General features: G+C 65.1%; 44 protein-coding genes and 1 pseudogene. 24 read left to right on the top strand and 21 right to left on the bottom strand.

Features of this window, described 5'->3' with window-relative positions; translation table 11 throughout:
• Both QRO95_RS05145 and QRO95_RS05140 read left to right on the top strand, forming a co-directional pair.
• Positions 1–907, top strand: a pseudogene (locus QRO95_RS05145) (MFS transporter); the annotation flags it as partial.
• 7 nt (positions 908–914) lie between these two features.
• A complete protein-coding gene (locus QRO95_RS05140) occupies positions 915–1,541 on the top strand; it encodes a rhomboid family intramembrane serine protease (protein ID WP_010486760.1) in 627 nt (208 codons plus the stop codon).
• 43 nt (positions 1,542–1,584) lie between these two features.
• Here the strand turns inward: QRO95_RS05140 and QRO95_RS05135 are convergent, their stop codons facing one another.
• Positions 1,585–1,746 carry a hypothetical protein gene (locus tag QRO95_RS05135; protein ID WP_165929939.1) on the bottom strand — a complete coding sequence of 54 codons (162 nt, stop codon included), beginning with the start codon at positions 1,744–1,746 and terminating at the stop codon, positions 1,585–1,587.
• A gap of 209 nt (positions 1,747–1,955) precedes the next feature.
• Between QRO95_RS05135 and QRO95_RS05130 the strand changes: the two genes are divergently transcribed.
• The 4 genes from QRO95_RS05130 (at position 1,956) to QRO95_RS05115 (ending at position 5,235) form a co-directional block, all read left to right on the top strand.
• Positions 1,956–2,258, top strand: coding sequence for a GNAT family N-acetyltransferase (locus tag QRO95_RS05130; RefSeq protein WP_006455911.1), 303 nt, complete (start codon positions 1,956–1,958; stop codon positions 2,256–2,258).
• Positions 2,259–2,295: 37 nt separating this feature from the next.
• Complete coding sequence (locus tag QRO95_RS05125; RefSeq protein WP_049398776.1) at positions 2,296–3,177, top strand: DUF3298 and DUF4163 domain-containing protein; 882 nt, start codon at positions 2,296–2,298, stop codon at positions 3,175–3,177.
• Positions 3,178–3,196: 19 nt separating this feature from the next.
• Positions 3,197–4,312 (top strand): cyclopropane fatty acyl phospholipid synthase, encoded by a 1,116-nt coding sequence (cfa, locus tag QRO95_RS05120; RefSeq protein WP_049398775.1) that lies wholly within the window; start codon positions 3,197–3,199, stop codon positions 4,310–4,312.
• A 161-nt stretch (positions 4,313–4,473) separates the two neighbouring features.
• The gene (locus tag QRO95_RS05115; protein WP_182266411.1) at positions 4,474–5,235 is read left to right on the top strand and encodes a hypothetical protein; all 762 of its coding nucleotides are present in this window, start codon (positions 4,474–4,476) and stop codon (positions 5,233–5,235) included.
• A 199-nt stretch (positions 5,236–5,434) separates the two neighbouring features.
• Here QRO95_RS05115 and QRO95_RS05110 read toward each other — a convergent pair whose 3' ends face one another.
• Positions 5,435–7,603 (bottom strand): M3 family metallopeptidase, encoded by a 2,169-nt coding sequence (locus QRO95_RS05110; RefSeq protein ID WP_285301833.1) that lies wholly within the window; start codon positions 7,601–7,603, stop codon positions 5,435–5,437.
• Between the two features lie 130 nt (positions 7,604–7,733).
• Between QRO95_RS05110 and QRO95_RS05105 the strand changes: the two genes are divergently transcribed.
• Positions 7,734–8,213, top strand: coding sequence for a glutathione peroxidase (locus QRO95_RS05105; protein ID WP_180845214.1), 480 nt, complete (start codon positions 7,734–7,736; stop codon positions 8,211–8,213).
• 77 nt (positions 8,214–8,290) lie between these two features.
• Here the strand turns inward: QRO95_RS05105 and QRO95_RS05100 are convergent, their stop codons facing one another.
• The 5 genes from QRO95_RS05100 to QRO95_RS05080 all read right to left on the bottom strand — a co-directional run bounded on the left by QRO95_RS05100 (position 8,291) and on the right by QRO95_RS05080 (position 13,434).
• Positions 8,291–9,070 (bottom strand): ferredoxin--NADP reductase, encoded by a 780-nt coding sequence (locus tag QRO95_RS05100; protein ID WP_046984352.1) that lies wholly within the window; start codon positions 9,068–9,070, stop codon positions 8,291–8,293.
• 79 nt (positions 9,071–9,149) lie between these two features.
• On the bottom strand, positions 9,150–11,021 hold the full coding sequence (locus tag QRO95_RS05095) for an ABC transporter ATP-binding protein (RefSeq protein WP_285301831.1): 1,872 nt from the start codon (positions 11,019–11,021) through the stop codon (positions 9,150–9,152).
• Between the two features lie 125 nt (positions 11,022–11,146).
• Positions 11,147–11,962 carry a hypothetical protein gene (locus QRO95_RS05090; RefSeq protein ID WP_285301830.1) on the bottom strand — a complete coding sequence of 272 codons (816 nt, stop codon included), beginning with the start codon at positions 11,960–11,962 and terminating at the stop codon, positions 11,147–11,149.
• An 89-nt stretch (positions 11,963–12,051) separates the two neighbouring features.
• Positions 12,052–12,501 carry a carboxymuconolactone decarboxylase family protein gene (locus tag QRO95_RS05085; RefSeq protein WP_012511595.1) on the bottom strand — a complete coding sequence of 150 codons (450 nt, stop codon included), beginning with the start codon at positions 12,499–12,501 and terminating at the stop codon, positions 12,052–12,054.
• Positions 12,502–12,537: 36 nt separating this feature from the next.
• Positions 12,538–13,434 (bottom strand): RNA polymerase sigma-70 factor, encoded by an 897-nt coding sequence (locus QRO95_RS05080; protein ID WP_285301828.1) that lies wholly within the window; start codon positions 13,432–13,434, stop codon positions 12,538–12,540.
• Positions 13,435–13,581: 147 nt separating this feature from the next.
• Between QRO95_RS05080 and QRO95_RS05075 the strand changes: the two genes are divergently transcribed.
• The 4 genes from QRO95_RS05075 (at position 13,582) to QRO95_RS05060 (ending at position 16,718) form a co-directional block, all read left to right on the top strand.
• On the top strand, positions 13,582–15,099 hold the full coding sequence (locus QRO95_RS05075; protein ID WP_100434984.1) for a fumarate hydratase: 1,518 nt from the start codon (positions 13,582–13,584) through the stop codon (positions 15,097–15,099).
• Positions 15,100–15,218: 119 nt separating this feature from the next.
• Positions 15,219–15,614, top strand: coding sequence for a hypothetical protein (locus tag QRO95_RS05070; protein WP_134952159.1), 396 nt, complete (start codon positions 15,219–15,221; stop codon positions 15,612–15,614).
• A 71-nt stretch (positions 15,615–15,685) separates the two neighbouring features.
• The gene (locus QRO95_RS05065; protein WP_121505096.1) at positions 15,686–16,024 is read left to right on the top strand and encodes a hypothetical protein; all 339 of its coding nucleotides are present in this window, start codon (positions 15,686–15,688) and stop codon (positions 16,022–16,024) included.
• Between the two features lie 58 nt (positions 16,025–16,082).
• Positions 16,083–16,718 carry a glutathione S-transferase family protein gene (locus QRO95_RS05060; RefSeq protein ID WP_134952157.1) on the top strand — a complete coding sequence of 212 codons (636 nt, stop codon included), beginning with the start codon at positions 16,083–16,085 and terminating at the stop codon, positions 16,716–16,718.
• A gap of 71 nt (positions 16,719–16,789) precedes the next feature.
• On the opposite strand, the gene arsC is transcribed toward QRO95_RS05060, so the two are convergent.
• From arsC to QRO95_RS05045, 3 genes are all read right to left on the bottom strand, one after another.
• Complete coding sequence (gene arsC / locus QRO95_RS05055) at positions 16,790–17,131, bottom strand: arsenate reductase (glutaredoxin) (RefSeq protein WP_285301827.1); 342 nt, start codon at positions 17,129–17,131, stop codon at positions 16,790–16,792.
• On the bottom strand, positions 17,131–18,285 hold the full coding sequence (locus tag QRO95_RS05050; protein ID WP_049434855.1) for a phospholipase A: 1,155 nt from the start codon (positions 18,283–18,285) through the stop codon (positions 17,131–17,133). The genes arsC and QRO95_RS05050 overlap by 1 nt, the downstream gene beginning before the upstream one ends.
• A 119-nt stretch (positions 18,286–18,404) precedes the next feature.
• The gene (locus QRO95_RS05045) at positions 18,405–18,890 is read right to left on the bottom strand and encodes a DUF456 domain-containing protein (protein ID WP_285301826.1); all 486 of its coding nucleotides are present in this window, start codon (positions 18,888–18,890) and stop codon (positions 18,405–18,407) included.
• A gap of 236 nt (positions 18,891–19,126) precedes the next feature.
• Between QRO95_RS05045 and QRO95_RS05040 the strand changes: the two genes are divergently transcribed.
• Complete coding sequence (locus tag QRO95_RS05040) at positions 19,127–19,336, top strand: cold-shock protein (RefSeq protein WP_005410290.1); 210 nt, start codon at positions 19,127–19,129, stop codon at positions 19,334–19,336.
• Positions 19,337–19,407: 71 nt separating this feature from the next.
• Here the strand turns inward: QRO95_RS05040 and QRO95_RS05035 are convergent, their stop codons facing one another.
• Both QRO95_RS05035 and QRO95_RS05030 read right to left on the bottom strand, forming a co-directional pair.
• Entirely contained in the window at positions 19,408–19,902 is a 495-nt protein-coding gene (locus QRO95_RS05035; protein WP_010486804.1) for a glycine zipper 2TM domain-containing protein, read from the bottom strand.
• 136 nt (positions 19,903–20,038) lie between these two features.
• On the bottom strand, positions 20,039–20,473 hold the full coding sequence (locus tag QRO95_RS05030; protein ID WP_049420899.1) for a cytochrome c: 435 nt from the start codon (positions 20,471–20,473) through the stop codon (positions 20,039–20,041).
• A gap of 80 nt (positions 20,474–20,553) precedes the next feature.
• Here QRO95_RS05030 and QRO95_RS05025 point away from each other — a divergent pair, with 80 nt between their 5' ends.
• Complete coding sequence (locus tag QRO95_RS05025; RefSeq protein WP_134952129.1) at positions 20,554–21,381, top strand: ThiF family adenylyltransferase; 828 nt, start codon at positions 20,554–20,556, stop codon at positions 21,379–21,381.
• 72 nt (positions 21,382–21,453) lie between these two features.
• Here QRO95_RS05025 and QRO95_RS05020 read toward each other — a convergent pair whose 3' ends face one another.
• The gene (locus tag QRO95_RS05020; protein WP_049420901.1) at positions 21,454–22,233 is read right to left on the bottom strand and encodes a TatD family hydrolase; all 780 of its coding nucleotides are present in this window, start codon (positions 22,231–22,233) and stop codon (positions 21,454–21,456) included.
• On the bottom strand, positions 22,230–22,445 hold the full coding sequence (locus QRO95_RS05015; protein WP_049398753.1) for a DUF6116 family protein: 216 nt from the start codon (positions 22,443–22,445) through the stop codon (positions 22,230–22,232). The genes QRO95_RS05020 and QRO95_RS05015 overlap by 4 nt, the downstream gene beginning before the upstream one ends.
• A 163-nt stretch (positions 22,446–22,608) precedes the next feature.
• Between QRO95_RS05015 and QRO95_RS05010 the strand changes: the two genes are divergently transcribed.
• From QRO95_RS05010 to QRO95_RS04960, 11 genes are all read left to right on the top strand, one after another.
• Positions 22,609–23,454: a glycine zipper 2TM domain-containing protein gene (locus QRO95_RS05010; protein WP_049398785.1), complete on the top strand. Its 846-nt coding sequence runs from the start codon at positions 22,609–22,611 to the stop codon at positions 23,452–23,454.
• A 126-nt stretch (positions 23,455–23,580) separates the two neighbouring features.
• Positions 23,581–24,123: a GNAT family N-acetyltransferase gene (locus tag QRO95_RS05005; RefSeq protein WP_049398752.1), complete on the top strand. Its 543-nt coding sequence runs from the start codon at positions 23,581–23,583 to the stop codon at positions 24,121–24,123.
• A gap of 175 nt (positions 24,124–24,298) precedes the next feature.
• A complete protein-coding gene (locus QRO95_RS05000) occupies positions 24,299–24,955 on the top strand; it encodes a glutathione S-transferase family protein (protein WP_197617124.1) in 657 nt (218 codons plus the stop codon).
• Between the two features lie 78 nt (positions 24,956–25,033).
• The gene (locus QRO95_RS04995; RefSeq protein ID WP_285301825.1) at positions 25,034–27,313 is read left to right on the top strand and encodes a thiamine pyrophosphate-dependent enzyme; all 2,280 of its coding nucleotides are present in this window, start codon (positions 25,034–25,036) and stop codon (positions 27,311–27,313) included.
• A gap of 3 nt (positions 27,314–27,316) precedes the next feature.
• Positions 27,317–29,260 carry an asparagine synthase (glutamine-hydrolyzing) gene (gene asnB / locus QRO95_RS04990; RefSeq protein WP_285301824.1) on the top strand — a complete coding sequence of 648 codons (1,944 nt, stop codon included), beginning with the start codon at positions 27,317–27,319 and terminating at the stop codon, positions 29,258–29,260.
• 66 nt (positions 29,261–29,326) lie between these two features.
• Positions 29,327–29,887: an NADPH-dependent FMN reductase gene (locus QRO95_RS04985; protein WP_032129634.1), complete on the top strand. Its 561-nt coding sequence runs from the start codon at positions 29,327–29,329 to the stop codon at positions 29,885–29,887.
• Positions 29,888–30,099: 212 nt separating this feature from the next.
• Positions 30,100–31,536: a replicative DNA helicase gene (locus QRO95_RS04980; protein ID WP_154264004.1), complete on the top strand. Its 1,437-nt coding sequence runs from the start codon at positions 30,100–30,102 to the stop codon at positions 31,534–31,536.
• Between the two features lie 173 nt (positions 31,537–31,709).
• A complete protein-coding gene (locus QRO95_RS04975; protein WP_285301823.1) occupies positions 31,710–33,953 on the top strand; it encodes a TonB-dependent receptor in 2,244 nt (747 codons plus the stop codon).
• Positions 33,953–35,542: an alkaline phosphatase gene (locus QRO95_RS04970; protein ID WP_285301822.1), complete on the top strand. Its 1,590-nt coding sequence runs from the start codon at positions 33,953–33,955 to the stop codon at positions 35,540–35,542. Before QRO95_RS04975 ends, QRO95_RS04970 begins: the two co-directional genes overlap by 1 nt.
• A gap of 169 nt (positions 35,543–35,711) precedes the next feature.
• A complete protein-coding gene (locus QRO95_RS04965; protein WP_010486834.1) occupies positions 35,712–35,924 on the top strand; it encodes a hypothetical protein in 213 nt (70 codons plus the stop codon).
• Positions 35,921–36,169 (top strand): hypothetical protein, encoded by a 249-nt coding sequence (locus tag QRO95_RS04960; protein ID WP_164080952.1) that lies wholly within the window; start codon positions 35,921–35,923, stop codon positions 36,167–36,169. Before QRO95_RS04965 ends, QRO95_RS04960 begins: the two co-directional genes overlap by 4 nt.
• A gap of 229 nt (positions 36,170–36,398) precedes the next feature.
• Here the strand turns inward: QRO95_RS04960 and QRO95_RS04955 are convergent, their stop codons facing one another.
• The 7 genes from QRO95_RS04955 to QRO95_RS04925 all read right to left on the bottom strand — a co-directional run bounded on the left by QRO95_RS04955 (position 36,399) and on the right by QRO95_RS04925 (position 46,623).
• On the bottom strand, positions 36,399–37,739 hold the full coding sequence (locus tag QRO95_RS04955; RefSeq protein ID WP_285301821.1) for an ATP-binding protein: 1,341 nt from the start codon (positions 37,737–37,739) through the stop codon (positions 36,399–36,401).
• Complete coding sequence (locus QRO95_RS04950) at positions 37,736–38,344, bottom strand: DUF4062 domain-containing protein (RefSeq protein ID WP_285301820.1); 609 nt, start codon at positions 38,342–38,344, stop codon at positions 37,736–37,738. Before QRO95_RS04950 ends, QRO95_RS04955 begins: the two co-directional genes overlap by 4 nt.
• A gap of 202 nt (positions 38,345–38,546) precedes the next feature.
• Positions 38,547–39,983: a dihydrolipoyl dehydrogenase gene (gene lpdA / locus QRO95_RS04945; protein ID WP_285301819.1), complete on the bottom strand. Its 1,437-nt coding sequence runs from the start codon at positions 39,981–39,983 to the stop codon at positions 38,547–38,549.
• Positions 39,984–40,046: 63 nt separating this feature from the next.
• Positions 40,047–41,246: a dihydrolipoyllysine-residue succinyltransferase gene (sucB, locus tag QRO95_RS04940; protein WP_032129627.1), complete on the bottom strand. Its 1,200-nt coding sequence runs from the start codon at positions 41,244–41,246 to the stop codon at positions 40,047–40,049.
• A gap of 40 nt (positions 41,247–41,286) precedes the next feature.
• Positions 41,287–44,118 carry a 2-oxoglutarate dehydrogenase E1 component gene (locus QRO95_RS04935; protein ID WP_032129626.1) on the bottom strand — a complete coding sequence of 944 codons (2,832 nt, stop codon included), beginning with the start codon at positions 44,116–44,118 and terminating at the stop codon, positions 41,287–41,289.
• 186 nt (positions 44,119–44,304) lie between these two features.
• Complete coding sequence (locus tag QRO95_RS04930) at positions 44,305–45,201, bottom strand: GNAT family N-acetyltransferase (RefSeq protein WP_285301818.1); 897 nt, start codon at positions 45,199–45,201, stop codon at positions 44,305–44,307.
• A gap of 9 nt (positions 45,202–45,210) precedes the next feature.
• Positions 45,211–46,623 (bottom strand): cupin domain-containing protein, encoded by a 1,413-nt coding sequence (locus tag QRO95_RS04925; protein ID WP_032129624.1) that lies wholly within the window; start codon positions 46,621–46,623, stop codon positions 45,211–45,213.
• Between the last annotated feature and the right edge of the window lie 9 nt (positions 46,624–46,632).

Here is a 46,632-nt window from a genome sequence, read left to right as displayed (position 1 = left end):
CTGCCAGCACCAGGCCGAGCACGGCGATCACCAGGCCCGGACGGGCCAGGGCCGTCCGGGCCTGGTGATCGCCGTGCTCGGCCTGGTGCTGGCAGTGGCCTCGTTCGGCCTGGTTGGCTCGTTGGGCATTGTCATCTGCCTGTGCCTGGCGCTGGTATCGATCCTGGCCGGTATCGGCGGTGGCACCTGGCTGCAGCTCGATCGCGCCCGTGGCCAGCATCCGGCCGAAGCCGTCGAAGGCGTGCGCTCGGTGCTGCGGGTGCTGGTGATCTTCGCGTTGACCACGCCGTTCTTCTCGCTGTTCGACCAGAAGGCCTCGACCTGGGTCCTGCAGGGCCAGCAGATGCAGATGCCGAGCTGGTTCACCGCCTCGCAGATGCAGGCACTGAACCCGCTGCTGGTGATGATCCTGATTCCGTTCAACAACCTGGTGCTGTACCCGGCCCTGCGCCGCTTCGGCTTCGAGCCGACCGCGCTGCGCCGCATGACCGCCGGCATCGCTTTCAGCGGTCTGGCCTGGATCGTGGTCGGCGGCATCCAGGTGGTGATGGACGGGGGCAACGCCATGTCGATCTTCTGGCAGATGCTGCCGTATGCGCTGCTGACCTTCGGTGAGGTGCTGGTCTCGGCCACCGGCCTGGAGTTCGCCTACAGCCAGGCGCCGCAGGCGATGAAGGGCGTGGTGATGAGCTTCTGGAACCTGACCACCACCATCGGCAACCTGTGGGTGCTGCTGTCCAACGCGGCGGTGCGCAACGATGCGGTGACCCACAAGATCGCCAGTACGGGCCTGAGTGAAGCGGCGTTCCTGATGTTCTTCTTCGCCGGTTTCGCCTTCGTTGCGGCGTTGGCCTTCGGTTGGTATGCGAAACGCTATCGTATGGTCGACAACTACCGTAGCGCCTGAGCCTGACATGACCCCCGTCAATCTGCTGTTGATCGCCATCACCGCCATCCTGTCGTGGATGGCGTTCAACAACCGCAAGCTGGCCGACCGCCTGATCCTGTGGCCGCCGGCCATCGACCGTCACCGCCAGTACGACCGGCTGGTGACCTATGGCTTCATCCACGCCGACTGGTCGCACCTGATCTTCAACATGATCACCCTGTTCTTCTTCGGGGGATTCATCGAGAGCGTGATGGTGCAGCTGACCGGCAGCTACCTGACCTACCCGGCGTTCTACATCGGTGCGCTGCTGGTCTCGATCCTGCCCAGCTACCTGAAGAACCAGAAGAACCCGAACTACCTCAGCCTGGGTGCGTCCGGTGCGGTGTCGGCGGTGCTGTTCGCCTTCATCCTGATCAAGCCGTGGTCGATCATCCTGGTGTTCTTCATCCCGGCGCCGGCCATCGTCTACGCCGCGTTCTACGTCGGCTACAGCATCTGGATGGACAAGCGCGGCGGTGACCGCATCAACCACAGCGCGCACCTGGCAGGCGCGGCGTTCGGCGTGATCTTCATGCTGGCCATGCAGCCGAGCATCTTCACTCACTTCCTGCGCGAACTCTCCAACCCGACCTTCCGCCTCGGCGGCGGTTGAAGACGGGAGCGGGGCGGATCGGCAGCGATCCGCCCCCGCTGTTTCAGAGCGTGGGCTGCTGACCGTAGGTATCCAGCAGGCGGGCGAACACTTCTTCGCCGATGCGCTGGAAATCCTGGTCCTGGGTCTGCCCCTCCACGGCCAGTTGCAGCAGGCCCTCCAGCAGGGCGCGGTCGGTATCTGAATGGGAATCGCTGGGGTGCATCGGAGCCTCCGCGGTGGTGCGCATGATCAACGGTCGCAAGGGCCGTGCCAGCCTGGCCGTACCCCTCCACAGGCGATAGCGGCCGCCAGCGCTCCAGCTTGAGGGTCGCAAACTGACGTGAATGGAACGGACTTGCCCCTGTTCAGGCTTCACGCGATCATGGCGCCCGGCTGCGCACCATCCACGCAGTCGCCGCAGGAGACAGTTCCATGGCTTCGGTCACGCCCCCCGGTCTGGCCTACGAGGTCGAACACGACCTGGCCAACCATCGCTTCACCGCCCGTGTGCGCGGACAGCTGGCGGTGCTGGACTACCAGATCAAACGCAGGCGCATGGTCATCACGCATACCGAGGTGCCCGAGCCGATTGCCGGCCGAGGCATCGCCGGTGAGCTGACCCGTGTGGCGCTGCGTTTTGCCCGTGAGCAGAAGTACAAGGTGGTGCCGGCGTGTTCCTACGCCGAGGCCTTCCTGCAGCGGCATGAGGAGTACCACGACCTGCTCGTTGGCTGAACGCCAGCGGGTCACGCTTCAGCCATGGCAGGCGATGATGTACAAACATGAACAGGGGATCCCGATGAAGATTGGAAACAACCGGCCACTGCACGGCAGCGTGCTGGCCGGCGTGGTAAGCGTGCTGTTGCTGGCCGGTTGCCAGCGTGAGAGCGAGCCGGCACCGGCGACCGACGCGGCGCCTGCCGCCGAGGCCACCGCCGCAGGCGAAACGCCGGTCACGGAAGCGCCGCTGGACCTGCGCGACGTGATCGAGAACAACGAACGCGAAGTGGTGGGTATCAGCTACCCGGCCGGCATCGACCGCTACCCGGGCCTGGCCCGCGCGCTGCAGAGCTATGCGACGAGTGCGCGCAGCGACCTGCAACAGGCGCTGGACGGGCTGGGCAATGACAAGCCGACCATGCCGTACGAGCTGTCGCTGAGCTTCGAGAAGCTGCTGGAAACCCCGCAGCTGGTGGTGGTCAGTGCCGATGGCAGCCGCTACACCGGTGGCGCCCATGGCGAACCGCTGGTGGCCCGATTCGTGTGGCTGCCGCAGCATCAGCAGATGCTCAGCGCCGAAAAGCTGGTGGCCGATGCCAAGGGCTGGAAGGCGATCAGCGATTTCGTCGCTGACCAGCTGCGTGAACGCGTGGCCACCCGCCTCAGCGGTGAGGACATGGATCCGGCCCAGCTGCAGGAATCGCTGCGCAACGCATCGCGCATGATTGCCGACGGCACCGGCCCGCAGGCCGACAATTTCAGCCAGTTCCAGCCGCTGACCGACGACAAGGGGCAGATCACCGCGCTGCGCTTTGTTTTCCCGCCGTACCAGGTGGGTCCATACTCGGACGGCACCCAGACCGCCGATGTACCGGCGGCGGTGCTGTTGCCGCACGTGGCCAAGGACTACGTGGAGCTGTTCGCACGCGGTTGACCGCAGTCGAGGAGGTGGCGTGGATACAGGGTTGCAGGAGCGGGTCGCCGGCCTGCTGCAGGAAGCCGGGGTCCGCATCGGCGGTTCCCAGCCACAGGATATCCAGGTTCATGACCCGCGCTTCTTCGCGCGGGTCATGGCGCACGGCTCGCTTGGCCTCGGCGAGAGCTACATGGACGGTTGGTGGGATGCCAACGTCCTGGATGAATTCCTTGTCCACCTGATGCAGGCGCACCTGGACGAACGGGTGCACGGTTGGCGCGAAGTGGCCGATGCACTGAAGGCGCGCCTGTTCAACCTGCAGGTGGGACAGGGCAGCTACGAGGTGGGCCGCCGCCACTACGACCTCGGCAATGATCTCTACCAGGCCATGCTGGGCCAGCGCCTGGTCTATAGCTGTGGCTACTGGCGCAATGCCGGCGATCTCGACGCCGCGCAGGAAGCCAAGCTTGACCTGGTCTGCCGCAAGCTGGGCCTGCGCCCGGGGCAGCGTGTGCTGGACATCGGCTGTGGCTGGGGCGAAGCCCTGAAGTTCGCCGCCGAGCGCTACGGTGTCAGTGGCGTCGGCGTGACCATTTCGCAGGAGCAGGCCGAGTTCGCGCGCGAACTGTGCGCCGGCCTGCCGATCGAGATCCGCCTGCAGGACTACCGCGAACTGCACGAGCCGTTCGATGCGATCTTCTCGATCGGCATGTTCGAGCACGTCGGCGACAAGAACTACGCCAGCTTCTTCGAGGTGGCCAGGCGTTGCCTGTCACCGCGCGGTCTGCTGCTGTTGCACAGCATCGGCACCAACATCTCGCGGCATCGTACCGACCCGTGGATCGCGCGCTACATCTTTCCCAACTCGATGCTGCCATCGGCGGTGCAGATCACCAAGGCGTTCGAGGGCCGCTTCGTGCTGGAGGACTGGCACAACTTCGGCACCGATTACGATCTGACCCTGCAGGCCTGGCGACGCAACGTGGAAGCAGCGTGGCCGCGGCTGGATGCACGTTATGACGAGCACTTCCGGCGCATGTGGCGCTTCTACCTGGCCGGGTCGATGGCCACCTTCCGTTGCCGGCACGCGCAGCTGTGGCAGCTGGTGCTGTCGCCGGAAGGCGTGCCGGGTGGGTACGTGGCGCCACGTTGAGGCTGCACTTCTGCCCTGCGCGACCGATGGTGCGGATCGTGGAAGAAGCGACATCGCTTGACGTCATGCGCGAGCGTTGTCGGCGCTGTGCCTGGTTGGGGTGACGTGGGCGCTAGACTTGTCGACCAGCGGCATCACCGCTTCACTGAAGGCATCGCAGCATGGGTTGGGACATCACCTATCATCCGATTGCGGAATCCGAGATCCGTGACATTTATTTCCGTGCGCTTGAGGATGGCGCGCTGGTCGCCGAGCTGCAGCAGCGGTTCCAGATCGAGCCGTTCTACATGGAGCAGCTGCAGGAGCGCATCGAGGAGGCTCGCTCGATCAGCGCAGAAGTGCCTTTCGAGAAGGGGCACGCTTTGTACCTGGCGATCGTGGCCGGCCACCTTCGGCGGTATCACTATCTCCGCGGGAGCGCCCTTTCGTTTTTCATCGACGATCCGGTGGTCGCCCGCTATTTCGCGGACTGGCGGCAACTGGTGCCGTTGCAGTGGGCGGATGCTGCCGCCGGCAACCATCTACGTGAAAACTATGGTGGTGGCGTGTTCATCACGCATGCCCGGCTGAAGCAGTTACGCGCTGATCATGCAGTGGACAGCGCACTGGCTGCGCGCCTGGAGGAGCTGTTCTCCGATGGACGCCTGGTCGTTTTCTGGCGTGTTGTCGATGACGCGATCGCCAGCGGATGCGGATTGCTGGAGGCCAGCGAGGTGGTCGAGCCGAACCCGATGGATCTCAATGCATCGACCAGCTTGAGCAATCTGCTGAACTGCGCGCCGGATGGCGCGATGCTGTATGCGGAGGCCGCGGCGGCACAGCTGGCGGAGTTCGTGGCAGCGCACCCGGATATCGCATCGACTGCCGCTGCCACGCCCGGTACGCCGAAAGGGCGGTGGTGGGAGCGACTGTTTCGGCGGTGACCGGAGAGCATCCACGCATGGCGTGGATCTACTGGTGGGTGCCGATCGTTGGTCGGTACGATCCATTCGCGCCACAAACCCCGGCATCATCGATCCACACATGACGCACTCCAGTAGATCCACGCCATGCGTGGATGGCGCCAACAAAAAACCGCCCGGTCTCCCGGGCGGTTTTCGTTTCAGGCTACCGCGCGGGCGATCAGTTGCCGGCGCCGGTCAGGCCACGCTTTTCCAGCAGCGGTTCGATCTGCGGCTCGTGTCCGGCGAAATCGCGGAACAGCTGCATGGCATCCACGCTGCCGCCCTTGGACAGCAGGGTGGCGCGGAAGTGGTCGCCGTTCTTGCGGCTCAGGCCGCCGTTGTCCTTGAACCACTTCTGGGTGTTGGCGTCGAGCACTTCCGACCAGATGTAGGCGTAGTAGCCGGCGGAGTAGCCGCCCATGATGTGGCTGAAGTACGGGGTCTTGTAGCGCGGCGGGACCGGCGCGTAGTAGATGCCGTCCTTCTCCAGCGCGGCGCGCTCGAAGGCCATCACGTCCTTGGCGGCCGGCACCTGGTCGGCGCCGATCTGGTGCCAGCGCTGATCAAGCATGGCCGCACCCAGGTACTCGGTGGTGGCGAAGCCCTGGTTGAACTTGGCAGCGGCCAGCACCTTGTCCAGCAGTGCCTGCGGCATCGCCGAACCATTCTGGTAGTGCTTGGCGTAGTTCTTCAGGATGACCGGATTATCCGACCACATTTCGTTGACCTGCGAGGGGAACTCGACGAAGTCACGCGGCACCGAGGTGCCCGAGAAGTACGGGTACTTCACGTTGGAGAACATGCCGTGCAGGGCGTGGCCGAACTCGTGGAAGGTGGTGTTCACCTCATCCCAGGTCAGCAGGGTCGGCTGGCCGGCCGGCGGCTTCGGGATGTTCAGGTGGTTGGCGACCACCGGCTTGAAGCCGGTCAGCTTGGACTGCGAGACGTAGGAGTTCATCCACGCACCGCCGCGCTTGGAGGCGCGTGCATACGGGTCGAAGATGAAGATCGCCAGCTGGCTGCCGTCAGCGTCGAACACGTCGTAGACGGTGACGTCATCGTGGTAGACCGGCAGGTCGGTGCGCTGCTTGAAGGTCAGGCCGAATTCCTGGCCGGCGGCGTAGAACACGCCGTTCTCCAGTACGTTCTTCATCTCGAAGTACGGCTTCAGCTGCGACTCGTCGAAGTTGTACTTGGCCTGGCGCACCTTCTCGCTGTAGAAGGCCCAGTCCCACGGTTCCAGCTGGAAGGTCGGCTTGCGCGCGGCCTTCTGTTCCTTGTCGATCATCGCCTGCAGATCGGCGGCTTCGCGCTTGGCGTTGGCCACGGCGGCCGGAGCCAGCTTGCCCAGCATTGCGTTGACCGCTTCCGGGGTCTTGGCGGTCTGGTTGGTCAGGTTGTAGGCGGCGAAGTTCGGGAAGCCCATCAGCTTGGCCTTGTCGGCACGCAGCTGCATGATGCGCGAGACCAGCGCGGTGTTGTCGAACTCACCGCCGCGGCTGCCGCGGGTGGTCGAGGCTTCGTAGATCTTCTGGCGCAGGGCGCGGTTGGCCAGGTTGGTCAGCGGCGGCTGGCCGGTGGTGTTGAGCAGGGTGATCACGTACTTGCCTTCCAGGCCACGGGCCTTGGCGGCTTCGGCGGCGGCAGCGATCTGCTCCTTGGACAGGCCGTCCAGCTCCTTGACGTCGTCGACGGTGATCGCCGAAGCGTTCACTTCCGACTGCACGTTCTGGCTGAACTTGGTGCCCAGGTTGGCCAGCTCGGCGTTCATCGCCTTCAGCGTGGCCTTGTCAGCCTCGGACAGCTTGGCGCCGGCGCGCACGTAGTTGTCGTAGTACTTCTCGACCAGGCGCACGCCTTCGGCGTCCAGGCCCAGCTGGCTGCGGGTGTCGTACAGCGCCTGGATGCGGGCGAACAGCTTGCCGTTCAGCGCGATCGCATCGCTGTGCGCGGCGAACTTCGCCGAGTAGTCGGCCTGCAGCTTCTTGCGGGTGTCGTTGGTATCGGCGCCTACCAGGCTGAAGAACACGGTGGTCGCACGGTCGAGGATGTCACCGCTCTTTTCCAGGGCGATGATGGTGTTGTCGAAGGTCGGCTTGGCCTTGTTGTTGGCGATCGCCTCCACTTCCTTCAGCTGCTGCGCCATGCCGGCGTCGAAGGCCGGGGCGAAGTCGCTGTCCTTGATCTTGTCGAACTGCGGGAAATGCAGCGGCAGCGGGCTTTCGGCGAAGAACGGATTGGCCTGCTGGGCATGGGTGCTGGCAGCCGGGGTGGCGGCGCCGGCCGAGAAGGCGGGCAGGGCAAGGCCGAGGGACATGGCCACGGCAAGGGCAAGGCGAGTGGTCAAGGTAGGAACTCCGGTAAGGCAAACAAGGGCCCGAGGGTAACCCGGCCGGCGGCGCCCGCACTTGTGTCAAAAGGCATGTTGCCGGGGCCGGGCGCGGGTACCATGCATTCACCGCCCACGGCCCGCTGCCATGACCACTGCCTACGACTTCAGCTTCCGCGACCTCGACGGCCAGCCGCAGGCCCTGGCCCGGTACCAGGGGCACCCGATGCTGCTGGTCAATGTCGCCAGCCGCTGTGGCTTCACCCCGCAGTACACCGGGCTGGAACAGCTGTGGCAGGAGTATCGCGAGCGTGGCCTGGTGGTGATCGGGTTCCCATGCAACCAGTTCGGTGCACAGGAACCGGGCGACGCCGCGCAGATCCGCCAGTTCTGTTCGCTGGACTACCCGGTCAGCTTCCCGCTGTCGGAGAAGATCGAGGTCAACGGCGACGGGGCTGATCCGTTGTGGGCATGGTTGTCACGCGAAAAGCGCGGCCTGCTGGGTAGCGCCCGCATCAAGTGGAATTTCAGCAAGTTCCTGGTCGACCGCCAGGGGCAGGTGGTGTCGCGCCATGCGCCCACCACCAGGCCGGAGCAGCTGCGCGGCGAGATCGAAGCGCTGCTGTGAGATGAACCCAAAAAGGGGACGGAGGGGATTAAGTCGTTTGTGCACAAACGACTTAATCCCCTCCGTCCCCTTTTTGCTTATTTCTCGACGAAGGCGCGTTCGAACACGTAGTGGCCCGGCTGGCCGATACGCGGCGAGACCTGGAAGCCACGGGCATCGAGCACGCTGCGCAGGTCGGCCAGCATCTGCGGGCTGCCGCAGATCATCGCGCGGTCGTTCTCCGGGCTCAGCTCGGGCAGGCCGAGGGTGCGCTGCATCTCGCCGCTTTCCATCAGCTGGGTCAGGCGGCCCTGGTTGGCGAACGGCTCGCGGGTGACGGCCGGGTAGTACAGCAGCTTGTCACCGATCATCTCGCCCAGGAATTCGTGCTCACGCAGTTCCTTCTCGAAGTAATCGCGGTAGGCCAGGTCCTTCTCGTAGCGCACGCCGTGGCAGAGGATCACCTTCTCGAAGCGCTCGTAGGTTTCCGGGTCCTTGATGACCGACAGCCACGGCGCCATGCCGGTGCCGGTGCCCAGCAGGTACAGGTTCTTGCCGGGGTGCAGATCGCTGATCAGCAGGGTGCCGGTGGGCTTCTTGCCGACCAGCACCTTGTCACCCGGCTTGATGTGCTGCAGGCGCGAGGTCAGCGGGCCGTCCTGCACCTTGATGCTGAAGAACTCCAGATGCTCTTCCCAGTTGGCGCTGGCGATGGAATACGCGCGCAGCAGCGGCCGCGCCTCGGTTTCCAGGCCGATCATCACGAACTGGCCGTTCTCGAAGCGGAAACCGCTGTCGCGGGTGAGGGTGAAGCTGAAGTAGGCATCGGTCCAATGACGGACCTCAAGCACCGTTTCGGCGCCAAAAGCGGAGGACATGGGCGTATCTATCGGAAGTCGTCGGGGTGATTCTATCTCAAATGAGACAGGTTCTCATTAGGCGGAACGAGAGGCGTTCTCAGCGGTAGCCGGCCGCCTGCAGCTCGAACAGCTCGGCGTAGCGGCCGCCCTGGGCCATCAGCTCTTCATGGGTGCCGCTGGCCTCGATCCGGCCATCGGCCAGCACCAGGATGCGATCGGCCATGCGTACCGAGGAGAAACGGTGGGAAATCAGCACTGCGGTGCGATTATCCGCCAGTTCCCTGAACCGCTGGAACACCTCGAACTCACTTCGCGCATCCAGCGCTGCCGTTGGCTCATCCAGGATCATCACCTGCGCATTGCGCATCCATGCACGGGCGATGGCGATCTTCTGCCATTGGCCGCCGGACAGGTCCACGCCCTGCTTGAAGCGGCGGCCGATCAGCTGGTCGTAGCCGCCGGGCAGGTCGTCGATCACTTCCTCGGCCATTCCGCGCCGTGCGGCGTCGGCGATGCGCGCCTGGTCGTCCATCGCCTCGACCTGGCCGACGCCGATGTTCTCGCCGGCGCTGAGGTTGTAGCGCACGAAGTCCTGGAAGATCACCCCTAGATTGGCGCGCAGGTCGTCCAGGTCGTAGTCGCGCAGGTCGCGCCCATCGAGCAGGATGCGGCCCTCGTCCGGTTCGTACAGCCGCGCCAGCAGCTTCACCAGTGTGGTCTTGCCAGCGCCGTTCTCACCGACCAGCGCCAGTACTTCGCCAGCCTGCAGCTGGAAATCAAGGTGGCGCACCGCCCATTGCTCGGCATCCGGGTAGCGGAAGCCGACGTTCTCGAACACGAAGCCCTGCCGGATCGGCTGCGGCACGCGCACCGCACCTTCACGCGAGTGGATTTCCGGCTGGATCTGGAAGAACGAGAACAGGTCATCCAGGTACAGCGCCTGGCTGGCCACCTGCGAGAACCCGATCAACAGGCCCTCCAGCAGCTGGCGCAGGCGCAGGAAGCTGCCGGCGAGGAAGGTCAGGTCGCCGATCGAAAAATCGCCGCGCACCGTGCGCCACGCGATGTAGGCGTAGGCGGTGTAGTAACCCAGCGTGCCCAGTGCGGCCAGCAGCGTGCCCCAGAACGCACGCCGCCGGGCCAGTGCCCGGTTGGCCTGGAATAGTGCTACAGACAACCTGCGATAGCGCTCCACCAGGAAGCGGTGCAGGTTGTAGATCTTCACTTCCTTGGCCGTTTCCACGCTGGCACCGAGCTGGCGCAGGTAGTCGAGCTGGCGGCGCTCGGGCGTCCACTGGAAGTTGAGGCTGTAGCCGGCCGCGTTGAAGTGCGATTCGCCGATGAAGGCCGGCACCAGTGCCAGCGCCAGCAGGAGGATCAGCCACGGCGCGTAGACCAGCAGGCCGATGGCGAGGCTGGCCACGGTGATCGCGTCCTGTACCTGGCCGAACAACTGGCTCATCAGGTTCATCCGGCCCATGGTCTGGCGTCGCGCACGGTCCAGCTTGTCCTGCAGGTCCGGGTCCTCGAAGTCCTCCAGATCCAGCGTTGCCGCGTGTTCCATCAACCGGATGCTGGTGACGTTGGCGAACAGTTCCGAGAGCAGGGCATCGGCGTAGCTGACCAGCCGGCCGAGCAGATCCGAGGCGATGGCCAGGCCGAATTCCAGCGCCAGCAGGCCCAGCAGCGGATTCAGTATGCCGCTGGACAGTGCTTCGCCCAGCGGCGGGAAGCCAGCGTCGTGCTGGCTCAGGTGCAGGGCGCTGTCGATGATCAGCTTGCCGACGTAGAGCATCGCCACCGGCAGCAGCGCACGGATCAGGCGCAGGCCAAGGCTGGCCAGGGTGAGCGCGGGGCTGGTCTTCCAGACCATGCGCAGGAACGGTGGCAGGTTGCGCATCGCCCTGAAGCGCTGGCGCAGGCTGGGTTTCTTCGCGGCGGCAGCGCCAGCGGTGGGGGTAGCAGGCATGTGCGTATTGTGCGCGCCCGACGCGTGCAGGTGGGGTCAGTGCAGCCGTGTGGCAGCGCCGGGGTCAGATCCCTTTGCGGCGCAAAGGGCTCTGACCCCGCAAGGGAGTGAGGCAATGGGCGGTATTAACGCGGCTGGATCAGACCATCCAGTAGCTCGGGATAGCTCGAAAACCAATAGCGCAAGGCATCGTCATTCAGCCCATCAGCGCCTGTCCAGAACGAAATGGGGTAACCCCAATCCGACGAATGGTGCTTTCGAGGTGCGGTTTCCGCATTGACGAATGCCTGAGCCAGGCCTTGATGTGCCCCGGATTGAAGAATTCCCGCATGACCCAAGGCAGTAAGCAAGCCACGTGCCTCATAGACGCTCATTTGCACCCCAGGAATTCTGCGGATGCTGCGTTGTAGTGTGTTGGGCGTGTCGTCTGCACTAGTGTTTCTGATTTCCTGGAGAATTCTTGACAAGGTGGTCAGGCTACTGGGAGTACGCCTTGGTGTCCTGGAGTGTTCAATCAAGAAGTGCGTCAGGTGAGTTGGTGAATTCCCTACCATGCAGCCGGCCTGAAAGCGGATGGCGTTTATGAAGGTTGGGTCGACGGTAACTTCCCTGAACTCTCCGCAGATCTTGCAGACGACGCCGTCATCGCTTGCGAAGGTGTGAGCGGGGAAGTTGACCATGAAGGAGTAGGCCGATAGACCTGCTCTGAGCGATGGCGAATTTTCAGCTACGCCCAAGATGAAGTTGTCCACAACATGATCTTTCAGGATCTTGCTGAAGACGTTCATTAAATCCCTTATTGCGGTGTCGTGATTGACCCGGAACTTGGCTGCAAAAAGGTCATGAAGCGACAGCAGGCGGAGCACGTCGTCTGGTTTGGGGGCGTCCGATTGGTAATAGTCACGCAGCGCTTTCAGCACGGGGGCGGGCAGTTTTCCCATAGCGACGTTCTTGTGGGTTCTCGGCTACGACTACCACTGTTCATTGGAGTTGAGGCATGGGCAACAGTGCTGCCCATGCCTCATTCGGCTTACGGCAGCGGCGGCAGCAAACCCGCGCCCAGCCGGTTCCAGGCGTTGATCACCGCAATGCCCATGCTCAGGTCGCTGATGCCCTTCTCATCGAAGTGCGGTGCCAGTGCATCGAACGCCGCCTGTGACGGTGCACCGTCGGTCAGCCGGGTCAGTGCCTCGGCCCAGCCCAGCGCCGCACGCTCGCGTGCATCGAAGAAACGGCTTTCGTGCCAGGCCGGCAGGGTATCGAGCTTGCGCGGCTCGATGCCGCCCTTGCGCAGCGTGGTGGCATGCATGTCCATGCAATAGCCGCAGCCGTTGAGCTGCGACACGCGCAGGAACACCAGTTCCATCAGGGTCGGATCAATCGAGCTGTCATGCACCGCCTGGCTGGTGGCCAGCAGGCCCTTGAAGGCTTCGGCGGCCAGGCGAGTGTAAGGGACGCGGGGAGAGGCGTGGTCGGACATTTTCGGCTCCACGGCGGCCACGATGGCCGCCTTTCATTACAAGGACGCCGTGCCGTCACCGCGCGTGACAACGTCCGGCAACTTTTCCGGATTCAACACGCTGTACACGTTGGCGATGCGGCCATCGACCACCTCGATGGTGGTGACCGAGTGCAGGCGATCGCCTTGGAAGCGCAGGATCGCCGGCTCGCCGTTGACGTAGCCCAGCTGCGCCGGATGCGCCGCGCCGCGGCGGGCGATGGCCCAGAACAGCCGGCCGATGCGTTCGGCGCCCAGCAGCGGGCGCACCGCTGCGGTGACCACGCCGCCACCGTCGGAGACCAGCAGCGCGTTGGCGTGCAGCAGGGCCTGGATCGCTTCGCTGTCGCCGCGCTGGGAAGCGTCCATGAAGCGCGTGAGCAGTTGCCGGTGCTGGCTGGCGTCGGCGTTGAAGCGCGGCCGCCCGGCCTGCAGGCGCTGCCGGGCACGATGCACCAGCTGCCGGCAGTTGGCCTCGCTGTGGCCGATCAGGTCGGCGATCTCACGGTAATCGTGGTCGAAGGCTTCCTTCAGCAGGAAGGCAGCGCGTTCCTCGGGGCCGAGCTGTTCAAGCAGGGTCAGGAAAGCCACCGAGACATCGTCGGCAAACGCATGCAGCTGGGCGGGGCCGGGCGCCGGGTCGGGCTCCAGGGTGACCGCCAGTGGCTCGGCCAGCCACGGGCCGACGTAATGCACGCGCTCGCGCTTGGCTGCGCGCAGCCGGTCCAGGCCGAGCCGGGTGGTGGTGGTGACCAGCCAGGCTTCGGGGTCGCGGACGGCCGCCGGGTCGGCGCCGGACCAGCGCAACCAGGCATCCTGGACCACGTCTTCGGCGTCGGCGCGACTGCCGAGCAGGCGGTAGGCCAGCGCCATCAGGCGCGGACGGTGGGTCTGGAAAGCGGTTTCAGCGTTCATGTGGGCAAGGACGCCGCAGTGGCGCGTGGCGTGACAGAGGGTGTGCGTGGATAGTGCAGGCCAGCGGCCGGCACTACCACCCTGCGGCCGGGGGAGGGGGTAAAATGGGGGGATTACCCCCGCCAGCCTCCAGCAAGCGAGCAAGTCGTGACATCGATCAAGCAGGAAGACCTCATCCAGTCCATCGCCGACGCGCTGCAGTACATCTCGTACTACCACCCGGTCGACTACATCAAGAACCTTGCTGCCGCCTACGAGCGCGAGGAGTCGCCGGCCGCGAAGGAAGCGATGGCGCAGATCCTGATCAATTCGCGCATGTGCGCCGAAGGCCACCGTCCGATCTGCCAGGACACCGGCATCGTCACCGTGTTCCTGGAAATCGGCATGGACGTGCGTTGGGACGACGCCACCATGGGCGTGGAAGACATGGCCAATGAAGGCGTGCGCCGCGCCTACATGCACCCGGACAACAAGCTGCGCGCTTCGGTGCTGGCTGATCCGGCCGGCAAGCGCATCAACACCAAGGACAACACCCCGGGCGTGGTCAACGTCAAGGTGGTGCCGGGCAACACCGTCGACGTCATCGTCGCCGCCAAGGGTGGTGGTTCGGAAGCCAAGACCAAGTTCGCCATGCTCAACCCGTCCGATTCCATCGTCGACTGGGTGCTGAAGACCGTGCCGACCATGGGCGCCGGCTGGTGCCCGCCGGGCATGCTCGGCATCGGCATCGGCGGCACCGCCGAGAAGGCGATGCTGCTGGCCAAGGAAGCGCTGATGGAGCCGATCGACATCACCGAGCTGCAGGCCCGTGGTGCCTCCAACCGCATTGAAGAGCTGCGCCTGGAGCTGTACGAGAAGGTCAACGCGCTGGGTATTGGCGCGCAGGGCCTGGGTGGCCTGACCACCGTGCTCGACATCAAGATCAACGACTACCCGACCCACGCGGCCAACCTGCCGGTGGCGATGATCCCGAACTGCGCGGCCACCCGCCATGCGCACTTCACTCTGGATGGCAGCGGCCCGGTGATGCTGGACCCGCCGTCGCTGGAGGACTGGCCGACGTTGACCTACGATTCGTCCAAGGGCACCCGCGTGGACCTGGACACGATCACCCCGGAGGACGTGGCCAGCTGGAAGCCGGGCCAGACCCTGCTGCTCAACGGCAAGCTGCTGACCGGTCGCGACGCCGCGCACAAGCGCATGGTCGACATGCTCAACAAGGGCGAGGAACTGCCGGTCGATCTGAAGGGCCGCTTCATCTACTACGTCGGCCCGGTCGATCCGGTGCGCGACGAAGTGGTGGGCCCGGCTGGTCCGACCACGGCGACCCGCATGGACAAGTTCACCCGTCAGGTGCTTGAACAGACCGGCCTGCTGGGCATGGTCGGCAAGGCCGAGCGCGGCCCGGCGGCCATCGAGGCGATCCGTGACAACAAGTCGGCCTACCTGATGGCCGTCGGTGGTTCGGCCTACCTGGTGTCCAAGGCGATCAAGGCGGCGAAGGTGGTCGGTTTCGCCGACCTCGGCATGGAAGCGATCTACGAGTTCACCGTGCAGGACATGCCGGTGACCGTGGCGGTCGACTCCACTGGTGAATCGGTGCACAAGACCGGCCCGCGCGAATGGCAGGCCCGCATCGGCAAGATTCCGGTGGTGGTGGAGTAATTCCTCCCGTTCCGGTCCAGACAACGGCGCCCGTGTGGCGCCGTTGTTGTATGCAGCCTGCCCGTGGATGGTGTGCTCTGCTAACGTGCGCTGTCTGACGTATTGGAAGGGAGTCCATCGTGCTGCAGTGGTCGCGTGTTTTCGTGTTGCTGGTCGCTGCGCTGGCATGCAGTGCCTGCGGGCCACGTTATTTCGTCGAACCGCCAACCCACGAAGCGGGGAGGATCTGCGCGTCGGTCTGCGAGAGCCAGAAGGCGACGTGCGACTTCCACAACCGCGCCCGCGCGGAATCGGATCAGCGCAGCTGCGAAAGCGAGAAGAGCCGGATCATCAGCCGTTGCAGTGGTATCGCCGACGACAAGCAGCGGCACAACTGTGAAGGGGGCAACGGCGCCGGCACCTACTGCGGTTCCCCGGCGCTTCCTTCATGCAGTGCTCCGTACGCCCAGTGCCTGCTCTCCTGCGGCGGCACCGTGAATGAAGTCCGCACCGACACCGGTGTTCCCGTGTACTGATGGGGGCGTCGGTGCCTGCACGCGCAACCGTAGTCTGCTAGGGTCGGCACACCCCAGCACTGGATGTGCCCATGCGCCTGCATCGATCCCTCGCGGCTGTGTTCCTGCTGGCCCTGGCCGGCTGCAGTACCCCGGCGTCGTACGAAGGCGCGGATTTCCCCGCATCAGCGCAATGCCGCGTGCAGTGCCAGGCCGGCTATCGCAGCTGCATGGCGCAGAATGACTCCCTCGGCAGCCGCCAGAGCAATTGCGAGCAGCAGGTGGTGCCGGCGCCGGACAAGCGCTGCAAGGATGTGGACAACCCGGACCTGCGCCGTGCCTGCGAACTGAAGGCGCATGACTGCACGATGCGCGCGCCGATGATGTCCTGTGGCGAACGCCGGGATTCCTGCATGAGCATCTGCGGCTGAGCAGCGACCGCGCGCGCGGGCGCATAATCGGCTGATCCACCTGCACAGGATCTTCCGCATGAGCACCACGCTGTATGGTTCGACCAGTACCGCCGCCCTAGTGGTGCACTGGCTGCTGATCGAGCTGGGTATCGAGCACGAACTGGTACTGCTGGATTTCGACACGCGCGAGCACAAGTCGGCGGAGTATCTGGCGCTGAATCCGGCCGGTGTGGTGCCGACGCTGCTGATCGATGGCTTGGTACTGACCGAAGCGGCGGCGATCGCACTGTATCTGGCTGACCGCCATCCGGAGGCCAACCTGCTGCCCGCACTGGGCACGCCGCAGCGCGCCGATGCCTACCGCTGGATGTTCTGGTGTGCCAATACGCTGCAGCCGGCCTATCGTGCCTGGTTCTATCCGCATGAAATGGCGGGCGAGGCAAATATCGAAGCGAGCCGCGAGATGGCCCGTCAGCGCCTTGAGGCGGCCTGGCAGCAGGTCGCCACGCACCTGCAGGCGCATGGCCCCTACCTGCTGGGCACCACGCCCTGCGTGGTCGACTACATGCTGGTGATGCTGATGCGCTGGTCGCGCAACATGCCGAAGCCCAGCGACACCTGGCCTGTGCTCAAGGCACATGCCACGTCGATGAAGGCGCGCCCGGCGTTCGCCGAGGTGTACCGCCGCGAAGGCATCACCGACTGGCGGTAAACAGAAAAGGGGACGGAGGGGATTAAGTCGTTTGTGCACAAACGACTTAATCCCCTCCGTCCCCTTTTCCGTTACAGGATCTCCAGCACCGTTTCCGGTGGACGGCACAGGCGGGTGCCCTTGGGCGTGCGCACCACGGGGCGGTTGATCAGGCGCGGGTGTGCGGCCATCGCGGCCAGCAGCGTGGCATCGTCGGCCTCTTCCAGGCCCAGTTCGGTGAACTGTGCTTCCTTGCTGCGCACCAGCGCCTGCGCGTCCAGGCCGGATTCGGCCAGCACCTGGCGCAGTGTGGCCACATCGGGTGGATTGCCGAGGTACTCGATCACCTCCGGCTCGAAGCCGGCATCGCGGATCAGCTTCAGTGCGCCGCGCGAGTTGCTGCAGGCCGGGTTGTGCCAGATCGTCACGTCCATCAGAACCACTCCAGCAGGGACACGCCCACGCCCACGTAGGTGGCCTTGTGGTTGTAGTCGATCAGGCTTTCGCCGTAGCCATCGAACACCTGCACATGGCCGCGCAGCAGGTTGCTGATCGGGAAGCCGTAATCCAGCTGCAGGGCACCGTGCGAGCGGCTGCCGGTGCGCAGCGAATGGCGCGCCATCAGCGAGACTTCGTGGCCGTTGCGGTTCCAGGTCAGGGTCGCATCACCGCGGCCCATGTAATCCTCGATGTCCGGGTTGTTGTCGTCGCTGCGGGTCTCGGGAATGCGGTACCAGGGTCGCAGCACCAGCGCCCAGTTCTCGCGGTCGAGGCCGATGTTGAGCATCACCCGGTTCCAGCTGCGCGACAGCGGGTCGGCGCGGCCGTTGGACTGGTGGTTCAGCGCGATGCCGGTCATGCGCCCGCGCCAGCCACCGATCGAGTAGCCGTTGCGGAACACCATCATCACTTCCGGCTCGTAATTGGTTTCGCGGAACGGGCGCGAATCCTCGCCGTTGTAGGCCTGCCAGCGCGAGCTCTGGGTATAGCCGGCCCAGATGTCGCCGTTGTCGCCGAACAGGTTCTCGGCGATCTTGGTCTTGAAGCTGATCTGGAACTTCAGTTCGGCGCTGTCCAGCACCTGCGGCGTGGTGACCGTGTTGGCCGGGTTCGGCGAATGCGGCGTGGTGTTGCGGTCGCTGGTCCAGAACGCCGGCAGCAGGTACACCGGCTTGTAGGCACGCAGCTGGAATGGGCCGAGCTTGGAGTCCTCGGCCAGTTCCCAGCGGCTGTCCAGCAGCGAACCGCGGCCGGCATTGGCCAGCGCGCTGTCGGGCGCAGCGGGGCGGAACAGGTCGCTGACCCGCTCGCGCAGTTTCTCTTCGCCCTGGCTCACGCGTGCGGTCTGGCGTTCTTCGCGACGGGCCTGCGCGGCCGCCTCGGCAGCGGCATCGGCGGCGGCCGTGGCCTGCGGCGTATGCGCGAACAGGCGGTCATAGCAGGCCAGGCGCGCCGCGTCAGTGGTGATGGCGGCACACGCCGCCGGCGAGGTATCGGTGCTGGGCACGAATTCCTGCGCGGCCAATGGGGCACTGGCCAGGGCCAGCGCCAGCGGCGCAAGGCGGGGAAGCAGCGGGGGGAGGGTCATTCCAGCAGGCCCTTCGGTGAATACGGGAATCGCACAGTGTGGCGGCTGTACCGCATCGCGGCCAGCCCCCACGGTTTATGCACGGCCACCGCGTGCGCGCGGCGTGAAGACGGTGCGGGTTACAGGAACCAGGCGAAGGCGAACAGGCCCAGCATCGCGATCACCACCGCCAGCTTCAACGCCAGGCCGAGCAGGATGCCGAGCCAGGTGGCCAGACCCACCTTGGTCGAGCGGCCCAGTTCACGGGTGTGCCAGTACTCGCCGGCCAAGGCGCCGATCAGGGGCCCGGCAAAGAGGCCGATCGGCATGAAGAACAGCCCGACGATGCTGCCGACGAACGAGCCCCACAGCGCCTTGCGGCTGGCACCGACCCGCTGCGCACCCACCACTGTGGCCAGTACGTCCACCAGCAGCGAGAGCAGGGTCAGTACGCCCAGCGCGACCAGGGTCGGCCAGCCGACGTGGGCGAAGCCGTCCGCCCACGCCGCCAGCAGCAGTCCGATGAACACCAGCGGGATGCCGGGGAGGGCCGGAAGGATGATTCCGGCGATGCCGACGAGGACAAAAATGACCGCTAGCAGATATAAGATGAATGAGAGTCCCATGCTGTCCCGTATGGTGGTCGTTTTGGGGTTGACAGTGAAAGATTTTGCCAGTTGCTTTTTCGTTTTGGGCGGGTTAAGTTGCAGTCGCTGAGCTTGGCAAGGTCACCGTGGATCGTGGCCTGATGAAGCAAGATCTTCCCGATCCGCTGCATCGATGCACCTCGCTTCCCCCTTGCTTGTCAGCCGCCCACCAGGCGTTTCCTACAACAAGAGAGAGTCACCAGGGAGTTAGTGAGATGTCTGATCGCGAGACCGGTACCGTCAAGTGGTTCAACGATGCAAAGGGCTTCGGCTTCATCAGCCGTGAAAACGGCGAAGACGTGTTCGTGCACTTCCGTGCCATCCAGACCCAGGGCTTCAAGAGCCTGAAGGAAGGCCAGAAGGTCACCTTCACCGTCGTGCAGGGCCAGAAGGGCCTGCAGGCCGACGCCGTTCAGCCGACCTGATCGCGCTGCATACCGTCAAATGAAAAGGCCCGCGCAAGCGGGCCTTTTCTTTGCCATCGGCCCGATGCAGGTCAGCGCAGGATGACCTTGCCGTTGACCACGCGCACGTAGGTGTTCTCGCGGATGCCGCCGAGGTCGCGCTGGTTGACCACGATGGTGCGGCCATCGTCCATGCGCACGCTGATGTCGTAGGTGTCGCTGGTCACGTTCTTCTGGATCTGGTTGCCGGCCAGTGCGCCACCGACCGCGCCCGCAGCGGCGGCGATGTTCTTGTTGCCACGGCTGCCGCCGGTGTGGTCGGAGATCTCGTGGCCGGCCACGGCGCCGACGATGCCGCCTAGGATCGCGCCGGTCGCGCTGGGCGCGGTACGGCCGGACTGCACGGTGTTGATGCGGGTCACGATGCCGCAGTCGGCGCAGCGGCCCTGGTTGTAGCCACCATTGTTGCCGTAGCCGCCATTGTTGTAGCCGTTGTTGTAACCACCACCGCCGTAGCCGGGCGAGGTGGCACAGCCAGCCAGGGCAAGGGTAGCGATGGCGCTGGCGGCGATGAGCTGGATCTTCATGGGGCGTCTCCTGGCCGTGAAGGCGGGTGTCTGGGGTGGTACTGCGTCATGCAGCAGGGTGGACGAATCGTCCCCTTTTGAACGTGAACAAGGCGCCAACCGCGCAGGCCTTGTCCGGCTGCAGGATGAATGCGGCTCAGCGGAAGTCCTGGTGGCAGGCGCGGCAGTCGGCCTGCACCGTTTCCACCACTTGGGCCAGGGCCGTGCAGTCGCTGGGCGGCGCAGCCAGAGCGGCGTTGAGGTTGCCGCGCAGCTGACTGGCATGCTGCTGGAACTGCGCGCTGTCCTTCAGCCCGGGAAAGGCCAGGTCCAGGTCGTTGGACAGCAGGCGCATCGCCTGCAACCGCGGCACGCTGTCGGCCAGGCTGCAGCGGTTCTGCTGCTGGGCCTGCTGCAGCAGCTGTGATTGCCGTTGCATCACCTGCATCAGGCTGTCCGGGAACGGATCGCGGCGGGCCTGCAGGGCGCGGCCGACCATCACCGTGGCGATCAGGCCGATCAACAGGCCCAGGCCGAGCACGAACAGATAGCGGTAGGCGGTGGACGGGCGGCGGGGCGGGCTGGCGTTCATGGCGGGCTCTCCGGACGTGCAACGGTGGGTTCGATGCCGGCGCGCTGCAGGCGCTGGCGCCTGCACGTTAAAATAGCCGGATGAACGAACAGGTCAAACAACGCTTCGCCGGCATCGAACGGCTGTATGGCGTGGGCGCACTCGAGCGCCTGCAGGGCAGCCGCGTGGCGGTGGTGGGCATGGGTGGCGTTGGCTCGTGGGTGGTGGAGGCATTGGCCCGTTCGGCGGTCGGTCACCTGACCCTGATCGATGCCGATGACATCTGCGTGTCCAACACCAACCGGCAACTGCCGGCGATGGAAGGCAACTACGGCCGCAACAAAGCCGAGGCGATGGCCGAACGCTGCCGCGCGATCAACCCGGACATCGCGGTCGATGCCGTACAGGCGTTCCTGACGGTGTCGAACATGGCCGAACTGCTGGACCGTGGCTTTGATCTGGTGATCGATGCCTGCGACAGCTTCCGGGTCAAGGTCGAGACGATTGCCTGGTGCCGCCGCCGCAAGCTGCCGCTGCTGACCGTGGGGGCCGCCGGTGGCCGCACCGATCCCACCCTGGTGCGCATCCGCGATGTCTCGCGCACCGAGCACGACGCCATGCTGGCGTTGATCCGCAAGAAGCTGCGCAGCGAGTTCAACTTTCCGAAGAATGCCAAGCGCTACTTCGGCGTGCCGGCGGTGTATTCGCTGGAGAATGTGAAGTACCCGCAGGCCGATGGCAGCGTCTGTGGCATCCGCCCGAACCTGGGCGCTGATGCGGCATTGAAGCTGGACTGCGGCGCGGGCCTGGGTGCGGCGACCCACATCACCGGTGCGTTCGCGTTCGCGGCGGTCGGCAAGGCGCTTGAAATGCTGCTGGAGCCGAAGAAGGTGAAGGCCGAAGTGGTCGAGGATCACGCTGACGCGTGATGGTAGTGCCGGCCGCTGGCCGGCAACTCCGGAATGATTGAATCAGCGCAGATGCCGGCCAGCGGCCGGCACCTACCGTTGCATTGCGGGCAGCGCGAACAGCCGCCGCGCGTTCTCCGTCGTGGCCTGGGCCACCGCGTCCAGCTCCATCCCGCGTAGCGCCGCCACGTGGCGGGCGATGATCGCCAGCCGTGCCGGTTCGTTGCGCTGGCCGCGGATGCCGGCGTCAGGCTGGTCCGGAGCGTCGGTCTCCAGCAGCAGCTGTTCCAGCGGCATCTCGCGCACCAGCCGCTGCAGGCGTTGCGCGCGTTCGTAGGTCAACGGGCCGCCGAGCCCGAGCAGGAAGCCCTGCCTGTGCAGTTGCGCTGCCTGTTCTGGACTGCCGGAAAAGCTGTGCACCACGCCGCGCAGGCCGCCGACGCGACGGATCGCGGCGATCACCGCATCCACCGCGCGCCGTGCATGCACGATCACCGGCAGCTCGAACTCACGGGCCAGTTCCAGCTGACCGATGAAATATGCCTGTTGCGCCTCGGCATCCAGGCCTTCAACGAAAAAGTCCAGACCACATTCGCCGATCGCGCAGGGGCGTTCGCGTTCGATCCACTCGCGCAGCAGCGGCAGGTGTCCAGGCTGGTGCTCGGCCAGGAACATCGGATGCAGGCCGTAGGCTGGGTACAGCCCCGGCGCCTGCTGGCAGACCTCGCGCAGCTTCGGCCAGCTGGCTGCGGTCACCGCCGGCACCACCTGCTGGTGCACGCCAGCGGCCTGCGCACGCTCGACCACCGCGGCGCGGTCGCGGTCGAACTCGCTGGCGTCCAGATGGCAGTGGCTGTCGACCAGCAGGCTCAATGCTGCTCCAGCGGCGGAGGCGTGGTGGTGTTGCGGCGCTTCCAGTTGGCCAGCAGCAGGGTGCCGAAGCCGAGCACCAGCTCATCGACGAACGGAATCGGGTCCGGGATGAACAGGGTCAGCGCGAACAGGCCCGCGGTGAGCTTGAACAGGGTGGGGTAGCGCAGCCGGCGCGCCCATTGCAGTACCGGCAGCAGCATCGGGTTGGCCATGGCGGGAGTCCTCCTGGGGAATATGCAAACGCTACCACGGGCCCAGCATTTCCCGATGCTGAATGGGTTACGGGAATGAGCAGGAAATGTGGAGATTCCGTTCAGGCAGCGCATGCTGCAATCTGATTCGAGAACGTTGCGGATGGTCCGCAAGGAGCAGGTCATGAAAAGCACAACTACAACTGTCCTGGTCGCAGCGGGCGCGCTGCTGGTCGGTGGCATCGCCACTGCCGCCTTCATGAAGAGTGGCGACAGATCGCCCGATTCCATCAGCGCCGGAACCCCCAATGGTGAATCGCGCCTGGTCGATGGCAACGCCACCGACGATGGCGCGCGTGGTGACACTCTCGACCCGACCGCACCGCGTGGGCTGGAATATGCCGATGTGCTGAAGGTCGACCCGATCACCGAGAAGCAGAAGGCGTATGCCACCGTGATCGGCACCGACGCGGTGCGTGAGACCTCCACCACCCAGACCCCGCATGAAGTCTGCCAGGACGTGACGGTGCAGGAGCGCCTGCCGGAACGTGACGGCAACGTCGGCGGCACCGTGGTCGGTGCTGTGGTGGGTGGCCTGCTGGGCAACCAGGTCGGCGGCGGCAATGGCAAGAAGGCCGCCACTGCGGCCGGCGCGGTGGCCGGTGGCTTCATCGGCAACCAGATCGACAAGCGCCATGTGGGTGGCCGCGTGGTCAACCGCACCGAGCGCCAGTGCCACACCGAGACCGCGACCTCCGAGTCGAGCCGCGTCACCGGCTACAACGTGACCTACCGCAACGAGGATGGCACCACCGGCACCATGCGCATGGCCAGCAAGCCGGGCAACCGCATTGCCATGGGTACCAACGACGTGGTGAAGGGCTACAACGTGACCTACCGCTACGACGGCGCCGAGAAGACCGTGCGCATGGACAACAAGCCGGCCAGCGATCGCCTGCCGGTGGTCGACGGCCAGCTGGTCACGCAGACCGCTGCTGCCGGTGCCACGGCGGCCAGCACGCGCCAGTAATCCAGACGCAGCATGCAGTGCCTGACGGGCCGGCTTATGCCGGCCCGTTTCGTTGCAGCCGGCGAAATTCATCCGCGCGGGGCGCGAATCCACCATCATGGACGCTTCCTTCGACATGGAGCCGGCATGAGCATCTTCGACCTGCGCATCGAAACCGAACGGCTGATCCTGCGCCCGCTGCTGCGCGAGGACTACGAACCGTATCTGGCATTCTGCGCTGATGAGGAAACCATGCGCACCCTCGGTGGCGTGCAGCCGCCGTCGGTGGCCTGGCGTGGCTTCTGCAGCCTGGCTGGCGCCTGGCAGCTGTTTGGCTTCTCGATGTTCAGCGTGATCGAGAAATCCAGCGGTGACTGGATCGGGCGGATGGGGCCCTGGCAACCGCAGGACTGGCCCGGTACCGAGGTCGGCTGGGGCATCCGTCATGCCAGCTGGGGCCGGGGCTATGCGCCGGAAGCGGCGGTCGCAGCAATCGATTGGGCGTTCGACATGCTGGGCTGGGACGAAGTGATCCACACCATCGCCGAGAACAACGACAACTCGCGGGCGGTCGCGCGCAAGCTCGGCAGCACGCTGCTGCGGATGGGGGAACTGCCGCCGCCGTACAACGACAAGCCGATGCAGATCTGGGGCCAGTCGCGCGAGCAGTGGCGGCAGCGCGCGCGCTGAGCCTTGCCCGGTAGTGCCGGCCGCTGGCCGGCAATCGCATGAATCTGCCGCAACGCGATTGCCGGCCAGCGGCCGGCACTACCGGGTTGCCATGCTGCACCCGCGCTTGGCATTCATCGGCGCGCTTGCCAGACTGCACGCAGCTGGCCGCCGGCCGGATCCGATGGAGCAGGCGATGGTGGAAGAGCGCGTCCCGTTGACGGTGCATGGCATGTCGGTCTCGGGTAATTGCCACAAGGTGCGCCTGCTGCTGGAGCAGCTCGGCAGCCGCTACCGCTGGGTGGAGGTGGACAGTGCCCATGGCCAGACCCACACCCCCGAATTCCTGGCGTTGAATCCGAATGCCAAGGTGCCGCTGATCGTCCGCGACGATGGCCGCGTGCTGACCGAATCCAACGCGATCCTGTTCTGGCTGGCCGAGGGCACGCCGTACCTGCCCACCGATGGCTGGGAGCGCGCGCAGGCGTTGAGCTGGATGTTCTTCGAGCAGTACACGCACGAGCCGTGCGTGGCGGTGGCGCGCTTCATCCGTGGCTGGACCCCCGCTGATTCACCGCGCCGAGCCGAACTGCCGCGCCTGCACGAGCGCGCCGCCACCGCGCTGGCAGTAATGGAGCAACATCTGCGCGAAGCGCAGTGGTTCACCGGCAACGGATATGGCGTCGCCGATATCGCGTTGTTCGCCTATACCGACGTGGCGGGAGAGGGCGGTATCAGCCTGCAGCCATTCCCGGAAGTGCGTGGCTGGCTGCAGCGCGTGCGTGAACAACCGCGCTTCCTGCCGATGCCGGCCGTGACTGCCGAAGTGCGCTCGCGATTCGAGGCTGCGTGAGTCTCACCAGGGCGACCCCCACAGGGTAGCGCCTGGCCAACGCCGGGCGGAATGCAACAACGACACGGAGGGTGTTCGATGTTCGCTGTGGTTCCAGATCCGATTCCCGCACGCATGCGCGTGCTCAACCGCGCCGAAGTGTGCGACGTCAACTTTCTCGATGCGGTGCGTGGTTGGCTTGGAACCCCGCGTCCGCGCCCGGCGCCGGATGCGCCGATCCTGCCGGGCAGCACGCTCACTGCCGCCGCGTTTGGCGAACTGTTCGATTCGCAGCTGGCCAGCCGCCAGCTGGACCTGATGGCACGCGTGCTGCGCGTTCAGAACAAGGTCTTCTACACCATCGGTTCCTCCGGCCACGAAGGCAACGCGCTGTTGGCGCGGGCCTGCCGGCATACCGATCCAGCCTTCCTGCACTATCGCTCTGGTGCCTTCATGGCCGAGCGTTCGCGCCAGGTGCCGGGCATCGATCCGCTGCGCGATGCCGCACTGTCTTTCGCCGCCAGCGCCGATGACCCGGCCAGCGGGGGCCGCCACAAGGTGTGGGGCAGCAAACCGTTGTGGGTGCTGCCGCAGACCTCGACCATCGCGTCGCACCTGCCGAAAGCGTTGGGCACCGCGCTGGCCATCGAGAGCGGCAAGCGCCTGGGGCAGCCGTTGCCGATCCCGGCCGACAGCATCGTGCTGTGCTCGTTCGGCGACGCCTCGGCCAACCATGCCACCGCGCAGACCGCGTTCAACACCGCGATGTGGTCGGCCTACCAGAAGCTGCCGGCGCCGATCCTGTTCGTCTGCGAGGACAACGGGCTGGGCATTTCAGTGAAGACGCCGGAAGGCTGGATTGCCGAGCGCTTCAGCCGCCAGCCGGGGCTCGACTATTTCTTCGCTGATGGTCTCGACCTGGCCACCGGGCACGCCCAGGTGCAGGCGGCGGTGGAGCACTGCCGGCGCACGCGGCGGCCCACCTTCCTGCATCTGCGCACCACCCGCCTGATGGGCCACGCCGGCACCGATTTCGAGGTGGAATGGCGCGCGCTGCCGGAGCTGTGCGCGGCCGAGGCGCAGGATCCGCTGCTGCGCTCGGCGCAGATCGCGATGGAGTCGGGCTGGATGGATGCGGCCACCATCGAGGTCGCCTACGAAACGATGCGCGCGCGCTGCATGGCCGCGGCGGCGGATGCCGAAGGCCGCCCGACGCTGCAGTCGCTACAGGAGGTGATGGCGCCGCTGGCACCGTACACGCCGGCGGCGGTGCAGGCCGAAGCGCGGCGCGAGGTGCCCGCCGATGCGCGCGAAGCGCTGTATGGCGGTGCGGAGGCCCTGCCCGAGCGGCAGGCACCTCGGCACCTCGCCATCCAGATCAACCATGGGCTGCAGGAACTGCTGGCGAAGTATCCGCAGAGCCTGCTGTTCGGCGAGGACGTCGCGCAGAAGGGCGGTGTCTATACCGTCACCAAGGATCTGCTGCGCCGCTTCGGCCCACGCCGGGTGTTCAACACCCTGCTGGACGAGACCATGATCCTGGGCATGGCGCAGGGCCTGGCCAACATGGGCATGCTGCCGATCCCGGAGATCCAGTACCTGGCCTACCTGCACAACGCCATCGACCAGGTGCGCGGCGAAGCGTGCTCGCTGCAGTTCTTCTCCAATGACCAGTACCGCAACCCGATGCTGGTTCGGGTGGCCGGGCTGGGCTACCAGAAGGGCTTCGGTGGCCACTTCCACAACGACAATTCGATCACCGCGCTGCGCGACATTCCCGGCCTGGTGGTCGGTTGCCCGTCGCGCGGCGACGATGCGGTGATGATGCTGCGCACGTTGGCCGCGCTGGCGCGGGTGGACGGGCGGGTGGCGGTGTTCCTGGAGCCGATCGCGCTGTACATGAGCAAGGACCTGCATGCGCCGGGCGATGGCCAGTGGCTGTTCGACTACCCCGCCCAGGGCCAGGCGCTGGTGCCGGGCGAAGGGCGGGTCTATGCGCCGGAGGCAGGCGACCTGGTGGTCTACACCTATGGCAACGGCGTGCCGATGGCGCTGCGCGCGGCGCGGGCAATCGAGCAGCAGCTGGGCTGGCAGGTGCGGGTGGTCGACCTGCGCTGGCTGGTGCCGCTGGATGCCGGCTTCATCGCCAGTCAGGCGGCCAGTGCGCGGCGGGTGCTGGTGCTGGACGAGGGCCGCCATAGTGGCGGGGTGGGCGAGGGCGTGGTCACCGCCCTGGTCGAGGCCGGCTTCGGCCACCTGCCGCTGCGCCGGGTCTGCGGTGCCGATACCTATACCCCGTTGGCGGGGGCAGCAATGTTCGGGCTTCCAAGCGACAATGCGGTGATTGGCGCCGCCCTTGAACTGGCGCAGGAACCCTGATGTATGTGTGGATTGGCGGGAATGTTGTTGCCGGCGCCGGTGGCGTCGGCCGAGGTGCTGCAGGCGCAGGTCCTGGCCATGGGCGAGGCGCTGCACCACCGCGGGCCGGATGATGGCGGCAGCTGGGTCGATGCCGGGGCCGGCATCGCGCTGGCGCACCGTCGGCTGAGCATTCTCGACCTGTCGCCGCTGGGCCACCAGCCGATGGCCTCGTCCGATGGTCGCTACGTGATGGCTTACAACGGCGAGGTCTACAACTTCGCCGCCCTTCGTGCCGAACTGGAGCCGCTGGGGCATGTTTTCCGTGGCCACTCCGACACCGAGGTGCTGCTGGCAGCGATCCTGCAATGGGGCATGGAAGACACCCTGCAGCGCTGCAACGGCATGTTCGCCATTGCGCTGTGGGACCGCCAGGAGCAGTGCCTGTGGCTGGCCCGCGACCGTGTTGGCAAGAAGCCGCTGTACTACGGCTGGGCCGGTGACACCCTGGTGTTCGGTTCGGAACTGAAGGCGCTGTGGCAGCACCCGGCCTTCGACAACGACATCGACCGTGACGCCCTGACCCTGCTGCTGCGGCTGGATTACATTCCGGCGCCGCACAGCATCCACCAGCGCTGCTACAAATTGATGCCCGGGCGCGTGCTGCGCCTGGATGCGGAAGCCGTGGCGGCGGGTGCGGCCGCGCACCGGCCGGAGCAGGCGCAGCGCCCGTACTGGGATGCGCGTGCGCGCATGCAGGCGGCGCTGGCTGCGCCGTTCCAGGGCCGCATCGAGGAAGCCGAGGAGCAGCTGGACGGGCTGCTGCGTGACGCGGTCGCGCTGCGCATGGTGGCCGACGTGCCGGTGGGCGTGTTCCTGTCCGGCGGCACCGATTCGTCGCTGGTTGCCGCGCTGATGCAGGCACAAAGTGGCCAGCCGGTGCACAGCTTCAGCATCGGGTTCACCGGTTCGGGCCACGACGAGGCGCCGCTGGCCAAGGAACTGGCCGCGCATCTGGGCTGCGACCACACTGAACTCTACGTCAGCGGTGCCGATGCGTTGGCGGTGGTGCCGCAGTTGCCGGCGATGTTCGACGAACCCTTCGCCGATGCCTCGCAGGTGCCGACCGCGCTGGTCGCCCGCCTGGCGCGGCAGGGCGTGACCGTGGCGCTGTCCGGCGATGGTGGCGACGAGCTGTTCTTCGGCTATACCCGCTATGTACGCGCGCTGCGCAACTGGCAGATGCTGGGCCGTGTGCCGGGGCCGCTGCGGCGCTGGATGGGCGCGCGCTCCCAGCAGCAGGGCGAGGCCTCGCGTACCGGGGGCCTGGCCGCGCTGCTGGCCGAGTCCGGCGCGCGTGGCATCGGTGACGTGTACCGCAACCGCATCTCGCGCTGGCGCGACCCGGCGGCGGCAGTGCCCGGAGCGCAGGCCGCGGGCAGCTTCTACGACCTGGCCGACCCGTTGCACGGTGCCGGCACACCGGCCGATGCGATGATGCTGGCCGATTACGTGACCTACCTGCCGGATGACCTGCTGTGCAAGGTCGACCGCACCTCGATGGCGGTCAGCCTGGAAGCCCGCGCACCGCTGTTGGATTCTCGCGTGGCCGAGTTCGCCTGGTCGCTGCCGCTGGGCTTCAAGCGCAGTGAAACCACCAGCAAGGTGCTGCTCAAGCGCGTGCTGGGCCGTTATGTGCCGCAGTCGATGGTGCACCGGCCCAAGCGTGGTTTCGGCGCGCCGGTCAGTGACTGGCTGAAGGGCGACCTGCGGCCGTGGGCCGAAGATTTGCTGCAGCCTGCGCGGCTGGAGCGGGAGGGCGTGCTGTCGGCGGCCGCGGTACAGCCGCTGTGGCAGCAGTTCCTCGGCGGCCAACGCAAGTGGCATACCCATCTGTGGAACGTGCTGATGTTCCAGGCCTGGCAGGCGCATTGGCGGCAGGTGCGCGCGGGCGTGACCGGCGGCTGATCTTCACCGGCATGCAAGGGCCCGGCGACTAGGCTGGGCCTCCCGCACCGTGAGGAGTATGTCCCGATGTCCGTCCCCACCATCGCCGTGTTCGTCGGCAGCCTGCGCAAGGATTCCTGCAACCGCAAACTGGCCCATGCGCTGGAGAAGATTGCCGGCGACCGTGCGCGCTTCCAGTACGTGCAGATCGGTGATCTGCCGCTGTACGACCAGGACTTCGATGGCCACTATCCGGCGCAGGGTACCCGGCTGAAGGACCAGGTCCGTGCCGCCGATGCGGTGCTGTTCGTGACCCCGGAATACAACCGGTCGGTGCCGGGCGTGCTGAAGAACGCCATCGATATCGGCTCGCGCCCCTACGGTGACAGCGCGTTTGCCGGCAAACCGGCGGCGGTGATCGGCGCCTCCATCGGCCAGATCGGCACCGCCGTGGCCCAGCAGCACCTGCGCAACAGCCTGGCCTTCCTGGACATGCACGTGCTCGGCCAGCCCGAGGCGTTCATTCATTTCAAGGACGGCCTGATCGATGCCGATGGCACGGTCCACAATGAAGGCACGCAGAAATTCCTGCAGGGCTACGTGGACCGGTTCCTGGCGCTGATCGCGGTTCACGTCAAGGGCGATTGACGCCAGCGGTTGCCAGCCCCATCTGCGATAATGTCCGCTCGGGTGCCGCAATGGCGCCCGTCGCAGGCAGTGCGACGCCCCCACGCCAGTCTGGCCAGGCACCGGCGGATATCCCCCGTTTCTCCACGGCTTATCCACAGGATTGTCCATGGCCGCCGGGGTCGGCGCATGCCTACACTCGTCCGGCCCACTTTCGCAGGAAACACCGCAGCATGTCCGCTCGCCCCGGCTTCCGTTCCAACCGCAGAGAGCGCGGTGAAGGCTTCGATCGCGATCGCGATCGCGACGAGTCGCGCATCGACCAGTTGCGGGTACCGCCCCATTCGGTGGAAGCCGAGCAGGCGGTGCTGGGTGGCCTGATGCTGGCCCCTGAGGCCTATGACCGGGTCAATGACCAGCTGACCGAAGGCGATTTCTACCGCCGCGACCACCAGATGATCTATCGCGCGATCCGTGAACTGTCCGAGCGCGAGCGGCCGTTCGATGCGGTGACCCTGGGCGAGTGGTTCGAATCGCAGGGCAAGATGGAACTGGTGGGCGATGGTGCCTACCTGATCGAACTGGCCAGTACCACGCCGTCGGCGGCCAACATCGTGGCCTACGCCGAGATCGTGCGTGACAAGGCGGTGCTGCGGCAGCTGATCCAGGTGGGTACCGACATCGTCAACGACGGTTTCCAGCCCGAGGGACGCGAGAGCAGCGAGCTGCTGGCCTCGGCGGAAAAGAGCGTGTTCGCCATCGCCGAACAGGGCGCACGCGGCCGTACCGATTTCGTGGCGATGCCCGGTGCATTGAAGGATGCCTTCGAAGAGCTGCGCAGCCGCTTCGAGAACGGCGGCAACATCACCGGCCTGCCGACCGGCTACAACGATTTCGATGCGATGACCTCCGGCCTGCAGCCGACCGACCTGATCATCCTTGCCGCGCGCCCGGCCATGGGCAAGACCACCTTCGCACTGAACATCGCCGAGTACGCGGCGATCAAGTCGAAGAAGGGCGTGGCGGTGTTCTCGATGGAAATGTCGGCATCGCAGCTGGCGATGCGCCTGATTTCCTCCAACGGCCGCATCAACGCACAGCGCCTGCGTACCGGCCAGCTGGAAGACGAGGACTGGAGCCGCGTCACCAGCGCGATCAAGATGCTGAAGGAAACCAAGATCTTCATCGACGACACGCCTGGCGTGTCGCCTGAAGTGCTGCGCTCCAAGTGCCGCCGCCTCAAGCGCGAACATGACCTGGGCCTGGTGGTGATCGACTACCTGCAGCTGATGAGCGTGCCGGGCAACAGCGAAAACCGCGCGACCGAAATCTCGGAGATCTCGCGTTCGCTGAAGGGCCTGGCCAAGGAACTGCACGTGCCGGTGATCGCGTTGTCGCAGCTCAACCGCTCGCTGGAAACGCGTACCGACAAGCGCCCGGTGATGGCCGATCTTCGCGAATCGGGCGCAATCGAGCAGGATGCGGACATGATCGTCTTCATCTACCGCGACGATTACTACAACAAGGAAAATTCGCCGGACAAGGGCCTGGCCGAGATCATCATCGGCAAGCACCGTGGCGGCCCGACCGGGTCGTGCAAGCTGAAGTTCTTCGGCGAGTACACCCGCTTCGACAACCTGGCCCACGACTCGGTCGGTTCATTCGAATAGCCGTAGTGCCGGCCGCTGGCCGGCAACCACCCCACGGCCGGCAAACCATTCGAAACGCCGAACGTCCGTATGTGGCGTGTAAATGACATGTAACGCGACGCTTCTACGATTCCGCCGCTGCTGCCCTTCGACGCCGCCCTTCGGCGTCCAGCGTGCCCAAGGAATCCGCCCCCATGCCGTCCCACGCTCCGCTTCGCCGCAATCTGCTGGCCCTGCTGGTCTGTGCTTCGCTGCCGTCGCTGGCTGCCGCTGAAACCGCCCCCGCCACCGACGCACAGTCGGCCACCACCCTCGATTCGGTCTCGGTGATCGGCCGCGGTGAAGCGCGCCAGGTGCAGCGTGTGACCGCCGAGGACATGAAGGTGCTGCCGCCGGGTGCCAATCCGCTGAAGCTGCTTGCAACCAAGCCGGGCGTGCATTTCGAATCGGCCGATGCCACCGGCGCCTACGAATGGTCCACCACCATCAGCCTGCGTGGCTTCAACCAGAACCGCCTGGGCTACACCCTCGATGGCATCCCGCTGGGCAACATGGCCTATGGCAACAGCAACGGCCTGCACATCAGCCGCGCGGTGATCAGCGAGAACCTGGGAGGTGCGGAGGTCTCCACCGGCATTGGCGCACTGGGTACACCGTCCACCAGCAACCTCGGCGGCGTGTTCCAGTTCTACTCGATCGATCCGTCCACCGAGTATGGGGTCGTGCTGGCACAGAGCTTTGGTAGTGACAGCGCACGCCGCAGCTATGCACGCCTCGATACCGGCGAGCACCAGGGCTTTGCCGCCTACCTGTCCGGCGTGTATTCGGAAGGTGACAAGTGGAAGGGCAAGGGCTCGCAGGAGCTGAAGCAGTTCAACGGCAAGGCCACCTACAACTTCGGAACGGACAGCAAGATCACCGCGCTGTTCAACGCCTCGCGCCGCGTCGAGGCCGATTACCAGGATCTGTCGCTGGAAATGATCGATCGCCTCGGCTGGGACTGGGACAACTACGCGCCGGACTGGGATCGCGCCGTCGCCGCCGCACGCGGCAAATTCAGCGGCGGCGTCAACAGCCCGTGGGATGCGTACTACTCCGGCCACGGCCTGCGCAATGATGACCTGTCCAGCATTGCCGGCGATTTCGGCCTGAACGAGTCGATGCGCTTGAAGGTCAATGTCTACAACCACAGCAACCGTGGCCAGGGCCACTGGTTCAGCCCGTCCAATCCGTCCAACCCGGGCACCAGCCGCGAGATTCCGATCTCGATCCGCACCACCGAGTACGCGATCGACCGTACCGGCGTGACCTCGGCGTTCACCTGGAACGTCGGTGGCCACGAACTGGAAGCGGGCCTCTGGTACGAGGACAACGGCCACAGCGTGCAGCGCAACTTCTACTACATCGACGGCCCGATCACCGACGACTTCTTCCTGCGCAACCCGGACCAGCGCGTGTGGCACCAGCGCTACACCACCATCACCCGCCAGTTCTACGTGCAGGACCGCTTCCGCCTGTTCGATGATCGCCTGACCATCGACATCGGTGCGAAGTCGCCGCACACCCGTACCAGCGTGCGCACCCCGCTGGGCAGCTACGCCAACAACAGCAGTCTGACCTCGAAGAAGGGCCTGCTGCCGCAGGCCGGCTTCAACTTCAAGCTCAACGAAGGCAACGAGATCTTCGGTTCGTTCGCCAAAAACGTCGCCGCCTATGCGCTGGGCGTGGGCAGCCCGTTCAATGTGCCGCAGGCCGCCTTCGATGCCAGCGCGAAGAACCTGAAGCCGGAACAGTCGCGCACCATCGAGCTGGGTTGGCGTGGCTACGGCCGCGGCTATGAAGCCTCGGTGGCGGTGTACGACGTCAAGTTCGACAACCGTCTGCTGGCCATCGCGCAGTGCGTGGGCATCCTCGGTTGCCCGGCACTGTTCTCCAACGTCGGTTCGGTGACCAGCCGCGGCGCCGAGGCGACCCTGCAGCTGAAGCCGATGCAGGACCTGATCTGGTCCAATGCGCTGTCCTGGAATGACAGCACCTACGACAACGACTACGTGAACAACGGCGTGGTGCCGACCCGCGGCAAGACGACCGTCGACACCCCGGAATGGATGTTCGCCAGCACCCTGGCGTGGACCCCGGGCCCGTGGGACCTGCGCCTGGCCGCCAACCATGTCGGCAAGCGCTACGTGACCTATACCAACGATGTGTCGGTGCCGAGCTACTGGCTGGTCAACGCCTCGGCGGCCTATGACTTCGGCAAGCTCGGCCCGGCGCAGAACCTGACCGTAGCGCTGAACCTGACCAACCTGACCGACAAGCGCTACCTGTCCTCGATCAACACCAATGGCACCTACGCCGCTGACCCGACCCGCAGCCTGGCGACCATGCAGGTCGGCGCGCCGCGCCAGGTGATGGCCACCGCTACCGTGCGCTTCTGATGCGCGGGCCTGTCGATCCGGAAAGCCGTCGTCGCCTGCTGCGCATGGCGTGGCAGGGCACGGGGGCGGCGATCGCGCTGGCGGCGATGCCGGGGTTGGCCACGGCCGGCCCACGGCCGCGGCTGGGGCGCGATCCGTTCACCCTCGGTGTCGCCGCCGGTGATCCGGATCCACAGGGGGCCGTATTGTGGACGCGGCTGGCACCGGACCCGCTCAATGGCGGCGGCATGCCGTCGCGGGCGTTGCCGGTGCGCTGGTTCGTGGCCGAGGACCCGGGCATGCGCCGGCTGGTGCAGCGGGGGACTGCGGCCGCGGTCCCCGAGCTGGCGCATTCGGTGCACGTGGAGGTCAACGGCCTGCGCCCAGGCCGCGACTACTACTACCGTTTCGCCTGCGACGGCGATGAGGAAAGCGCGGTCGGCCACTTCCGCACCGCGCCGCCGCTGGACACGCAACTGCAGCAGCTTCGGTTGGCCCTGTGCACCTGCCAGGCCTGGAACAGCGGCTACTACCCGGTCCTGCGCGATATCGCGCAGAGCGATGTCGACCTGGTGCTGCATGCCGGGGACTACCTGTACGAATACAGCCCGCTGCAGAACGCGCGTGGTCGTGCGCTGGATGCGCAACGCTTCAGTGGCGAGACCGTCAGCCTGGAGCGCTACCGTGACCAGTACGCGCTGTACAAGCTCGATCCGGATCTGCAGGCCGCGCATGCCGCACACGCGTTCGCGGTGATCTGGGACGACCATGAAGTACAGAATGATTACTCCGGCATCCACCCGGAAAAACCCGGCGTATCAACGGAGGACTTCATCATCCGCCGCGCCGCCGCCTACCGCGCGTTCTACGAGCATCTGCCGATGCGCAGCACACCTGCGGGCAACGGCGGCCTGCGCGTGCATCGGCGCCTGCGTTACGGCGATCTGGCGCAGCTGACCCTGCTCGATTGCCGCCAGTTCCGCCCGGCCAATCCCTGTGGCGTGGGCGAGTCGCCACGCTGTGATGCTGCACTGGACCCGCGCATGAGCATGCTCGGCACGGGCCAGGAGGCGTGGTTCGCGCAGTCGATGGCGGCCGCGCAGGGCACGCGCTGGAACGTGGTGGTGCAGCAGTTGCTGATGGCGCAGCTGCGGCTGGACGGTGGCACGCCACGCGAGCGCTTCTGGAATGACGCCTGGGATGGCTATCCCGCCGCACGTAACCGGCTGCTGCAGGCGATGCAGGCAGGCGGGCAGGGCAATGCCATCGTGCTGGGCGGCGACTGGCATTCCACCTTCGTCAACGACCTGAAGTTGGATTTCGACGCGGCCAGTGCGCCGGTCGTAGCCACCGAATTCATCGCTCCGGCGATCAGCAGTGGCGGCGACGACACGCCATACGGGCCGTACTACGGGCCGTCGATTCCGCAGAACCCGCATATCCGCTATTTCGACGGTGACCGCCGTGGCTGGTGGAAGCTGCAGCTGAACCGGCAGACCGTGGATGCGGAACTGCGCTTCGCCGACAGTGTGCTGCGTGCGGACGCTGCGGTGCGCACCGCGGCGCGTTTCCAGGTGACCCACGGCCGTCCGGGCGCTGTCCCGGTGTAAATCCCTGCGGTTGTGCCGGCCGCTGGCCGGCAACCTCCTGAATCTCCGGTTTCCCCGCAATCGGTTTCATCGCCCCCAGCCCGGGTTTCGTCGCAAACCGTTTGCGGGCGGCCAGGGCGGGGCGCCAAGGTGTCCGCAGGCGGCAGGGTGCCGCCCCAAGGAGACCGTGATGAAGACCCTGTTCGCGCTCGGTGTGTGGTGCCTGCTGTTCGTGCTGTGCTGGCCGCTGGCGATCCTCGCCCTGATCGCCTGGCCGTTCGTGTGGCTGCTGAGCCTGCCGTTCCGCCTGGTCGGCATCACCTTCTCGGCGCTGTTCGCCTTCCTGCGCGCGCTGTTCATGCTGCCGGCGCGCCTGCTCGGTGGCCGGGCGGTGGCTGCATGAGGACGGTGCTGCTGGTGGCGCTGGCATTGCTCGCGGGGCCGGCACTGGCCACACCTCCAGCGCCACCCTCGGTGTGGCTGGAACGCCAGCAGACTGCTGCGGCTGACGAGGCGAATGCTGCAGCGGTCTCTGTGCAGAAAGCCAAGGAGCGCTGCAGGGTCGCGAAGGAATGGAAGGTTGGCGAGACGGTGGTGCAGCACAGGGTCTGCGACGATCCGCCGAAGAAGCCGGTTGGGAAAGTGTAGCGCCGAGCCCATGCTCGGCGGGCTTTGCAGGGCAGCCGAGCGTGGGCTCGGCTCTACACCGGCGCAGCCAACAAAAAAACCCCGCCGAGGCGGGGTTTTTCGTATCCAGCCATACCGGCCAGCGGCCGGCACTACCGGCGAACGATCATTTCGCCTTGTGGCTGGTGAGCTTGCTGGCCGGCATGCTGCGTCGTGGATTGACCTCCGAGAGCGGCGGGTGGTGTGTTGCTTAAGCCTGCTTGTCAGTCCTGAAGTACCCGTCGTCCTGCGGAATTTTTATTAGGTATCCGGCTTCAGCTAAATTACTCAGCTCTCGGTTGGCATCTGATTGTGAATTAGCAGAATGGTAGGCGATATAGTCGCTCGGCATTACTCTTTGGCCAGCGGTTTTGGAGTCTAGGAAGTCTCTCGTTCTTTCGTCATCAGCAAATCCTTCCGTGCTTTTTTGAACTAGGGAGATGGTGAGTCTAACTCCGTCTGCAATTGTTTCCCACTTTGGATCCTTTAAACCCGACCTTCTGCATTCTGAGACAATGCGCCCTGTTCCACTCCCCCACTGTTCCACGAGCCCACGCATGTGTGCAACATTCGCTATGTCCGGGTTGGTAGGCTTGGAAACCTGCGTGGATGCGATGCTATCCGCAGATATCCCATCAGGTAAGCGGCCGGGATTCCAGATTTCCAAACGATCTGGGTGGAGCGCTATCATTATTGAAGAATTCTGTTGCGAGTAATCCCTATGAACCAGTGCGTTCATTATTGATTCTCTAATCACGAATGCAGATAACAATCTATTGTCGTGACGTTTGTAGCCTTCAAAATGGGATGATACGGGCAGGTTTCGTTCGAGGAATGATGCTACCTCGTCGAAAAGATAGAAGATTCCGCCCTGAATAATTCGGCTGTCTCTAAACTCAGAGCGTTCAGATGTATAGAATGCTCCGATTTTTACAATTGATTGCGGAAGGCCAGTATCAGGTTTTGAGAAGAGGACGGCGGCAGAATTGAAAACTCGACCAGATGACGCAACTTTCATGATCTCCAATGCGTCAACCTTGTCCCGAGCCATCTGCATCTTGGAATCAGATCGATCAAGCAGCGCTCTCCAAGACTGAACAACTTGGTCGTCATCTAGATCGTTGTAGTCGACGCCTAGCGCTGGCTGGCGCTCCCAACGAGTGGACTCCTCGACTCTCGCAGAGATCATTCTTGAAATTTCTCTAGGCGATGCTTGCTTGGCAGCTCCGTTGTTCCAAGCGTAGATGCAATCATCCATCACATAGGGGCGCTCATGCCCAGATGGAACGTCGATGATAATTATTGATTTCTCAAGAATTTTTCTCTGGATTACAGAGAATGCTGGGCGAGGACTGATTTTTTCAGAAACATCTTGAGATACGGATTTGATACTGGCCTGCTTTGGGAGGCCTAGTATATTTCCGCTCTCGGATATGCCTATCATGACTCGTCCGCCATTTCCATTCGCGAATGCAGTTACTGCTTTTGCGATTTCATAGATCGAAAGGCCTTCGAATGCCACAAGGCTGTCTGCAGAGGATTCACTATTCATGGCGAGAAAGTCTCAGTCTGCGGGCTCGCATCTTGGGTGAATCTTGAAAGCTCAGAGAACTGACTTTCGATAAATTGCAGGAGTGATGCTTCATCAGTGTACTGTTGCACCCAGTTTCCCTTCCTTTTTTCTAGAGGTTGATCCGCCAGGGTTGCCGCATCGTATATGTCGATTACACGAACGTCGTCAAAGATGGGATTTTTTTTAAAGTATGATGGTGGGTGTGGGTTGCCCTTATCATCCCTTCTGAATTGTTTTAGAAGATGGCGCGCCGTTATTACATCTCGATGAACTACAAAGTACCTATGCTTTTCGAGTGAGATGGCGCTTTCCATTTCTTTATGGGTTATTGATGGCTCGCCATCAATGACGCCGCTTCCATATCTGCCGTTGATAATTCCAAAAACTATATCTGCCTTTTCAACGCCAACAATGCAATTTTCGAAGGCGGATAGCTTTGGATTCAGCGGTATTGTTCCCTTGTGTGACATCCACACTTTGTAGCCATAGCTCTTTAGTACGGCGAATACTTGGTCTAGAAGAGTCTCTTGTCCATAGACAGACGAGCTCACAAAGATTGTAGGGGCCGCCATTTTGAATTCCATATCTGTGACTCTGAATTGTCTTTAGGGAACGAGCTTTAGTCAAGGTGAACTCAGTCCTATGCCTATTTGATCATTTTAGCTTTGATGCAGTCGGCTGATTTTCCATCCATGTTCGGACACTGGAGGCAACAAAAAACCCCGCCGAGGCGGGGTTCCTTGTATCCAGCCATGCCGGCCAGCGGCCGGCACTACCAGCGAACGATCAGTTCGCCTTATGGATGGCGCGCTTGCTGACCGCCATCGCGGCGTCGTGGATCACTTCCGACAGCGACGGGTGGGCGTGGCAGATGCGGGCCAGGTCATCGGCCGAGCCGCTGAACTCCATGGTCAGCACGCCTTCGTGCACCAGCTCGGAGACGTTGGCGCCGACCAGGTGCATGCCGAGGATGCGATCGGTTTCAGCATGGGCCAGGATCTTCACGAAGCCGGCCGGCTCGATCATCGCCACGGCACGGCCGTTGGCGGCGAACGGGAAGCTGCCGGCCTTGTACGGAATGCCTTCGGCCTTCAGCTGGGCTTCGGTCTTGCCGACCCAGGCCAGTTCCGGCTCGGTGTAGATGACCCACGGGATGGTGTCGAAGTTGACGTGGCCCGGTAGGCCGGCGATCAGCTCAGCCACCGCGATGCCTTCCTCGAAGCCCTTGTGCGCCAGCATCGGGCCACGCACGCAGTCGCCGACCGCCCACACGCCGTTGACGCCGGTGTGGCAGTGCGTGTCGACTTCGATCTGGCCGCGCTCGTTGATCTTGACGCCAGTGCCTTCGGCCAGCAGGCCCTTGGTGGCGGCGCGACGGCCAACGGCCACCAGCAGCTTGTCCACGGTCAGGGTCTTTTCGCCTTCGCTGTCGGTGTAGGTGACAACGACTTCCTTCTTCTTGCCCTTGCCGGTGATCTCGGTCTTGGAGACCTTGGCGCCGAGGCGGATGTCCAGGCCCTGCTTCTTGAATTCCTTGGCAGCGGTCTTGGCCACTTCGGCGTCGGCCACGGCCAGGAACTCCGGCAGTGCTTCCAGGATGGTGACTTCAGCGCCCAGGCGCTTCCACACGCTGCCCAGTTCCAGGCCGATCACGCCGGCGCCGATCACGGCCAGGCGGTTCGGCACTTCGGTGAAGTCCAGGCCGCCGACGTTGTCGACGATGGTCTCGCCGTCGAACTTGGCGAACGGCAGTTCGATCGAATCCGAACCGGCCGCGATGATGACGTTGGTGCCCTTCAGCTCGACGATGGAACCGTCATGCTGGGTGACCTTGACCACGTTGCCCGGCTGCAGTTCGCCGAAGCCGTAGTAGGCGGCGACCTTGTTGGCCTTGAACAGCATGCCGATGCCGCCGGTGAACTGCTTGACGATCTTGTCCTTGCGGCCAACCATCGCCTCGACGTCGATCTTGGCATCCTTGAAGCTGATGCCGTGGTCGCCAAAGATGTGGCCCATGTTCCAGAACTGGCGCGAGGAATCCAGCAGCGCCTTGGACGGGATGCAGCCCACGCGCAGGCAGGTGCCGCCCAGCGCCGGCTTGCCGTCCTTGCCCAGCGCTGCGTCGATGCAGGCGGTCTTCAGGCCCAGCTGGGCCGCGCGGATGGCAGCGTGGTAACCGGCCGGGCCGGCACCGATGACGACGACGTCGAATTGTTCAGCCATTGAATTATTCCTTGATGCATTACCAGAACCCCTCCGCGCAGGCGCGGAGGGGCGGGAGGTGTCTTACAGGCCGAACAGCATGCGGCCCGGGTTTTCCAGCTGGTTCTTGATGTCCACCAGGAACTGCACCGAGTCCTTGCCGTCGATGATGCGGTGGTCGTACGACAGCGCCAGGTACATCATCGGCGCGATCACGACCTGGCCGTTCTGGGCGATCGGACGCTCCTTGATGGCATGCATGCCCAGGATGGCGCTCTGCGGCGGGTTGATGATCGGGGTCGACAGCAGCGAACCGAAGGTGCCGCCGTTGGTCACGGTGAAGGTGCCGCCCTGCAGTTCTTCCAGGCTCAGCTTGCCGTCACGGGCCTTCTTGGCGTAGTCGGCGATGGTCTTCTCGATGTCGGCGAACGACATGCGCTCGACGTTGCGCAGCACCGGCGTGACCAGGCCCTTCTCGGTCGACACGGCGATCGAGATGTCCGAGTAGCCGTGGTAGATGATGTCGTCGCCGTCGATCGAGGCGTTGACCAGCGGGAAGCGCTGCAGGGCATTGGCCGCGGCCTTCACGAAGAAGCTCATGAAGCCCAGCTTGATGCCGTGTGCCTTGACGAACTCGTCCTGCAGTTCCTTGCGCGCAGCCGAGACCTTGGACAGGTCGACTTCGTTGAAGGTGGTCAGCATGGCGGTGGAGTTCTTCGACTCCATCAGGCGCTCGGCGATGCGCTTGCGGATGCGGGTCATCGGCACGCGCTCTTCCGGACGTGCGCCACCGGCCTTGCCGGCGCCGCCGTTGCGGGCGAAGTTGACGATGTCTTCCTTGGTCACTGCGCCGCGACGGCCGGTGCCGTCGACGTCGGCCGGGTTCACGCCTTCGGTGATGGCGGTGAAGCGGGCGCCCGGCGGCAGGGTGTCGGCGGCCGACTTGGCAGCCGGGGCCGGAGCAGCGGCGGCGGCCGGAGCGGCAGCGGCCGGAGCGGCCTCGGCCTTCTTCTCTTCAGCGGCCGGAGCCGGGGCAGCAGCGACGGCGCCTTCCTCGATGATCGCCACGACCTGGCTGGAGGTCACGGTCGAGCCTTCGGCGAACTTGATTTCCTTGAGCACGCCGTCGACCGGCGACGGCACTTCCAGGACGACCTTGTCGGTTTCCAGGTCAAGCAGGTTTTCGTCGCGCTTGACGGCGTCGCCCACCTTCTTGTGCCAGGTGGCGATGGTGCCGTCGGCGACGGATTCGGGCAGTACCGGGGCTTTGACTTCGGTGGCCATTGCGGGAGCTTCCTGGTTTGTCTTCTAAATAGGGGGAGGATTATTCAGCGAACGTGTCGTTGAACGGGTTGACCAGTGCATCGGCGACCAGCTGCTGCTGTTCGCGGACGTGGTCAGCCATGTGACCGGCAGCCGGCGAAGCCGAACGTGCGCGACCGGCGTAGTGCAGGTTCTGGCCATCGGCCAGGCAGAACTGCAGGTGGTGGCGGATCTGGTACCACGCACCCTGGTTCTGCGGTTCTTCCTGCGTCCACACCACGTCGGTGGCCTTGCCGTACTTCTTCAGTTCGGCAGCCAGCAGCGCACGCGGGAACGGGTACAGCTGCTCCACGCGGATGATCGCCACGTCGTCCTGGCCACGCTTGGTCTGGTCTTCCAGCAGGTCGTAGTAGACCTTGCCCGAGCACAGCACCACGCGCTTGACCTTCTTGGCGTCCGCGTTGGCGTCGCCGATCAGGTGCTGGAACTCGCCGTTGGCCAGTTCGTCCAGGGTCGACACGGCCAGCTTGTGGCGCAGCAGCGACTTCGGCGACATCACCACCAGCGGCTTGCGGGTGGTCAGGTGCTGCTGGCGACGCAGCATGTGGAAGGCCTGCGCCGGGGTCGACGGCACCACCACCAGCATGTTCTCCAGTGCGCACAGCTGCAGGAAGCGCTCCAGGCGCGCCGAGCTGTGTTCCGGGCCCTGTCCTTCATAGCCATGCGGCAGCAGCAGGGTCAGGCCGGAGATGCGGCCCCACTTGGCTTCACCGGCGGCGATGAACTGGTCGATGACGACCTGGGCACCGTTGGCGAAGTCGCCGAACTGGCCTTCCCAGATGCACAGCGTGTTCGGATCGGTGGTTGAGAAGCCATACTCGTAGGCCATCACCGCTTCTTCGCTCAGCAGCGAATCGATGACGGTGGCCTTCTCCGGCGAATCCACCAGCTGCCGCAGCGGCATGTAGTAGTTGTCGGTCTTCTGGTCGTGCAGGATCGCGTGGCGGTGCGTGAACGTACCGCGACCCACGTCCTGGCCGACCAGGCGCAGGGCACTGCCTTCGTCGAGCAGGGTGGCGTAGGCCAGGTTTTCGGCAAAGCCCCAGTCGCCCGGGATCTCGCCGGCGGCCATCTTGCGGCGGTCGTCGTAGACCTTGGCCACGCGCGAGTGCAGCTGCACTTCGTCCGGAATGGTGTTGATCAGCTTGGCCAGTTCGACCAGCTTGTTCTTCTCGACCTTGGTCGAGATCGGGTCGGACAGCTTGCCTTCCAGCAGCTTCGGCCAATCGACGAACAGCGGGCTGGTCGGCGGGGTCTTCTCGACCTTGGCCAGCTCGGTGGTCACTTCACCGGCGTCCAGCTTCTCGCGGTAGGCATCGACCATCGCCTTGCCGGCACCGGCGGCGATCACGCCCGCCTTTTCCAGCTGCTCGGCGTACATCTCGCGGGTGGTGGCGTGCTTGCGGATCACCTGGTACATCAGCGGCTGGGTGATCGCCGGCTCGTCGGCCTCGTTGTGGCCCCAGCGGCGGTAGCACATCAGGTCGATGACCACGTCCTTGGCGAACTTCTGGCGGAACTCGAAGGCCAGCTGCGCGGCGAACACAACGGCTTCCGGATCATCGCCGTTCACGTGCAGCACCGGGGCGGCGATCATCTTCGCCACGTCGGTGGCATAGCGCGTGGAACGCGTATCCAGCGGGTTGGAGGTGGTGAAGCCGACCTGGTTGTTGACCACGATGTGCACGGTGCCGCCGACGGCGAAGCCGCGGGCCTGCGACATCTGGAACAGTTCCATGACCACGCCCTGGCCGGAGAAGGCCGCGTCGCCGTGGATCAGGATCGGCATGACCTGCTTGCGCGCGGTGTCCTTGCGGCGCTCCTGGCGCGAACGCACGGAACCGGCCACGACCGGGTCGGCGATTTCCAGGTGCGACGGGTTGAACGCCAGCGCCAGGTGCACCGGGCCGCCATCGGTGGCGACGTCGGCGGAGAAGCCCATGTGGTACTTCACGTCACCGGCCGAGGCGTGCTCGTCGTGCTCGAACTTGCCTTCGAATTCGTCGAACAGCTTGCGCGGGTTCTTGCCCAGGGTGTTGACCAGCACGTTCAGGCGGCCGCGGTGGGCCATGCCGATCACCACGTCCTTGACGCCATCCTTGCCGGCGCTGCGGATGATGGTGTCCATCATCGGGATCAGCGAGTCGCCGCCTTCCAGCGAGAAGCGCTTCTGGCCGACGTACTTGGTGTGCAGGTAGCGCTCCAGGCCTTCAGCTGCGGTCAGGCGCTCCAGGGTGCGGCGCTGGGTATCAGCGTCCAGCTGGTAGTTGCCACCGGCCAGTTCCAGCTTCTTGTAGATCCACTGGCGCTGCTCGACCTCGGAGATGTGCATGAACTCCGCACCGATCGAGCCGGTGTAGGTCGCCTTCAGGCGTGCCAGCAGGTCGCGCAGCTTCATGCGCGGCTGGCCACCGACGCCGCCGGTGCTGAACTCGCTGTTGAGGTCGCCATCGGACAGGCTGTGGAACGGCAGGCCCAGGTCCGGGGTGTTGACCGGTGCGGCCAGGCCCAGCGGATCGAGGCGGGCGTCCAGGTGGCCGCGCGAACGGTAGGCAGTGATCAGACGACCGACATTGCGCTCGCGCTCGTCGCCTGCACCGTTGCCGGTACCGGCCTTCAGCGCATCCTTGGCCGCGTCCGCAATGTGGGAGATGACGGCCGAGTGCGGAATGTCACCTGCTTCACGGCCCTTGAAGCCGTCGAAGTAGGTTTTCCATTTGGGATCGACACTATCCGGGGAGACCAGGTACTGCTCGTACAGGTCCTCGACATAGGAGGCGTTGCCGCCGGCGAGTTGCGAAGATTGCGCAAACTGCTTCAGTTGATTGTCCACGATGGAGGGTGTTGATTCGCTTTGTGGGGTATGGCTTCAGAAGGACCCGGCAGGAAGATGAATAGCCCTGCGCGGGCGCGTTCAAACAGCCAAATTGTACCCCCAACCGGACACGAAGGGGCACCACCGGAGGTATCGCGCGTCCCCCGGTGCCGGTTCCAGACAGGTTGAGTCAGCCCGCTCCGCTCAGATGCCGAGCGCGCGCAGTTCGCTGCAATCACGTGAACGGTCCCAGACGCGCTGCAATTGCTGCTCGAACGGCTGCGAACGTGCCGGCAGCGCGATGCCGGCTTCGCCGTCGAGGCGATGGCCGATCAGACGAAAGTAGAAGTCGCCCGCATCGTTGAGCAGACAGGCCGAGGCCAGTGCACGGTCGACCGGGTCGGTGACCTCGCGGAACTGGATCACGCTGGGCAGGCGCTGGGCCAGCGCCAGCAGCGGCGCCCCGCTAGAGGCGATCGCGGCGGCGTCGTGCACGATCACCCGCAGCTGCTTGTCGTGGCGGGCGGTGACGAAGCGGCGCAGGGCGGCCTGTACCGGGGGCGCGTCGAGCAGTCCGGGGTCCAGCTGGCGGCTGTGCAGCCACAGCTGGCGACGGGCGCGGTGGATGATGGCCGTGGTGATGGCTACTGCCTCGGCGCGGCTGTCGATGGCGCTGGCCGCGCCCAGCCGGCGGCGCATCTGCTGGTGGCCGATGCCGGCCTCCTCGAACACCTCGCCTTCGGGCAGAAAGCCCTGGCGGGCATAGAAGTCACGGGCGGGCAGCTGGGCATGCAGATGCAGCTCGGCCAGGCCGAGCCGGCGCCCGGCCTCCACCAGTGCTTCCAGCAGGGCCTCGCCGACCCCGCGGCTGCGATGGCTGGCCAGCACCGCCATGCGGCCGATGCGGCCATCCGGGGCCAGCCGGCCCGTGCCGACCGGCTGGTTGTCACTGTCCAGCGCCAGCACATGGGCACTGACCGGGTCCAGCGCATCGCGTTCCAGCTCGGCGGCGATGCCCTGTTCCTGCACGAACACGCGTTGGCGCACCTCGTGGATGGCAACGTGGGCATCGGCGTGGCTGACCTGCTGGACCCGGATCATGGCGATGGCTCAGGCCCGGCCGGCGCTGTCGTCTTCTTCGTCGTCCTCGAAGTTGACGATGACCTCGATGCCGTCGTCGTGCACGGTCACGGAGTGGACATCGTCGGATACCGCATCGGCGTCGATCGCATCCACGCGGTCACGGCCTTCGACGACCTCGCCGAGCACCACGGCATCCTCGCCGTCGTCCTCGTCTTCGGCCTCGTACACCTCATTCGGGTCGATCAGCTGGAACACCCCGCCGACCAGCAGCTGCTGGACCACGGCACGGCCCTTGTCGGACAGGCCGCGATAAGCGGCGGCGTCCAGCTGTTCGGTGCCAGCCAGGCGCTGCGCGTCCTTCACCGGCAGCGCGAAGTCCTGGCCGCTGACATACAGGCTGGCGCCACGCTTGGCCCGGCGCCAGGCCAGGCGGGCCCACGGGTGGCGCTGCAGCAGCAGGCCCGAGGCCAGGGCCTGGACCACTTCTTCCTGTGCCGGTGCGGCCTGGTGGGCCATCACTTCGCCGGCGGCGCGGTAGGTGGTGATGAAGCGGCCGAACCAGTCGCCCAGCTTGTCCGGGTCGTTCATGCGGATGGCGTTGAGCGCGGTGATCACCCGCGCCATCGCCACTGTGTCGATTTCGTTCGGGTCGGCCGGCACCTTCAGGTCGGCATCCTGGTAGCGGATGTTCTCGTCGGCATCGGCGATCAGGGTGTCCAGGTAGTCGCTGATCAGCTCGGCCGAAGACGGCGCGCGCATGCCGAACGAGAATGTCAGGCAGGGATCTTCGGCGACGCCGTGGTGCGGCACGTTCGGCGGCAGGTACAGCATGTCGCCCGGCGCCAGCACCCAGTCGTGGGTCGGCTTGAACACCTTCAGCAGCTTCAGCTCCACGTCGGGGCGGAAGCCCAGCGGCGGCTGCTTGCCCTTGATCGATTCGCTGGCATCGATCTGCCAGCGGCGATGGCCATGGGCCTGCAGCAGGAACACGTCGTACTGGTCGACGTGGGCGCCGACCGAGCCGCCGGTGGCGGCGAAGCTGATCATCACGTCATCCATGCGCCAACGCGGCAGGAAGCTGAAGTGCTCGATCAGGGCGCGCACGTCCGGGTCCCACTTGTCCACGTCCTGCACCAGCAGGGTCCAGTCGTGGTCGGGCAGGGCGGGGAACACGTCTTCCTGGAATGGACCGGTGCGCACGCGCCAGCCGTCCTGGGTCTTGTCGTGCTCGATCAGGCGTGCCAGCACGCCTTCCTCGCAGGCCAGCCCGGCCAGGTCTTCCGGCTGCACCGGGGTCTGGAAGTTGGGGAAGGCGTTGCGGATCAGCAGCGGGCGTTTCTGCCAGAAGTCGCGCAGGAAGGTGGCCGGCGCCATGCCCAGCGGCTGGCCGGGGCGGGCGGTGACTTCGATCAGGGGGGCGGAGGACTTGCGGGCAGCCATGGGGGAATC

The organism is Stenotrophomonas maltophilia group sp. Smal13 (assembly GCF_030236855.1).
Taxonomy (GTDB): domain Bacteria; phylum Pseudomonadota; class Gammaproteobacteria; order Xanthomonadales; family Xanthomonadaceae; genus Stenotrophomonas; species Stenotrophomonas maltophilia_A.
This window is presented reverse-complemented; position numbering and strand designations above follow the sequence as displayed.

Excerpts from the sequence above, each read along its gene's own strand:
- sucB (WP_032129627.1), bottom strand. The coding sequence starts at position 41,246 with ATGGCCACCGAAGTCAAAGCCCCGGTACTGCCCGAATCCGTCGCCGAC.
- QRO95_RS05035 (WP_010486804.1), bottom strand. The coding sequence starts at position 19,902 with ATGAAGATCCAGCTCATCGCCGCCAGCGCCATCGCTACCCTTGCCCTG.
- QRO95_RS05060 (WP_134952157.1), top strand. The coding sequence starts at position 16,083 with ATGAGCACCACGCTGTATGGTTCGACCAGTACCGCCGCCCTAGTGGTG.
- QRO95_RS05095 (WP_285301831.1), bottom strand. The coding sequence starts at position 11,021 with ATGCCTGCTACCCCCACCGCTGGCGCTGCCGCCGCGAAGAAACCCAGC.
- QRO95_RS04925 (WP_032129624.1), bottom strand. The coding sequence starts at position 46,623 with ATGGCTGCCCGCAAGTCCTCCGCCCCCCTGATCGAAGTCACCGCCCGC.
- QRO95_RS04975 (WP_285301823.1), top strand. The coding sequence starts at position 31,710 with ATGCCGTCCCACGCTCCGCTTCGCCGCAATCTGCTGGCCCTGCTGGTC.
- QRO95_RS05135 (WP_165929939.1), bottom strand. The coding sequence starts at position 1,746 with ATGCACCCCAGCGATTCCCATTCAGATACCGACCGCGCCCTGCTGGAG.
- asnB (WP_285301824.1), top strand. The coding sequence starts at position 27,317 with ATGTGTGGATTGGCGGGAATGTTGTTGCCGGCGCCGGTGGCGTCGGCC.
- lpdA (WP_285301819.1), bottom strand. The coding sequence starts at position 39,983 with ATGGCTGAACAATTCGACGTCGTCGTCATCGGTGCCGGCCCGGCCGGT.
- QRO95_RS05040 (WP_005410290.1), top strand. The coding sequence starts at position 19,127 with ATGTCTGATCGCGAGACCGGTACCGTCAAGTGGTTCAACGATGCAAAG.
- QRO95_RS05030 (WP_049420899.1), bottom strand. The coding sequence starts at position 20,473 with ATGAACGCCAGCCCGCCCCGCCGCCCGTCCACCGCCTACCGCTATCTG.
- QRO95_RS05100 (WP_046984352.1), bottom strand. The coding sequence starts at position 9,070 with ATGTCCTCCGCTTTTGGCGCCGAAACGGTGCTTGAGGTCCGTCATTGG.
- QRO95_RS04980 (WP_154264004.1), top strand. The coding sequence starts at position 30,100 with ATGTCCGCTCGCCCCGGCTTCCGTTCCAACCGCAGAGAGCGCGGTGAA.
- QRO95_RS05010 (WP_049398785.1), top strand. The coding sequence starts at position 22,609 with ATGAAAAGCACAACTACAACTGTCCTGGTCGCAGCGGGCGCGCTGCTG.
- QRO95_RS05090 (WP_285301830.1), bottom strand. The coding sequence starts at position 11,962 with ATGGGAAAACTGCCCGCCCCCGTGCTGAAAGCGCTGCGTGACTATTAC.
- QRO95_RS05130 (WP_006455911.1), top strand. The coding sequence starts at position 1,956 with ATGGCTTCGGTCACGCCCCCCGGTCTGGCCTACGAGGTCGAACACGAC.
- QRO95_RS04985 (WP_032129634.1), top strand. The coding sequence starts at position 29,327 with ATGTCCGTCCCCACCATCGCCGTGTTCGTCGGCAGCCTGCGCAAGGAT.
- QRO95_RS05015 (WP_049398753.1), bottom strand. The coding sequence starts at position 22,445 with ATGGCCAACCCGATGCTGCTGCCGGTACTGCAATGGGCGCGCCGGCTG.
- QRO95_RS04970 (WP_285301822.1), top strand. The coding sequence starts at position 33,953 with ATGCGCGGGCCTGTCGATCCGGAAAGCCGTCGTCGCCTGCTGCGCATG.
- QRO95_RS05105 (WP_180845214.1), top strand. The coding sequence starts at position 7,734 with ATGACCACTGCCTACGACTTCAGCTTCCGCGACCTCGACGGCCAGCCG.
- QRO95_RS05000 (WP_197617124.1), top strand. The coding sequence starts at position 24,299 with ATGGTGGAAGAGCGCGTCCCGTTGACGGTGCATGGCATGTCGGTCTCG.
- QRO95_RS05025 (WP_134952129.1), top strand. The coding sequence starts at position 20,554 with ATGAACGAACAGGTCAAACAACGCTTCGCCGGCATCGAACGGCTGTAT.
- QRO95_RS04930 (WP_285301818.1), bottom strand. The coding sequence starts at position 45,201 with ATGATCCGGGTCCAGCAGGTCAGCCACGCCGATGCCCACGTTGCCATC.
- QRO95_RS04950 (WP_285301820.1), bottom strand. The coding sequence starts at position 38,344 with ATGGAATTCAAAATGGCGGCCCCTACAATCTTTGTGAGCTCGTCTGTC.
- QRO95_RS05140 (WP_010486760.1), top strand. The coding sequence starts at position 915 with ATGACCCCCGTCAATCTGCTGTTGATCGCCATCACCGCCATCCTGTCG.
- QRO95_RS05085 (WP_012511595.1), bottom strand. The coding sequence starts at position 12,501 with ATGTCCGACCACGCCTCTCCCCGCGTCCCTTACACTCGCCTGGCCGCC.
- QRO95_RS05005 (WP_049398752.1), top strand. The coding sequence starts at position 23,581 with ATGAGCATCTTCGACCTGCGCATCGAAACCGAACGGCTGATCCTGCGC.
- QRO95_RS04955 (WP_285301821.1), bottom strand. The coding sequence starts at position 37,739 with ATGAATAGTGAATCCTCTGCAGACAGCCTTGTGGCATTCGAAGGCCTT.
- QRO95_RS04960 (WP_164080952.1), top strand. The coding sequence starts at position 35,921 with ATGAGGACGGTGCTGCTGGTGGCGCTGGCATTGCTCGCGGGGCCGGCA.
- QRO95_RS04965 (WP_010486834.1), top strand. The coding sequence starts at position 35,712 with ATGAAGACCCTGTTCGCGCTCGGTGTGTGGTGCCTGCTGTTCGTGCTG.
- QRO95_RS05065 (WP_121505096.1), top strand. The coding sequence starts at position 15,686 with ATGCGCCTGCATCGATCCCTCGCGGCTGTGTTCCTGCTGGCCCTGGCC.
- QRO95_RS05125 (WP_049398776.1), top strand. The coding sequence starts at position 2,296 with ATGTACAAACATGAACAGGGGATCCCGATGAAGATTGGAAACAACCGG.
- arsC (WP_285301827.1), bottom strand. The coding sequence starts at position 17,131 with ATGGACGTGACGATCTGGCACAACCCGGCCTGCAGCAACTCGCGCGGC.
- QRO95_RS05080 (WP_285301828.1), bottom strand. The coding sequence starts at position 13,434 with ATGAACGCTGAAACCGCTTTCCAGACCCACCGTCCGCGCCTGATGGCG.
- QRO95_RS05115 (WP_182266411.1), top strand. The coding sequence starts at position 4,474 with ATGGGTTGGGACATCACCTATCATCCGATTGCGGAATCCGAGATCCGT.
- QRO95_RS05050 (WP_049434855.1), bottom strand. The coding sequence starts at position 18,285 with ATGACCCTCCCCCCGCTGCTTCCCCGCCTTGCGCCGCTGGCGCTGGCC.
- QRO95_RS04995 (WP_285301825.1), top strand. The coding sequence starts at position 25,034 with ATGTTCGCTGTGGTTCCAGATCCGATTCCCGCACGCATGCGCGTGCTC.
- QRO95_RS05045 (WP_285301826.1), bottom strand. The coding sequence starts at position 18,890 with ATGGGACTCTCATTCATCTTATATCTGCTAGCGGTCATTTTTGTCCTC.